The organism is Microbacterium saccharophilum (genome assembly GCF_007992455.1).
In the GTDB taxonomy this organism is placed as follows: domain Bacteria; phylum Actinomycetota; class Actinomycetes; order Actinomycetales; family Microbacteriaceae; genus Microbacterium; species Microbacterium saccharophilum.
Map to the genome: position 1 here is coordinate 1 of NZ_BKAH01000018.1, position 42,639 is coordinate 42,639.

45 protein-coding genes are annotated in these 42,639 nt (G+C 67.2%); 23 read left to right on the forward strand and 22 right to left on the reverse strand.

Translation table 11 applies throughout. The annotated features are described in order from the left end of the window. Nucleotides 1–397 precede the first annotated feature (397 nt). The 3 genes from MSA03_RS13195 to MSA03_RS13205 are packed head-to-tail and all read left to right on the forward strand — an operon-like array spanning nucleotide 398 to nucleotide 2,246. Nucleotides 398–673 carry a glutaredoxin gene (locus MSA03_RS13195; protein ID WP_147051357.1) on the forward strand — a complete coding sequence of 92 codons (276 nt, stop codon included), beginning with the start codon at nucleotides 398–400 and terminating at the stop codon, nucleotides 671–673. Next, nucleotides 673–1,647: a cytochrome c biogenesis CcdA family protein gene (locus MSA03_RS13200; protein WP_147051358.1), complete on the forward strand. Its 975-nt coding sequence runs from the start codon at nucleotides 673–675 to the stop codon at nucleotides 1,645–1,647. Before MSA03_RS13195 ends, MSA03_RS13200 begins: the two co-directional genes overlap by 1 nt. Then, complete coding sequence (locus tag MSA03_RS13205; RefSeq protein WP_147051359.1) at nucleotides 1,644–2,246, forward strand: peroxiredoxin family protein; 603 nt, start codon at nucleotides 1,644–1,646, stop codon at nucleotides 2,244–2,246. Before MSA03_RS13200 ends, MSA03_RS13205 begins: the two co-directional genes overlap by 4 nt. A gap of 81 nt (nucleotides 2,247–2,327) precedes the next feature. On the opposite strand, the gene MSA03_RS13210 is transcribed toward MSA03_RS13205, so the two are convergent. From MSA03_RS13210 to MSA03_RS13280, 14 genes are all read right to left on the reverse strand, one after another. Next, complete coding sequence (locus MSA03_RS13210; RefSeq protein ID WP_147051360.1) at nucleotides 2,328–2,639, reverse strand: thioredoxin family protein; 312 nt, start codon at nucleotides 2,637–2,639, stop codon at nucleotides 2,328–2,330. A 213-nt stretch (nucleotides 2,640–2,852) separates the two neighbouring features. Further along, complete coding sequence (locus tag MSA03_RS14500; RefSeq protein WP_218028825.1) at nucleotides 2,853–3,335, reverse strand: DUF2933 domain-containing protein; 483 nt, start codon at nucleotides 3,333–3,335, stop codon at nucleotides 2,853–2,855. A gap of 92 nt (nucleotides 3,336–3,427) precedes the next feature. Beyond that, nucleotides 3,428–4,570: a sensor histidine kinase gene (locus MSA03_RS13225; RefSeq protein WP_147051362.1), complete on the reverse strand. Its 1,143-nt coding sequence runs from the start codon at nucleotides 4,568–4,570 to the stop codon at nucleotides 3,428–3,430. Next, the gene (locus MSA03_RS13230) at nucleotides 4,567–5,289 is read right to left on the reverse strand and encodes a response regulator (RefSeq protein ID WP_147051363.1); all 723 of its coding nucleotides are present in this window, start codon (nucleotides 5,287–5,289) and stop codon (nucleotides 4,567–4,569) included. Before MSA03_RS13230 ends, MSA03_RS13225 begins: the two co-directional genes overlap by 4 nt. Beyond that, nucleotides 5,276–7,729, reverse strand: a complete 2,454-nt coding sequence (locus MSA03_RS13235; RefSeq protein ID WP_147051364.1) for a heavy metal translocating P-type ATPase — start codon at nucleotides 7,727–7,729, stop codon at nucleotides 5,276–5,278. The genes MSA03_RS13230 and MSA03_RS13235 overlap by 14 nt, the downstream gene beginning before the upstream one ends. A gap of 35 nt (nucleotides 7,730–7,764) precedes the next feature. Next, nucleotides 7,765–8,640, reverse strand: coding sequence for a WD40/YVTN/BNR-like repeat-containing protein (locus tag MSA03_RS13240; RefSeq protein WP_147051365.1), 876 nt, complete (start codon nucleotides 8,638–8,640; stop codon nucleotides 7,765–7,767). Nucleotides 8,641–8,772: 132 nt separating this feature from the next. Further along, entirely contained in the window at nucleotides 8,773–9,384 is a 612-nt protein-coding gene (locus tag MSA03_RS13245; RefSeq protein ID WP_244946431.1) for a DUF305 domain-containing protein, read from the reverse strand. 96 nt (nucleotides 9,385–9,480) lie between these two features. Next, nucleotides 9,481–9,960 carry a DUF6153 family protein gene (locus tag MSA03_RS13250; protein ID WP_147051366.1) on the reverse strand — a complete coding sequence of 160 codons (480 nt, stop codon included), beginning with the start codon at nucleotides 9,958–9,960 and terminating at the stop codon, nucleotides 9,481–9,483. A 151-nt stretch (nucleotides 9,961–10,111) separates the two neighbouring features. Further along, nucleotides 10,112–12,397 carry a heavy metal translocating P-type ATPase gene (locus MSA03_RS13255; RefSeq protein ID WP_147051367.1) on the reverse strand — a complete coding sequence of 762 codons (2,286 nt, stop codon included), beginning with the start codon at nucleotides 12,395–12,397 and terminating at the stop codon, nucleotides 10,112–10,114. Beyond that, nucleotides 12,394–12,567 carry a heavy-metal-associated domain-containing protein gene (locus tag MSA03_RS14700; protein WP_371863109.1) on the reverse strand — a complete coding sequence of 58 codons (174 nt, stop codon included), beginning with the start codon at nucleotides 12,565–12,567 and terminating at the stop codon, nucleotides 12,394–12,396. The genes MSA03_RS13255 and MSA03_RS14700 overlap by 4 nt, the downstream gene beginning before the upstream one ends. A gap of 212 nt (nucleotides 12,568–12,779) precedes the next feature. Next, entirely contained in the window at nucleotides 12,780–13,061 is a 282-nt protein-coding gene (locus tag MSA03_RS13265; RefSeq protein WP_147051369.1) for a metal-sensitive transcriptional regulator, read from the reverse strand. Between the two features lie 412 nt (nucleotides 13,062–13,473). Then, on the reverse strand, nucleotides 13,474–13,962 hold the full coding sequence (locus MSA03_RS13270) for a hypothetical protein (RefSeq protein ID WP_147051370.1): 489 nt from the start codon (nucleotides 13,960–13,962) through the stop codon (nucleotides 13,474–13,476). After that, nucleotides 13,959–14,840 carry a hypothetical protein gene (locus MSA03_RS13275; protein WP_147051371.1) on the reverse strand — a complete coding sequence of 294 codons (882 nt, stop codon included), beginning with the start codon at nucleotides 14,838–14,840 and terminating at the stop codon, nucleotides 13,959–13,961. Before MSA03_RS13275 ends, MSA03_RS13270 begins: the two co-directional genes overlap by 4 nt. A gap of 501 nt (nucleotides 14,841–15,341) precedes the next feature. Further along, nucleotides 15,342–15,659 (reverse strand): winged helix-turn-helix domain-containing protein, encoded by a 318-nt coding sequence (locus tag MSA03_RS13280; RefSeq protein ID WP_147051372.1) that lies wholly within the window; start codon nucleotides 15,657–15,659, stop codon nucleotides 15,342–15,344. Nucleotides 15,660–15,995: 336 nt separating this feature from the next. Between MSA03_RS13280 and MSA03_RS13285 the strand changes: the two genes are divergently transcribed. Together MSA03_RS13285 and MSA03_RS13290 are read left to right on the forward strand one after the other, a co-directional pair. Then, nucleotides 15,996–16,742, forward strand: a complete 747-nt coding sequence (locus tag MSA03_RS13285) for a hypothetical protein (RefSeq protein WP_147051373.1) — start codon at nucleotides 15,996–15,998, stop codon at nucleotides 16,740–16,742. A 1-nt stretch (nucleotide 16,743) separates the two neighbouring features. Further along, complete coding sequence (locus MSA03_RS13290; protein ID WP_147051374.1) at nucleotides 16,744–17,532, forward strand: M23 family metallopeptidase; 789 nt, start codon at nucleotides 16,744–16,746, stop codon at nucleotides 17,530–17,532. On the opposite strand, the gene MSA03_RS13295 is transcribed toward MSA03_RS13290, so the two are convergent. Further along, nucleotides 17,529–18,530 (reverse strand): IS481 family transposase, encoded by a 1,002-nt coding sequence (locus MSA03_RS13295; protein ID WP_147051388.1) that lies wholly within the window; start codon nucleotides 18,528–18,530, stop codon nucleotides 17,529–17,531. The two genes, MSA03_RS13290 and MSA03_RS13295, sit on opposite strands and share 4 nt — an antisense overlap. A 20-nt stretch (nucleotides 18,531–18,550) precedes the next feature. Then, nucleotides 18,551–19,111 carry an RBBP9/YdeN family alpha/beta hydrolase gene (locus tag MSA03_RS13300; protein WP_147051375.1) on the reverse strand — a complete coding sequence of 187 codons (561 nt, stop codon included), beginning with the start codon at nucleotides 19,109–19,111 and terminating at the stop codon, nucleotides 18,551–18,553. 55 nt (nucleotides 19,112–19,166) lie between these two features. On the opposite strand from MSA03_RS13300, the gene MSA03_RS13305 reads away from it, so the two are divergent. Next, the gene (locus MSA03_RS13305; protein ID WP_147051376.1) at nucleotides 19,167–19,517 is read left to right on the forward strand and encodes a MerR family transcriptional regulator; all 351 of its coding nucleotides are present in this window, start codon (nucleotides 19,167–19,169) and stop codon (nucleotides 19,515–19,517) included. 31 nt (nucleotides 19,518–19,548) lie between these two features. Here the strand turns inward: MSA03_RS13305 and MSA03_RS13310 are convergent, their stop codons facing one another. Beyond that, on the reverse strand, nucleotides 19,549–22,179 hold the full coding sequence (locus tag MSA03_RS13310; RefSeq protein ID WP_244946432.1) for an AAA family ATPase: 2,631 nt from the start codon (nucleotides 22,177–22,179) through the stop codon (nucleotides 19,549–19,551). Nucleotides 22,180–23,414: 1,235 nt separating this feature from the next. Here MSA03_RS13310 and MSA03_RS13320 point away from each other — a divergent pair. The 3 genes from MSA03_RS13320 (at nucleotide 23,415) to MSA03_RS13330 (ending at nucleotide 26,306) form a co-directional block, all read left to right on the forward strand. After that, entirely contained in the window at nucleotides 23,415–24,533 is a 1,119-nt protein-coding gene (locus MSA03_RS13320; RefSeq protein WP_233486705.1) for a tyrosine-type recombinase/integrase, read from the forward strand. Continuing rightward, a complete protein-coding gene (locus MSA03_RS13325) occupies nucleotides 24,523–24,870 on the forward strand; it encodes a helix-turn-helix domain-containing protein (RefSeq protein ID WP_147051379.1) in 348 nt (115 codons plus the stop codon). Before MSA03_RS13320 ends, MSA03_RS13325 begins: the two co-directional genes overlap by 11 nt. A 170-nt stretch (nucleotides 24,871–25,040) precedes the next feature. Continuing rightward, complete coding sequence (locus MSA03_RS13330; RefSeq protein WP_147051380.1) at nucleotides 25,041–26,306, forward strand: site-specific integrase; 1,266 nt, start codon at nucleotides 25,041–25,043, stop codon at nucleotides 26,304–26,306. A gap of 3 nt (nucleotides 26,307–26,309) precedes the next feature. Here the strand turns inward: MSA03_RS13330 and MSA03_RS13335 are convergent, their stop codons facing one another. Beyond that, the gene (locus MSA03_RS13335) at nucleotides 26,310–26,669 is read right to left on the reverse strand and encodes an ArsR/SmtB family transcription factor (RefSeq protein ID WP_061015170.1); all 360 of its coding nucleotides are present in this window, start codon (nucleotides 26,667–26,669) and stop codon (nucleotides 26,310–26,312) included. 83 nt (nucleotides 26,670–26,752) lie between these two features. Between MSA03_RS13335 and MSA03_RS13340 the strand changes: the two genes are divergently transcribed. From MSA03_RS13340 to MSA03_RS13385, 10 genes are all read left to right on the forward strand, one after another. Then, complete coding sequence (locus tag MSA03_RS13340) at nucleotides 26,753–28,054, forward strand: NAD(P)-binding domain-containing protein (protein ID WP_101847476.1); 1,302 nt, start codon at nucleotides 26,753–26,755, stop codon at nucleotides 28,052–28,054. A gap of 121 nt (nucleotides 28,055–28,175) precedes the next feature. Next, nucleotides 28,176–29,162, forward strand: coding sequence for a thioredoxin-disulfide reductase (gene trxB / locus MSA03_RS13345; RefSeq protein WP_016465422.1), 987 nt, complete (start codon nucleotides 28,176–28,178; stop codon nucleotides 29,160–29,162). After that, nucleotides 29,159–29,485, forward strand: a complete 327-nt coding sequence (gene trxA / locus MSA03_RS13350) for a thioredoxin (RefSeq protein ID WP_016465421.1) — start codon at nucleotides 29,159–29,161, stop codon at nucleotides 29,483–29,485. The genes trxB and trxA overlap by 4 nt, the downstream gene beginning before the upstream one ends. Further along, on the forward strand, nucleotides 29,482–30,579 hold the full coding sequence (arsB, locus tag MSA03_RS13355; protein ID WP_016465420.1) for an ACR3 family arsenite efflux transporter: 1,098 nt from the start codon (nucleotides 29,482–29,484) through the stop codon (nucleotides 30,577–30,579). Before trxA ends, arsB begins: the two co-directional genes overlap by 4 nt. Continuing rightward, nucleotides 30,576–31,574 carry a metalloregulator ArsR/SmtB family transcription factor gene (locus tag MSA03_RS13360; protein WP_147051381.1) on the forward strand — a complete coding sequence of 333 codons (999 nt, stop codon included), beginning with the start codon at nucleotides 30,576–30,578 and terminating at the stop codon, nucleotides 31,572–31,574. The genes arsB and MSA03_RS13360 overlap by 4 nt, the downstream gene beginning before the upstream one ends. A gap of 22 nt (nucleotides 31,575–31,596) precedes the next feature. Continuing rightward, complete coding sequence (locus MSA03_RS13365) at nucleotides 31,597–32,007, forward strand: arsenate reductase ArsC (protein ID WP_016465418.1); 411 nt, start codon at nucleotides 31,597–31,599, stop codon at nucleotides 32,005–32,007. A 95-nt stretch (nucleotides 32,008–32,102) separates the two neighbouring features. Next, nucleotides 32,103–32,462, forward strand: a complete 360-nt coding sequence (gene cmtR, locus MSA03_RS13370) for a Cd(II)/Pb(II)-sensing metalloregulatory transcriptional regulator CmtR (RefSeq protein ID WP_016465417.1) — start codon at nucleotides 32,103–32,105, stop codon at nucleotides 32,460–32,462. Then, a complete protein-coding gene (locus tag MSA03_RS13375; RefSeq protein WP_016465416.1) occupies nucleotides 32,459–34,372 on the forward strand; it encodes a heavy metal translocating P-type ATPase in 1,914 nt (637 codons plus the stop codon). The genes cmtR and MSA03_RS13375 overlap by 4 nt, the downstream gene beginning before the upstream one ends. A 2-nt stretch (nucleotides 34,373–34,374) precedes the next feature. Continuing rightward, nucleotides 34,375–34,929, forward strand: coding sequence for a signal peptidase II (gene lspA / locus MSA03_RS13380; RefSeq protein WP_036283889.1), 555 nt, complete (start codon nucleotides 34,375–34,377; stop codon nucleotides 34,927–34,929). 2 nt (nucleotides 34,930–34,931) lie between these two features. Continuing rightward, complete coding sequence (locus MSA03_RS13385; protein WP_436970512.1) at nucleotides 34,932–35,240, forward strand: hypothetical protein; 309 nt, start codon at nucleotides 34,932–34,934, stop codon at nucleotides 35,238–35,240. Nucleotides 35,241–35,256: 16 nt separating this feature from the next. On the opposite strand, the gene MSA03_RS13390 is transcribed toward MSA03_RS13385, so the two are convergent. Further along, on the reverse strand, nucleotides 35,257–36,141 hold the full coding sequence (locus MSA03_RS13390) for a UvrD-helicase domain-containing protein (protein WP_147051382.1): 885 nt from the start codon (nucleotides 36,139–36,141) through the stop codon (nucleotides 35,257–35,259). On the opposite strand from MSA03_RS13390, the gene MSA03_RS13395 reads away from it, so the two are divergent. Further along, a protein-coding gene (locus MSA03_RS13395) for an IS3 family transposase (protein WP_371863111.1) occupies nucleotides 36,140–37,317 on the forward strand; the annotation gives its coding sequence in 2 pieces (ribosomal slippage) (nucleotides 36,140–36,406 and nucleotides 36,409–37,317; 1,176 coding nt in all). The genes MSA03_RS13390 and MSA03_RS13395 overlap by 2 nt on opposite strands. Here MSA03_RS13395 and MSA03_RS14705 read toward each other — a convergent pair. Continuing rightward, nucleotides 37,314–37,682, reverse strand: coding sequence for a UvrD-helicase domain-containing protein (locus tag MSA03_RS14705; protein WP_147051383.1), 369 nt, complete (start codon nucleotides 37,680–37,682; stop codon nucleotides 37,314–37,316). The two genes, MSA03_RS13395 and MSA03_RS14705, sit on opposite strands and share 4 nt — an antisense overlap. 5 nt (nucleotides 37,683–37,687) lie before the next feature. Further along, nucleotides 37,688–39,172, reverse strand: coding sequence for an ATP-dependent nuclease (locus tag MSA03_RS13405; protein WP_170245513.1), 1,485 nt, complete (start codon nucleotides 39,170–39,172; stop codon nucleotides 37,688–37,690). A 1,135-nt stretch (nucleotides 39,173–40,307) separates the two neighbouring features. On the opposite strand from MSA03_RS13405, the gene MSA03_RS14645 reads away from it, so the two are divergent. The 3 genes from MSA03_RS14645 to MSA03_RS13415 all read left to right on the forward strand — a co-directional run bounded on the left by MSA03_RS14645 (nucleotide 40,308) and on the right by MSA03_RS13415 (nucleotide 41,472). Beyond that, nucleotides 40,308–40,442, forward strand: coding sequence for a hypothetical protein (locus MSA03_RS14645; protein ID WP_261798692.1), 135 nt, complete (start codon nucleotides 40,308–40,310; stop codon nucleotides 40,440–40,442). 131 nt (nucleotides 40,443–40,573) lie between these two features. Further along, nucleotides 40,574–40,846 carry a hypothetical protein gene (locus tag MSA03_RS13410; protein WP_147051385.1) on the forward strand — a complete coding sequence of 91 codons (273 nt, stop codon included), beginning with the start codon at nucleotides 40,574–40,576 and terminating at the stop codon, nucleotides 40,844–40,846. Further along, on the forward strand, nucleotides 40,846–41,472 hold the full coding sequence (locus MSA03_RS13415; RefSeq protein WP_218028827.1) for a hypothetical protein: 627 nt from the start codon (nucleotides 40,846–40,848) through the stop codon (nucleotides 41,470–41,472). The genes MSA03_RS13410 and MSA03_RS13415 overlap by 1 nt, the downstream gene beginning before the upstream one ends. Before the next feature lie 156 nt (nucleotides 41,473–41,628). Here MSA03_RS13415 and MSA03_RS13420 read toward each other — a convergent pair. Continuing rightward, nucleotides 41,629–42,639: hypothetical protein (locus MSA03_RS13420; RefSeq protein WP_218028828.1), on the reverse strand; the 1,011-nt coding region annotated here is incomplete at its 5' end.

Below are 42,639 nucleotides of genomic sequence, written 5' to 3' on the forward strand. Positions count from 1 at the left end.
ACGGAGCGGCACGGCCGGCGATCGCGGTGTTTCCGCGGCTTAGCGTGACTGGTGCACACATGAGTGCACACATCCCGGTCCGCGCCTTCATCGAACAACGGCGGCCTTCCTACGGTGGGACTTGAACTCATCATGCACAGGTGCGGTAGCAAGCGACCGCGGTTGGTTGCCGCGTGATTGCGCGGTTCAGGGCCTGCCGCGTCACGCGTCGTCGCGGCTCGGCTCCGTTCAACTCCCACGTCTGTCCCGCCCCCGTAGCGCCAGGACTCCTCCCACTCACACTCCGCTCTGGTACGGCCGTCCGTAGCGATCAGCCTCCTTCATCGAATCTTGATCGAATCCCAATTGAACCCCCACATGCGCCGGTGAGGCTGAGGTAGTGAACGATCGACCCCCCGTGATCCCCACCAGCCGCCCGCAGATCCTGCTGGTGTCCTCCGCCGCGTGCGGACACTGCGCTGACGCGGAACTCGTGCTCAAGAAGGCCCGCGCCGAGGGTCTCGTCGACCTCGAGGTCGTCGATGCCGAATCAGCTCGGGGAACTGCGCTTGTCGCTCGGCATCGGCCGGCGATGTTCCCTCTGACCCTGCTTGAGGGGGAGTTCTTCAGCGCAGGACGACTGCCGCGCGGACTCCTTTCACGGGTTCTCGGCGTAGCGCGAGCTCGCATCTGATGGGCAGCGAACTCCTCGCCACCGGGTCGATCCTCGCCGCTTTTCTCGCCGGCGGCGTCGCGTTGTTCGCGCCCTGCTGCATCGTCTTCCTCGCCCCCAGCTACCTCGCCGCCGCCGTGAAGAACCGGCGCTGGAAGCTGCTGCCACTGACCTTCGTCTTCGCCACCGGACTCGCCGCGGTCCTCGTCCCGATCACCGTCGGAGCCAACTTGATCGCAGGCGCCATCGCCCGCTACCACGCGGTCCTCTACTGGGCCGGCGGGCTTCTGATGATCGCGCTGGCGATCCTGGCCCTCTCCGGCCGGATGTGGTCCATGCCCAGGATGCTGCGAGCCCCCGGCGCGGGCAGGAGCGACACGGCGACCTTCTTCAGCCTCGGCGTATTCTCCGGGATCGCGTCCAGTTGCTGCGCGCCTGTTCTCGCGGGGGTGATGACCCTCTCCGCGCTGTCCGGCTCACCGGCGGGTGGCACGCTGCTCGGGCTGGCATACGTGTTCGGCATGGTGCTGCCTCTGTTCCTCATGGCGCTGCTGTGGGACAAGCTCCCCAAGGGCGGGCAGTCGTGGCTGCGCGCCAAGCCGGTGCGCCTGCGGGTGGGGCGCCGGATCCTCGCGACGAACACCGTGAACCTGCTCGTCGCGGCCGGATTCGTCGCGATGGGCGTCGCAGTGATCCTGCAGGCCGGTGCGACCGATATGACCGGCGGCGGGTCGCAGTCAGGGGTCGCCGCGTGGCTGACCGACCTGTTCGCGTTCGTCCTGCAGTGGACGGCACCGATCCCGGACCCCGTTCTGGGCGCCGCCCTGATCGGGCTGGTCGGCATCTTCCTGCTCGCGACACTCCGCGATCGTGGCCACGACACGCCCTTCGACCCACCCGACGGAGGCGACTCGCCCGACACCACGGGACTCGTTGTCGATGCACCGGACCCCGTCGCTGAACCCACACCCCGACCCACGGAGAGCACCCCATGAACCGCAAGACCCGCGAAACGGTCAGCGACCCCGCCCGCACCCGCCGGCAGAGCGCCCGCTCACGGACACGGATCTGGGTGACCGCCTCGGCCGTTACCGTCTGCGCCGTCCTGGTCGGGTACGGGATCTACTCCGCCATCCCCGAGGCGGCCCCGGTCGATGTGGAGGCCGCCGCAGACTTCACCCTGCCCGCAACCGATGGGAGCACCGTCAGGCTGAGCGATCTTCGCGGAGAGACGGTGGTGCTCTACTTCAACGAGGGCGCAGGATGCGGTTCCTGCACCGCACAGATGGCCGCCATCGAGAAGAACCCCGGCTTCGCCGAAGAGGACATCACCGTCCTCCCCATCGTGATGAACCCGGCCGCGCAGGTCCAGGCGGACATGGACGCGTTCGGCGTCACAACCCCGTACCTGCTCGACGACGGGACCGTGTCGCAGGCCTATGACGTCCTCGGCAAAGGCATGCATGCCGGCCTCCCGGGTCACGGGTTCGTCCTCATCGACGCCGAGGGGAACGAGCGCTGGCGCGGCGACTATCCCTCGATGTGGCTGGACCCTGACGACCTGCTCCACGAGGTACAGGAAGCGCTCGGATAGGCCGCCGCGACCACTGAGTCCTCGAGACCACTGCCGGGCGACCTGGCAGGGGACGCATGGCGACAAGGCGCCGTCCGCGAGTCACTCTGCGCGGGACGAGATCGCATCAATGAGTTGCTCGGTGGTCGGCAGCCCTGCGAGGCCCGTCGGGGTCTTGTAGACCCGGCACGCGACGTCCAAGGCTGGTTCCCCACCGGGGAAGAGGTCCGCGCCGTCAATGAGAATCGTCGGCGATCCGGCGAACCTCAGGCGGGCGGCCTCCTCCCCGGTCGTGACGACGCGGAGCCTGATCGGGGTGTCGCCGAAGCCGGTCGCACTGAGGGCCGCCTCGAGTCGACGGCGCGTCTCCACCCAGCTCGGACAGTCGTCGATATGCAGGAGCTCGATGTCCATGGGTCCATTCTCCGCCGGGTTCTCGTCACTGCAGCGCCGGTACCTCGCTGCGGCGGGGTGGAGGGCGTGCCGGGTCCCCCAAGTCTGCTCCCCCGGGCTGGCAGCGAGGGAAGAACGCGGGCAGAAAGGCACCCTCACCCCCGCCGTTCGTCGGCGAAGGTGAGGGTGCGGGTCAACCGGGCCCCACCGATCGGGCGGGGTGCCTCAGCGGGGTCAGGGAAGACGCTCGTGGCTTTCTCGCGACGGGACTTGCCCGTCGTGGGCCGAAGTCGACCGCTCTCCGTGGCCGTGCGCGCCGTGCCTGTTCATGAAATACATCATCGCGATCATGCTGAGCGGGCACGCCAGCACCAGGGCAAACGGCAGCGCCTGGGCGAGATCGACGCCGAACGCGACCAGGCCGACGAGGATGATCGTCGCGGCGCCGGCGAGGAGAGTGAGGTGCTTTTTCATCGTGTTCCTTCGTGGGTGACGGACGCCGAATCGTTCACAGCGGCCCGGATTGACTGGTAGGTGGGAAGGTCGATGTCGCCGCCGGCCAGACGAGCGTCCAGCAACGACTTCGCGTCGTTCGGTGTCGGCGGGGGCGGGGAAGATGCGTTGCACCGCCCAGACGACGACTCCGATGACGATCCCCCACCCGGCGACCATGGCGATCCAGCCGACGACATCCATCTGCCCGCACCACACGCTCACGACCGCCCCCTCTCTTCACCGGCGGGGTTGCCGGTGATGTCCTTTCAGACTGGGCGGCGCGGATCAAGGACGCGCTGTGGCCTGATGAAGAATCACTGAAGCTGCGCGCCACGCGGGGTGCGCTCCCCGTCGAAGGGCAGTTCGATGAGGAATTCTGCGCCGTGGCCCGGACCCCCGCTGTGAGCGGCGATGGTCCCGCCGTGCGCGTGCACGAGTGCCCGGGTGACGCTGAGGCCGATCCCCGACCCGCCGTGTGCGCGGTCCCTGGCCGAGTCGACCCGGTAGAACCGTTCGAACAGGTGCGGCAGGTGCGCGTGGTCGATGCCGTCACCGTCATCGGCGACGACGAAGCGCGCCCCGGTCGGGGTAGGCGCGGCGCTGAGGCGGACGGTGCCGCCGGCAGGGGTGTGCCGCAACGCGTTGTCGAGAAGATTCGCGAACACCTGCCCGAGCCGGTCGGGGTCCACGGACAGGTCCGGCAGGTGCGGCGCATCGACGACGAGGGTCACACCGGCGGCGGCGTAGGCGCCGGCGGCCGCTGCCGCCGCCCCGGAGAGGATCGACCCGGGTGCGAGCGGTTGCCGGTGCAGGCGCAGCTTACCGCTGTCGGCACGACTGACGGCGGTGAGGTCCGCGGAGAGACGGGTGAGACGGGACGCCTGTGCCCGCAACACCGCGGTGGTCGTGGGGGTGAGATGCTGCACGTCGTCGTCCAGAGCGTCCAGGGTGGCCGCTATGGTGGCAACCGGCGTGCGAAGCTCGTGGGCCACGTCCGCCGTCAGCCGTCGGCGCAGCTGCTCGTCTCGGTCGAGGCGATCGGCCATGGCGTTGAAAGCGAGCGCGAGCTGGTCGAACTCGGCACCGACCCCGGGTGCGGCGACACGGGTATCAAGGCGGCCCGTGGCGAGACGAGTGGATGCCTCGGCCATCGTGCGCAACGATGCGCCGATGCGGCGGGCGAGGAAGACACTCGCGGCGACGGACGTGACCGCGGCTGAGCCCAGAGCGATGGTCGTGGCGAGCGTGCTCGCGAATCGGAAGGCCTCCTCCGCGTGGCCGATAGCGCCTTGGGAGGTTCCCCCCGACTCGGCGACGTGTTGGACGAAAAGGGCCGGGCCGACGAGATCGGCAACAAGGAACGCTGTAAGACCCCCCGCGACCACGACCAAGGTCATCGCGATGACGAGACGGGCGGCGATCCCGCGGACCGCAGGCCCACGGGCGGGGCTGGTCATCGTCCGGGCCCCATCCGGTATCCCACCCCGCGGACCGTCCGGACGTACTTCTGCTCGGTGGCCGTGTCGCCGAGCTTCTGCCGGATGTGCAGAACATGCACGTCAACGAGGTGTTCATCGCCGATCCACTGCCCACCCCACACCGCGTTGATGAGCGCCTGGCGGGTAAAGACCTGACCCGGGTTCAGCGCCAACGCCGCCAGCACGTCGAACTCGATGCGCGTCAGAGGCACCGGGCGTCCCTCCAGGGACACTTCGCGCCCTCGCACGTCGATCGCCAACGCGCCGAACGAAACGAGCGGGGCGGACTCTTCCGCAGCCGCGGCGCGCGGGCGCCGCATCATGACCGCGATGCGAGCGACCAGCTCGCGCGGGCTGAACGGTTTCGTCATGTAGTCGTCCGCTCCCACCGACAACCCGATCAGCATGTCGACCTCGTCGACTCGGGCCGTGAGCATGAGGATGTAGCAGTCCGAGAAGGTGCGGATGCTCCGGCAGACCTCCACCCCGTCCAGGCCGGGCAAGCCCAGATCCAACACCACGACAGCAGGATTCTGCTCGCGCGCCAACTGCACCGCCGACGGCCCATCGGATGCCAACGCGACCTCGAACCCCTCACGCTCCAGGTATCCGGCAACGACCATCGCGAGCGGCTGCTCGTCGTCAACCACGAGTGCCCGGCGCGGGGCGGCCTGCGGAACCGGATCAGACACTGCCATGCTGCTTCTCTGCCGGACCCGGGCCGACGACGACGGACTGAGCCGGCAGGCGCAGCCGCTTCAAGAGGAGCGCGTTGACGGCGACGATGACACTGGATCCGGACATCGACAGCGCGGCGATCTCCGGGGAGAGCATGATCCCGAATGCGGGGTAGAAGACGCCGGCGGCGATCGGAAGGGCGGCCGCGTTGTAGCCGATCGCCCAGCCCAGGTTCTGCCGCATCTTGCGCAATGTGCCCTTGCCGATCTTCAGCGCGATCGCGACGTCGAGCGGGTCGGAACGCATGAGCACCACATCCGCGGTCTCGATGGCGACGTCCGTGCCGGCACCGATCGCGATGCCGAGGTCGGCTTGGGCGAGCGCCGGGGCATCATTGACGCCGTCGCCCACCATCGCCACCTTCTTCCCGGCGGCCTGCAGCTCGGCGACCTTCGCGGCCTTGTCCTCCGGGAGGACGTCGGCGATGACCGTGTCGATACCCAGCAGGGCGGCGATCCGATCCGCGGTGGGCTGGTTGTCGCCGGTGAGCATCGCGACTTCGACACCCTGCTCGTGCAGGGCGTCGACGGCAGCCTTCGCGCTCTCGCGGGGCGCGTCGGCGAGGGCGACGACCCCGGCGATCCGCCCGTCGACGGCGAACATGATCGCGGTGCGGCCCGAGCCGGCCAGCTCCCGCTGGGATGCCTCCACCGAGGTGATGTCGATGCCCTCTGCTGCCATCAGTCGGGTGTTGCCGAGCACGATCCGCTTCCCGTCCACGGTCGCCACAGCGCCCTGCCCGGTGATGTTCCGGAAAGCGGTGGCGTGTCGTCGCGGGATGTCGCGGGCGTCGGCGTACGCGACGATCGCCTGGGCGAGGGGATGTTCCGACTCCCGCTCGGCGGCGGCCGCCAGGCTCAGCAGCTCCAGATCGTCTCCGTCTACGGTGAGGTAGTCGGTGACCTCGGGTTCACCCTTGGTGAGAGTGCCGGTCTTGTCGAAGACGACAGTGGTGATGCGGGCCGCGGACTCGATCGCGCCCGCGCTCTTGAACAGCACGCCGCGCTTGGCACCGAGGCCGGTGCCGACCATGATCGCGGTCGGGGTGGCGAGCCCGAGGGCGTCGGGGCAGGTGATGACCACGACGGTGATGGCGAACAGGATCGCCGTCGGCACGGCTGCTCCTGCCAGCATCCACACCAGGAAGGTCGTCGTTCCGCCGATCAGGGCGACGAGCACCAGCCAGAACGCGGCCCGGTCGGCGAGCCGCTGCCCCGGAGCCTTGGAGTTCTGCGCCTCCTGCACCAGCTTCACGATCTGCGCCAGCGCCGTGTCGGCGCCGACCTTCGTCGCCGTCACCCGCAGCGTGCCGATGGTGTTCACGGTCGCGCCGATCACGGCTGACCCGGGGACTTTGTCCACCGGCATGGACTCGCCGGTGACCATCGACTCGTCCACCTCCGACTCCCCCGACTCCACGACTCCGTCGGTGGGCACCTTGGCGCCCGGCCGCACCAGCATCAGGTCCCCGGGCACCACGTCGGAGGTGGCGATCTCGACCTCCTGGCCGTCGCGGATCACGACCGCCTGCGGGGGTGCCAGCTCCAGAAGCGTGCGGATGGCGTCGTTCGCACCGCCCCTGGCCCTCATCTCCACCCAGTGCCCGAGCAGCACGAACGTTGCGAGCACGGTCGCCGCCTCGTAGAACACCTCGCCGCCACCGGCGAGGGTGACGAAGAGGCTGTAGAGCCAGCCCGCGCCGACGCCCACCGCGACGAGGACCATCATGTCCAGGGTGCGGGCACGAAGCGCCCGATACGCCCCGTCGAAGAAGATCCAGGCCGAGTAGAAGATCACCGGCAGCGAGAGGATCAGCGCGAACACGTCGTCGCGGAGCCCGAAGGGTGCCGGAACATCGAATCCGAGAACCTCCCGCCCGATCGGCGACCACAAGGTGATCGGTATGGAGAGGATCAGCGCGACCAGGAACCGGCTGCGCATGTCGCGGATCATGGCATCCATCGACATGCCGGCATGGTGACCGCCGTGGCCCATCATCTCCTGCGGTGAGTGCGCACCGGCCTCGCCGCCATGAACGTGCTCAGCAAGGGGTCCCGGAGCCTGGCCGGGGTGGCTCGTCTGCGTAGCCCCCGCGTGCATGTCGTGACCGGTGGCGCCCTTCTGCGCGGCGTGGTCGTGCGGGTCAGCAGCGGGGTCGCAGATGTGGTCGGGCACAGACTGACCGGCGCAGTGGTAGCCGCATTCGATCACCCATTCCTGCAAGCGCGCGACCGAGGTCATGCCGGTGTCGTAGGTGACGGTCGCCGTCTGCGAGACGGGATTCGCCTCGACACGGATGACCCCGGGTTGGCGGGCGAGGTGGGCTTCGGTGACGTTGGTGGAGGTCGCGCGGATCATCCCGCTGACCTCCAACGTGACGGTCCTCAGGGAGTCGGTCATCTCAGTCCCTTCTGTATCGAATGGCGGATGGATGCTCATCGGTCCGCTCCCGCGGGAGCGCTCGGATGAAGGATGGTGGGTTGGTCGCTGTCGGGGGCGATGCGGACGATGCCGCGGTCGTCGGCCAACAGCACCGCGCCCTCGGCAGCGCCGGAAATGGCCTGCACCCGGCCAGAGGCATTGCCGATCCGCTCCCAGCCGCCGGCAGCGGTCAGGCGCCAGAGGACGCCGTCGGTACTCACCGCGACGAGATCCTGACCGCCCCACGTTTCGAGTGAGTACAGCAGCGGGGCGTCCGCGACGGGCGCGAACGTCTCGCCCCCGTCTGCGCTGCGTAGCAGACCGCTCTCGGTAGCCGCGTACAGCGTTGCGGCGGAGACGGCGACGTCCGCGACGCTGTCCAGGACCGCCCTGTCAGTCCATGTCACACCGCTGTCACTGCTGGTGCGCAGCGCCGGGCTGCTGGAGCCGATCCCGTACAGAGTGCCGTCGGCGTCGGCGGTGAGAATGTGGAAGTCCTCGATGCCGGTGAACGCAGTCGACGCCCATGATTCACCCTCGTCGTCGCTGCGCATGATCCCCAGATTCGGGGCACCGAGTTCTGGGGGCGTGGCGGGGCCGGGGTGGCCGGAGGCGAACCAGGAGTCGGCGGTGGCAGTGAACCCCATCGCGTCGAAATCGAATCCACCCAGCGGACCGGTGACGGCTCCCTGTTCGTCCAGCAGGTAGACACCGGTGTGAGTGGCGACCAGCGTTTCCGCGCCGCGGGCGACGATGGCATGGACATGACCAAACGGGTCCGCAGTTTTCGCCGACGGTGTCGGTGCCGTTGCTGGCGCGCAGGCGACCAGTAGCCCTGCGATGCCGAGGGTGAGCGTGGCGGCGGTGGTGGTTACGATGGGGCTTCTCAAGGGAATCTCCTCTGACGGGTGCGAGTGACGCGGCTTATGCTCCTCCGGGCGACGTGGAGGCCTCGGGCGGCGCCGAACGGCATGGGATCCGGGTGCGTGGCGCTGAGCGGGCGCCCCGCACCCGGGTCGGGGTTACGAAGCCTCGAGAAGGTCGCGCATCGTGGCGATCTCGGCGGTCTGGTCCGCGATGATCTTGTCGATCAGGGCGATGACGTCGGGGTTCTGCGCTCCGCGGAGGGCCATCTCCCCCATGTCGATCGCACCCTCGTGGTGGACGATCATCTGCTCCAGGAACAGCCGCGCGGCCTCGGCGCCCGACGCTTCCTCGAGAGCAGTCATGTCGCTTTCTGACATCATCCCGTCGCCGTGCCCCATGCCGCCCATGGAGTCCTCGTCGTACTCCACGTTCCACTCCTCCAGCCACGAGCGCATGGTCTCGATCTCCGGACCTTGGGCGTCCTTGATCTTCTGGGCGAGCTCGGTCACCTCGTCCGGGATGCCGGACTTGGCGAGGAGGATGTCGGCCATCTCGATCGCCTGCTCGTGGTGCGGGATCATCATGATGAGGAACATCTGGTCGGCGGCGTTGAAGTCCGCGCCGGGTTCGCTCGTCTGGGTCATCATGCCGCCGGGCCCATTTCCCATCCCCGGCGTGACCCCATCCTGCGCGGCGCAGCCGGCGAGAACGAGGACTCCGGCGATTACGCCGGCGGTGAGCGCGATCGCGCGCGATTTCTTGTTCACAGCAGTGTCCTTTCAATCAGTCGAAGCAGATGCGATTCGGCGCCCGGGCAGGGCGGCATGTTCCTCCAGGCAGGTGCGGGGGAACAGCGCGGCGAATCAGGTTCGACTGATCGAGAGAACGAAGAGAGACGGTGCGCGTGCGCGCGCGACGTCCGAGAGCCGCGGACCGGCAAAGAAGGCACGGCCGGGGATCAGCATGGCAGCGGAGCGACCAGGCGGGACGAGGAGGAGCGCGACGGCGAGCACCGCGAGCACGCACGCCATTACGAGCATCGAGTGCACCGATACCGGCGTCGTGGCGAGCATCACCTCGTCGCAGTCGCACACCGCTTCAGAGTCGACTCCGTGGCCGGTGGACGCCGCCTGTGTGATGCCGGCGTGCGATCCGGAGTCGCTCAAGACGGCGACCGACGTCGCACTTCCCGAGGCGACGGCGGAGTGGTGAGCACCCGCGGGGCCACTCAGGACATGCATCGCCAGCAGCCCGAGAATGACTGCGGCCGCGAGCGCGATGGCGCCGAGGGTGCGCAGGGGAAGAAGTCGGTGGCGCTCAATGGCGTTGAGAGCGAGCATCATCCTCCCCCCATCGGCGTTTCCAGGGTGAGCGTCCGGTGAGGACGCGTTGCCGGCGAGCGGTGGCGCCGCAGGAGGCGGATCGCGAGGGCTCGGTCATCGCCCGCGGGACTCCGCCTGCCGTTCCGCACCATCTCCGCGACAGCCACCTCGATCACACCCGATCAGCAACAGCGGCGCGCGCCCGGTCGGCCGTGGCCCCCGTGAGGCCTGTCCCGGACGGCAACGCGCGGAACCTGCGCAGCCGAAGGCTGTTGGTGACGACGAACACGCTGCTGAAGGCCATGGCCGCCGCCGCGAGGATCGGGTTCAGCAGGGCAGCCATCGCCACCGGGATCGCGGCGACGTTGTACGCGAAGGCCCAGAACAGGTTGCCTTTGATCGTGCCGAGGGTGCGACGGGCGAGCCGGATGGCGTCGGCGACCAGAAGCAGATCGCCCGAGACGATGGTGAGATCCGATGCGGTGATCGCCGCATCCGTTCCTGTGCCCATTGCGATGCCGAGGTCCGCTGCCGCCAGCGCTGCCGAGTCGTTCACCCCGTCGCCGACCATCGCCACGACGCGACCCGCGTCCTGCAGGGCGCGGATCGCGTCGAGCTTGCCGGCCGGCGTGACGCCTGCGCGGACGTCGTCGATGCCGACCTGCGCGGCGATCGCCCGCGCCGCGCCGCGATTGTCGCCGGTGAGCAGCACCGGTGTCAGCCCGAGCGCTCTCAACCGGGTGATCGCCTCGGCGGCGTGCGGTTTGATGGTGTCGGCGATGCTGATCGCACCGCGCACCGCCCCGTCCCACGCGATCACGATGACCGTTGCGCCACCGCCTTCATCCGCTGCGATGTGGGCGGCGAGCTCCTCCGGGGCGGCCAACGCCCACTGGGCCTTCAGCCAGGATTCGCGGCCGGCGACGACGGCGCGCCCCTGGACGAGCGCCTGAACACCTGCGCCCGCGTGCGACAGGAACCCTTCCGATGGCAGCAGGGTGTCCTTGGAAGCGGCGACGATCGCGCGCGCGATCGGATGCTCCGAACCGTCTTCGGCGGCCGCGGCGATCCGGATCAGGTCGTCCGCGTCCAGCCCCGCGACGGGGCGGATCGCGGTGACGGACATCGTCCCCGAGGTGACGGTGCCCGTCTTGTCGAGCACGACGGTATCGATCCGACGGGTCTGCTCCAGCACCTGCGGACCTCGGATCAAGATGCCCAGCTGCGAGCCCCGCCCGGTGCCGACGAGCAACGCCGTCGGGGTCGCGAGTCCCAGCGCACACGGGCACGCGATGATCAGAGTGGTTACGGCGGCGGTGAACGCGACGTCGAGCGGCGCGCCAGCCACAGCCCACCCTGTGAACGTGACAAGGGCGAGGCCGATCACGACCGGCACGAAGATCGCCGAGACGCGGTCGGCGAGCCGCTGCACCTGTGCCTTTCCAGTTTGGGCCTCCTCGACGAGGCGACCCATCCGTGCCAGCTCCGTGTCAGCGCCGGTGCGGGTGATCTCCACCAGAAGCCGCCCGCCGACGTTCACCGTGGCTCCGATGACCCGGCTTCCTGCGGACACTTCGACGGGGACCGATTCGCCGGTGAGCATCGATTCGTCGACGGCTGAGGAACCTTCGCGAACCAGGCCATCCGAGGGAATCTTCTCCCCCGGTCGGACGACCACGACATCCCCGGGCACCAACTGGCTGACCGGGACGATGCGCTCCGCACCCTCACGCAGCACCGCGGCATCCTTTGCGCCCAGCTCCAGGAGTGCGCGCAGCGCCTCACCGGACTGTCGCTTGGCGCGCATCTCCATGTACCGTCCGGCGAGGATGAAGACGGTCACCAAGGAAGCGACCTCGAGATAGAGTTCGTGTCCGCCCGCTCGCGGGGTGCCCACCAACTGGAAAGTCATCTGCATTCCCGGCATGCCGGCGGACCCGAAGAACAGCGCATACAGGGACCAGCCGAACGCCGCCAGGACGCCCACGCTGATCAGCGTGTCCATGGTGGCCGCCCCGTGTCGGATGTTCGTCGCGGCGGCCCGGTGGAACGGCCACGCGCCCCACACCGCGACCGGCGCGGCGAGAGTCAGTGCCAGCCACTGCCAGTTCGTGAACTGCCAGGCGGGCACCATCGACAACACCGCCACAGGCAAGCTGAGCAGCGCCGACACGACGAGACGGTGGCGCAGGGACGCCAACTCAAGGTCGCGCGCGGGAGGGAGTTCACCGTCCTCGGCGGCCGGTGAGGCGGGAACCGTGGCTCCGTACCCGGCGGACTGGACGATAGCGATCAGGTCTTCATCGGGGATGTCGTCGGTGCGGACGCGCGCCTTCTCTGTGGCGAAGTTCACAGACGCCTCCACCCCGGGGAGCTTGTTCAGCTTCCGCTCGATCCGGGACGCGCACGAGGCGCATGTCATCCCGGTGATATCGAGCTCGACATCCCGTGCGGTCATGAGACGGGCGCCAGCCGGTACCCGGCGTCCTCCACCGCCTGACGGACCGACTCCGCGTCCAACGGCGCAGCGCTGCCGACCGTCACGCGCGAGAGCCCGCCCGAGCGGAGATCCACATCGACGGTGCCGACGCCGGGAAGCTCGGAGAGCTCCTCGCTGACGCTGGACACGCAGTGCCCGCACGTCATTCCCTCAACGAGGTACTCTGCGACGACGGTGCTCTGCGCCGCGGGCGTTTCGCCCTCTGTCGAGGCGTGTCCGGAGCAGCACGCGCACCCGGCGTTGCCTGCCGCTGTCAGGCCCAGGTCTTGAGATTCAGAACCACACATTCAGAGTTTCCTTTCTAGTCACGCAGTGAGTGTTGCGCAGTGAAATGGGGAGGCTAGGACCGGACGAGGCGCGCGATCGCAGCGTTCGCTTCGCGGAGCTTGTCCTGTGCGACCTGACCGCCCTCTGCCGTCGCCGCGGCGACGCAGTGCATCAGATGGTCTTCCAGGAGCGCGAGAGCGACGGACTCCAAAGCTTTCGTCGCCGCTGACACCTGGGTCAAGACATCGATGCAGTACACGTCCTCATCGATCATCCGGGCGATCCCCCGGACCTGTCCCTCCGCGCGACGCAGCCGCGCCAAGAGCTCCTGCTTGTCATCGTCGTATCCGCGCATAACGCCCTCCACAGCAAAGCTAGCATACCCCCTGGGGGTATGGGGTATTCCCCGCGGCGTCGGCCCGCGACTCACAGGTGAGCGAGGACGAAAGCGACCCGGTCGGCGCGTGGGAGAACCGGCACCTGGACGATGGGGACCGGCAGGCTCTCGTACACCTCGATCAGGAGATTGTGGATGCGTCGTTGTGTAGCCGCGTCCTCGGTTCGGGCATAGTCCGGCGCGAGCGGAAGCAAGTCGAGGATGAAGACCGTGCGATATGACGCGGTGCAGAAGCGCTTCCAGGAGGTCAGGGTCTGGCGTCAGGTGCAGGAATCTGTAATAGGCGAGCGAATCGGGCAGCGCCCGGCCGGGGAACACCACCTCGTCGGGATTCAGTGCCCGGTGCTGGTGGACAGGGACCGGGAGGCCGCTAGCCGTCTGCGAGCACGCGGGCCGCGCGCAGAGAAGCCGGGATGTGGCCGGCCGCGAGCACGAGCGAAGCCGCGACGACCCAAAGGTTAGCGAGCCCGATACCCGCGAGGAGGAAGACCAAGACCGGGGTGATCGCCATCGGCACCGGGACGGAGCCCCACGGTTCGTACAGCGACGCCCACCGTCGCCCGGAGGCGAGAAACCGAACCCATCCGGCGTAGTAGACGACGAGGACGGCGCCTGCCGCTGCAAGGACAGCCGGGTTCATCGCCGTGGAGACGGTGGCCGTGGGGACCACGAGGCACGCGACCTGCCCGATGCCTTCCAACGCCTGTATCACAGGCGGGACGCGGGGCTTCGGGGCGCGACCCCTCGGACCGACGAAGACGAGGAGGAGGTTGGGGGCGAGAACGAGCGCAGCGACAGCGAAGCCGACCGGAGAGAATCCGAGTCCTGGCCAGCCCGGTGCGACCTCGCCTGTGATCATCGGCGCGATCGTGGCGCCCGTGGGGGTGCCGCGGCAGATGCTTCGGCTAACGGTCTCTCGGGGGTTTCATGGAAGAGACCTGCGGCTGCGGCGAGGCTGACCGCCACGACCACCCCGACCAGGATGGCGGGGACGACGCTCCCCACTGGGCCGGCGGCGGTGATGAGGATCATCGCGGCGACGATGCTGAGCCCCATGAGCGTGGAGAAGACCAGCAGCGGCAGAGTGAGGGCGCCCGTCCGGGTGCCGCGGATGCCGAGGACTCCGACGACGATCATCCCGGGGAGCACGACGGACAGGTCGATGACGTGGACCGGGTTGACGATCAGTCCGGCGAGTTCGAGGCTCGCGGGGACCTCGCCCGACACCAGGGCCGGCACCAGCTCGCTCAGCCAGAGCAACGCGAAGAGCGCACCCGTGCCGATCAAGACCGCGCCGCCGAACTTTCGGGCGCGGACGCGCCCCGTCGCCGGCACGCGAAGCGCGGCCTGGAGCGCGGCGATCAGGCTGAAGGCGATCAGACCGAGGACGGCCACGTAGACCAAGAACTGCCGTCCCAGGTGCAGGGCGAACGCATACACGAGATACGCGTAGAGGAGATAGAACTGCGCACCGACCCAGACCTGCGCGGCTCGAACCGATCCTGCCCGCATCCGGATCGTGGCGACGACAAGAACGACGACCGCGAGAAGGTTGCCCACGTCCTGCCCCCGCGCCTGCAGTGCCCAGTTCTCCGTCTCGAACTGATACGGCCAATCCGCGAACAGCCCGAGCAGGCTCGCCATCGCCACCAGCCCAGCGATCGCGAGCGATGCCACGGTCAACCAGGAGCCCTCTTGCCGCCGGGAGGTCGCAGGCAGGGTGCGCACAGTCGTCATGGCGCGACGGTAGCGGTCGGATCCCAGAACACCGCGCGGTCGGGCCGTGCAAATGCGGCTCGGAGCGCAGCGTGCGGCTATATCAACGAAGAGGGAGGGCCCTCCGTGCCGCGGCTGGGGGGTGCGGGTGGGGGCCCTCCGGATGCGGGTGCGGCGACAAGTTGGGGGGCGTCGCCGCGGTACAGGCCCGCCGCGCGGCGAAAGGGGGGTGCCATGCGGGGGGTCATGCATCCGTCACGGGAAGGCTACCGCATGAGCCTCCGGGACGCGCGTCGGTATTTCGGGGGACAAAAGCGAATGGCGACGGAGGGCTCTCCACCGCGTCCCCAGACGCGCGCAGCGGGGAGCCCTCCGTCGAACACGAAGCTACTCCCGCGCGGTGTTCCCTGCTGTCGTCCTTTTGGGGGACATGAAGATCTGGGCCAGCATCGGGGCGGAAGACCTCAACGATCGTTGTGGCAACTGCGTTGGTGGCGGCATTGCCCACTGCGACGGCGATCGCTAAATCTCGCCGAGCTCCTGTCCCAGTCGGAGATAGAGAGCGGTGACTTCCGCATCGTTGACGCGGTACACCGGCCACTCCCCCTTGCGCCGCTCCGTGCGCGGCGGATCGGCGACGATGAGCCCGGCCTCTTCAAGTTCGCCGAGGTATGCGACGAACGTTGTCGGCGGCAGCTGCAGCGCATCCGCGATCGATTTGCGCGTGACGTTTGGGTGCTGCCGGAGGTAGCGGATGGCGGCCGCCTTCACATAGTTCCCGAACACCGAGATTGCCTGTTCGGCACCCTCTCCGCCAACAGGCTTCGCATACTTCGGCATGCCAGCAGTGTGCCGCACCGTTCACCGCCACACAACGAACCTGAACTTTTTACCCGTTTACTTTCGACGTGGACGGTTGTACCGTTCACTCATGTTCGCGCCGCCACCGACCGTTGCCGTCCCCGCGGCTGATGCGGGGGTGTCCGCCGAACGGTCTACAGACGCCGCTCCGGCGCACACGTATCGTTTGGCTCCATCGCAGGTCGGTGCCACGCACCTCTCCATCTCGCTGATCCCAGCTGGGCTGTGGATAACTCGGCGGTGGCCACGGGCGTCCGTAGCATCGGCATCCAACAAGCTTTCTCGTCCAGTTCGTTGCCGCAAGGGGGTTCGCCGATGACGAATCCACAGCGGCGGAAGCGCACCGGGCTCACCTGGGCACTCATCGGCGGCGCAGTGCTGATCGCGGCCATCGTCGCTCTAGTTGTGAACGTGATCGTCGGAGCGGCCACGGGTCCGTCCCCTCGACCGACGCCCAGTCCCTCTCTACCGCCCGGCAGCACTGCACCGCCAACGGAGACGCCCGGGTCCATCGAGGTCGTCGATCCTGATGTCGCGGAAGCCGGCTGGCTACCCGAGCCCATCACCACCGACCCGGAGATGTACGCACGAGCCGCTTTAGCCGCGGCATCGACGTTCGACACGACACTCAGCACTCGAGAGGAGTGGCTCGACTACCTCGACACATGGTTCACGCCCGACACTCGGTACACGGACCCCTCTGATCAGGCCGCGCGGATGAAGGCGGCCAGGCTCGAATTGCGGCAGGGTGTCGTGCTCCCGCAAGAAATGTGGGACTCGATCGCTCAGCAGGATGGGCGAGTGATTGCCGCAGTGACGGGTGACGTCAGGTTGGCGGATGTCCCGCAGGACGCGGCCGGTGACATGCGCATCGCGACGGCGAATGCGGAGCTGACGTTCACGCAGTCCGACGGCGCGGGTGGAGAAGCGTCGTACCCGGAGACGGTGCGGGTGAGTGTCCAGGTGCTGTGCGGAGAGGCGTCGGTCCCGACGCCGGGAACGGCGCAGCAGGCGGGGCACTGCAAGGTGGTGCGCTACTTCACGGAGCCGGTAGAGGGCTGACATGGGTGCCCCGGCCGTCGCTTCAGCCCTCGCGAGCACGAGGACCGGCCGGAAAGCGAGCATCGCCCTCGTCGTCCTCCTCGTTCTCGCGAACGCAGCGATCTTCGCGCCATTGGTCGCGGTGCCGATGGCGATTGCCGGCCAGGCGTCAGCTGCGCACGGGGAACCCGGCGACGATGCGGTCCCCGCAGTGAAGGGCGAGTGGGGGTATCCCCTCGCCGGCAGCTACAGCACCGGTCGCGGGTACGGGTATCACCCTGTGAAGGGGTGCGCGTACTGCCCGTCCAATCACCTCGGCTATGACATGGATCAACCGTGCGGCGCGACCGTGCATGCGGCCGGCCCCGGAACGGTGATCACCGCCGGACCGATGCCGGGCTGGGGGAACACCGTACGCATCGACCACGGCGGCGGAATAGTCACCCTCTACGGCCACATGCAATGGCAATCCCAGGTGGTCGCCGTCGGCGACCGCGTCACGGCCGGTAACCCGCTGGGCGCTGAGGGGTCGACCGGAAAGTCGACCGGATGCCACTTGCACTTCGAAGTCCAGCTGAACGGGATCGCCAGCGAACTCCAACTGGACGAGCTCGCCGTAACAACCGACCCGAAGCCCGCCACAGTGCAGGCATGGGTCCGCTTCGGAAAGACACCCATCCGCGTCGAAGCTGAGGCCTGCATGTGGACGGCCCACGCCGTCGCCATCCGGTTCCGGGTGGCCGCGCAGGAGTACCGCTGCTGGGTATGGCGCGGGGCCGTCCAGGTCCCCGACAGCCCGAGCATCAGCTAGCTGTATGAGGCCAAGACGTTGTTGACCTGTAGAGGGGTCGCGGACGCTGGCGGCTTGCCGTCGTGCGCGCCGTGGGGTCGGTGATAGTTGTAGTGACGGTTCCATACCGCGAGCGCGGCGGCGCGTTCAGGTTCTGAGGTCCAGGTCCGGGCGTAGAGGAACTCCTCGGCGAGGATGCGGTTGTATCGCTCGATCTTCCCGTTGTGCCGCGGCGTGTATGGGGTGATCCGCTGATGCCGACTTTCGCCCATGGCGTCGGCGAACCCGGACGCCCTGTAGCACGCTCCGTTGTCCGTCACAATGCGCTCGATCTGCGTGATGCCGTGGGCAGCGAACCATGCTCTCGCCCGGTCGAGGAAGGCAACGGCGGTTACGGCCCTCTCGTCCTCCAACGCTTCGCTATAGCCGAGTCGGGAGTAGCCGTCGATCGCGGAGTGCAGGAAGACGTAGCCGGACCTCGCGCCCCGCTTCTTCGTCCGCGCCACGGCCTTGTCCTCGGCGCTACCTTTGCCGTGAACCCGCCATCCTCCGCCGTCCGGGATGCGGCCGGTCTTCTTGATGTCGATGTGGACCATGTGCCCGGGTCGCTTCGCGATGATCGGCTGCGGTTGTCGGTTGGTCTCGCCACTGGGGTCGATTAATCTCCGCCGGTTCAAGCCGAGCTGTGCGAGAAGCCGTGTGACGGTCCGTCGGCTCACAGGGGTGCCGGCGAGATGAAGCTCGAAGGCGATGCGGGACGCCGGCCACTTATGTTCCCGCCGCATGGACTCGATCCGTTCCACGAGATGGCCTGGCGTCGCTGTTGGCTGGCTGGCCGGAGCGGAAGAGCGGTCAAGAAGCCCGACTTCCCCGAATTGTCTAAATCGGTTGACCCACTTGGACGCTGTCGCGCGCGAGATGCTCATCTCGGCGGCGACGTGTGCGATGGGGCGGGTGCGACACCGCTCGATGAGTCGCCGGCGCCCTTCAACGGTCAGCGGCGCGTTGCGATGTGTGATCTGGCCGGATGCCCTGGCCATCACAGGACCACTTCGAGAACGTGCGGCAACGACGTGACCCCATCGGTTGCCAGAAAGTGGCCCGCGCCCGGGACGACAAGAGGGGAAGTATCAAGAAGGCGAGCGAGGCGATCCGTGTGTCCCGTCGGGACGTAAGGGTCATCGTCGGACCGCATGACCACTAGAGACACCACATGCTCTCGTATCCCGGCCAGGTTCACGCCGTCGCCAATGAACTCGTCGAGGACGGGCAGCGATGGCAGCTTGTCGACGAACCCCGCGACGAGCACGAGCGTCCCGACCCGCCACGGGTCTGATAGCGAGGAGAGATGCCTGAGGACAGTGATGCAGCCGAGGCTGTGGGCAATCACGATGGACTCAGGCCCCGGCGTCCCCAGCGCCTCCGCGGAGGCCGCCGCCCAACGACTCGGATCTGGCGCGGTGGGATCCGGCAACACGGGGATGTGCGCGGATACGCCCGTTTGATTCAGCCGGTCGGCAAGCCAGCCAAACCAATGGTCCTCGGGCGTCGCGCCGTATCCATGGAAGATTACACCCTGTCTGGAAGTTGTTGACGTCATACCGCTGGACGTTATGCGTTGACGCCAGCGTGAAGGTCAAGTTCAAGGAGCACACATGTTGATCAGCGAGTTCGCTGCCAGAACTGGGGTCTCGGCCCGAGCGCTGCGCCACTACGAGCATCGCGAACTGCTGGCCGCGGAGCGCGACACCAATGGCTACAGGGTCTATGCCGAATCCGACGTCCCCCGGGTGCTACAGATCAAGGCGATGATCAACGCCGGACTCGCAACGAGCACTATCCGTCGGTACATCGACTGCGCACAGACCGGAGAGCACGGCACCACCCTTGAGATGTGCCCGGAGCTTCGCGCGGAGGTCGATGCCATCTCGGCGCACATTGATCAGCAACAGGCCATGCTTAACGACACCAAGCAACGTCTTTGCACGCTCACCTCGAAGAACTAACCGGCGTCAACAACCTCATGGCCAGCAACAGCTAGCGATCGAGACCACTCCCGACACCTATAGCCGGAGTGGTGGCCGAGTGCCCGCCGTCAGCTCCGGGCGGCTTTCCCGGTCGCGACTCCGGCACGGCTGTGGGCGCTTCGCTGCGGGCTGCTCTTCCGAGCTCGGTGCGGGCGCCGCGGCGGGCGTCGGCGATCGTCACTTCGGGGAGGCCGCGCATCATCGTCGCGGCGACGACGTCGACGGCGGTCTGGCCGGGCCGGGGGATGGCGATGGCTTCGTTGTGGATGCGCCCGCGGGTCATGCCCACGTAGAGGCCGGCGGCGTCGACGTCGGGCCCGACGATGGCGAGATCCGTCGTCTCTCCCTGGATGCCGTGCACGGTCGACGCGTAGGCGAGGTGGAGGTGGTCGGCGGCGTAGTCGGTGCCGATGGTGCGAACGTCGCCGCTGTCCGTGGTGCTGACGAGGTCGATCGCAGCGTTGTGGATGCGTCGCACGACCCACAGCGCGCGGTTCTCGACACCGGCGACATGGTCGTTGCGTCGGGTTTGGACGACGTCGCCCTCGAGGATGCGCTGCCCGTCCATCCCGACCGCGATCCGGTGAACGCTGAGCTGTCTCTTTTCGACGCGACGTTGCTGGATGGCCGTGTTGATCGCGTCGGCCTCGTCGTTCGCACCCGTGACCAGCGCGATCCGGCGACGGACGGCGGTGGCTCGGAAGTAGCCCTCGATCATCACGTCGCGTGCTTGCTGAAGGTCAGCCACGGCGTGGAGGTGGCCGCCACGGTCGAGAGCCGTCGCGATGCTGACCGCGTCGGACTGCGAGGCCGGTTCGCGGAGACGGAGGGTGAGGGCGGCGTACTCGGGGTCGCGGAATCGGTGAACGGCGGTCAGTTCGACGACGGAGCCGCTGCGACGTGCCATGCAGGCCATCGCACCCGAGTGGCCGACCGGGAGCGCCTGGAGGTGGTCGCCGACCATCGCGATCCCGGCGCCCGTCTCGGCGGCGAGGATCGCGAGGGCTCGGGCGGTGTGTAGGTCGACCATTCCGGCCTCGTCGACCACGATCCGGTCTCCGGGTGACAGCGGGTACCGGCGGGGACCGAGATAGATGTGGCCGGCGGTGTCGGTGTCGCCGGGCTCAACTCGGGTCCAGTGCTCCGATCCGGTGCTGTCGTGGTTCCAGCGCCAGCCATGGTCGGAGAGGAGGGCATGCAGGCTCGACCCGGCCGTCCCGATCTCTCTTGCCGCGACAGAGGCCGCCTTCTTCGTCGGCGCGACAACCACGAGGCGCCGCCGTTGCACGTCGAGGGCACGTTTGGCCACGCGGAGCATTGTTGTCTTACCGGTGCCCGCGGGCCCGGTGATGGTCACCAGCCGATGCGTGCCGGCGATCGCAGCGGCTGCGTTGGCCTGGCCCTCGTCAAGCGGCAGGTCGCCGATCGACGCGTTCGCCACCGTCGCGATCGTCGGCCGGCTGATGTTGACTCCTGGTTCGTTGAGCTGGTCGAACAGAGCGGCGAGTTCCACCTTCAGAGCCGCGGTGGACGGTGCCATGTAGCCCTTCACATACATGGGGCGGTCTGCCTCACCGTCGAGCAGGTCGACGACATTGTCGAGGGCGTGAGCGACGGCTGCGTCGATAACCGGCTGGAGGTCGTCTCGAGGGGCGACCACGCCGCTCGCGGCGAGGGCACGGGTGGCGCCGGCACGGATATCAACCGCGCTGAACCGGCCGCCGTTCGCGGCGGATCGTTGGTCGGCGTCCACAAGAGCGATGGTTCCGAGCATCTCGAAGTCGAGCTCCGGCACGACACTCACCGTCGCGGACGCGTTGCCGTCGCCCAGAAGAGCCGGATCGATCGCGGCGAGCTCCTCTCGGACGAGTCGCTCCCACGTGTCCTCGGTCAGATTGGTGGGCTTGCCTGGGCGGCCTGTCGCCCAGGCGAGGCGGTCGATCTGCTGCAGCACGTCCCGGTCCGGTTCCTGGCCGGGATGCCGACCGCGCCACTCGGCAAGAGCGACCGCACGATGCGCTTCGATTTGGTTCGATCGACGTGACAGCGGCCGCACCGCGTGGGCAACCTGCGCTATCTCACCGTCGGCATTGAGGGTGTAACCGTGGCGGGCCAGAGCGGCGATCCAGTCGGGATCGGTTCGCGCCGCGAGATCGCCTTCGGCGTTGATGAGTGTGTGCAGGCGCATGGCGAACCGCGAGTCGACGTTGGACCACTGGCCATCGATGCCCTGCACCTTCACGCTCAGCCACAGATGGCGGTGGATGTGCGGATCCAGCGCGCGGGACCGGCGATGCTGCAGTTCGACGACCTCGAGCCGACGGATCGCCTGCCGGATGCGACCCCCGGCCCCGCGGCGCGCATTCAGCTCCTGCTGCCAGGTGGTGATGATGCGTGACCGCAACCGGTCCTGCAGCGCCTCGAACTCCCGCGCCAGATCCGGGTGCACCAGGGCGACGATGCTGAACGACTTCGGGGCGTTGATCGTGCCATCCAGGATCAGATCCGCCTGCGGCGAGAGCAGCTCCCTCCCCCGGCGCTCCCCGGTCACCGGGTCGCGGCCGTCCACCCACGCCATGAGGTCACCGCGCGACAGCTCGTCCTCACGGATCGCGCCGTCCTCGACGGTGTACCGGGTCACCGTTGGCGTGTCACCGCGGGAGTAGGCGGCGAGCGCATCAACGCCGCTGGACAGTCTTGGCGCAGCGTCGCATTGTCCCTGGAGCGCGTACGCGATCGCCGACCGAACCCCGTGGGATTCGACGCCTCGCTTCCACCGTTCGAGTCCGCCCCGCACGTCTCACACGTTACGCCGAATTGTTAATCACGTCACGTGATTCACAGAAAGTGCCTGCGTGCATCGCTTCGTTTGTCCATCGCTGCTCGTCCTGTTGTCGGTCACGTGGCAGCTCGCGCCGATGGGCAGGAACTCCCTGCATTCGCTCGGGTGTGGGGCCGCTCGCGAGCATCTCATTGGGCGGGCTATTCGGGCGCGTCGAGCTGAGTTCGCAAGGGCGGCCGCCCCTAACACCGACCGCACGGGCAAGGACCGCGATTCGTGCCCTGGCGCCGAAGGTTCGGGCGGACGGACAAACCAAGCGTCTTCTGGATCGCATCCGAACCAGTCGTCCGCGGCCAAGCTACGTATTAGGCCAGCTCGACCGTGCGGTAGCGAGCGCGAGTTAAGGCGACATACAGACGCCTGTCTGTGTCCGCGTCAACGGTGAGTCCAACGCCAAGGCGCTCTCGCTCGAAGTCATCGAGCTTCACACCGACGCGATCCCATTCCCGCCCCTTCGCCTGGTGAATGGTCAAGCCCGGCACGAGCAGGGTGGTTCCGCGGATCCGCTCTCCGAGCAGCTTCAACCTGTTCGTGTGGGCGTGATGTGCGACGCGGAGCCTGCGTGGAGAGACTGAGTGAATTGCGGCGCACAGGATGGCGTATGCCTCTCGTGTGGCCGCCGTCGTAGGTTCCCGAAGGCGATTTAGAGTCGCCTCGAGCTGACGATCGATGGCGGGCAGGTCCATTTCGGTGATCGCGAGCGCTCGCAGCGCATCGCGCAGATATGTGGCTGGTTCGTTAACGGTTCGCGACCAAGCAGTATCGACATCAGATGCATCACTTGCTTGCGATTGCATGGTTGATCTGGAGTTTCTCGGTCGCGGCAGGAGGCTCGGCGGGAGCTGGCCGCCGAGCCCAGGAGTGGATCACGGGCGGCGTGGCTGTCGCGTATGGTGCCGACAAGGGTGATTCGGCTACCAAGTCACCTTCTTGCCTGCTGGGGTGGTGCTTCACGAACGTGTCCAACAGCCTCTGCGGGTGAAGATCATGGAGAGTGGTTGCAACAATGATGCAACTGCTGCAACCATGGAGGGGTGCGTTCTGGTTCAGATGTTGATGGTCGCTCTTCGCTGCGGCTGACAGGAAATGTCGTCGCCCTCGATGAGGGGAAGTACGTCTTCGAGTCGATGCTGGATGGCTGGGCGAACCAGCAGACAAGTCGCGGTTTGCAGGCGACCACCATCGATTCGCGCCGGCGGTTCATCGAGGATTTCGCCGAGTTCTGCGCGGCGTACCCGTGGCAGTGGCAGCCGCGGGATCTCGAGGACTATTCAGTGCGCGTGCGACCCGGCAAGGGTCCCTTGAAGCGGTCAACGATTCGGGGGTATCAGACGAGGATCCGTCTGTTCTGCGACTTCCTCACTGACCCGCGGTACGGCTGGCAGGCGGAGTGTCTGGCTCGGTTCGGGGATGCGCCGCAGCAGATCTGCCATGACTGGAACACGATCTCGCACCTGCTCGACCATGAGGGGGATCCCGGGCGACGTGCCCTCACTTTCGATGAGCTGGAGCGGTTCTTCGATGCTGCGGATGCTCGGGTCGAGGCGATCGTACGTGCCAGGAGGAAGGGTGCGCTTGCTGCGCTCCGGAACGCGCAGATGTTCAAGACCATCTACGCCTTTGGGCTGCGGCGTTCCGAGTGCATTGGGCTCGACGTTGCCGATCTGCGGTCGAACCCGGTGGCCCCGGGGTTCGGGAGTTTCGGAGCGGTGTATGTCCGGCACGGGAAGGGCAGTCGGGGCACCGGTCCGAAGCGACGGACCGTGCTGACTCTGCCCGAGTTCGACTGGGTCGTTGACGGCCTCACCCATTGGGTGGACCAGGGCCGGCCGCGGGTGGTCGGTGATTGGGAGACGGACATCCTCTGGCCGACGGAGCGCAGGACCAGAATCGGTGGCCGCTACCTGAACGACCGTTTCGCCGAGCTGCGCGACGAAGCCGGACTTCCGGAAGAGCTGGTTCTGCACTCGCTGCGGCACACCTATGTGACGAACCTCATCGAGTGGGGCTACAGCGAGAAGTTCGTGCAGGATCAGGTGGGCCACACGTTCGCTTCGACGACGGCGATCTACACGTCTGTCGGGGACGACTATAAGAACCGGGTGCTCGCTGATGCGCTCAAGAGGAACACGGAGGACCGTGATGGGGACTGACTCGAAGGGGCCGATCGACTGGCACCTGCGTGCTCTGATGGCCGAGGCTGGGATGTTCCAGACCACGGAGCTGCTCGCGCCGCTGCGCGAGCAGGGCATCGTCTTGTCCCGCGAGCAGGTGTATCGACTGGTCACCAAAGCACCGGAGCGGTTGAACGTCGAAGTTCTTGCGGCGCTGTGCCGCGTCTTCGGATGCCAGCCGAACGACCTCATCACTGTCGTGGCGCGACCGGCAGCGGCGAAGAAGACGGGCACTGGGCGGGGGCGTGACACGGCGATCGGGGACCTTCGTCCTGTGCGTGCGCGACTTCATCGTCCCGCCGATCCAGGCCGATGACGGCTACGCCGTCACAGACGTGTGACCGTTGCGGGCGTTCGAGCGCGGGCCGTTACTCGCTGCTCGGCGAGAAGATCTGCAACGTCTGCTACAGCGCGCTCCGCAGGAACCCGTCAGAGTGTCCGTTGTGCGGGAACATCCGAGTCCTCGCATTTCGCACCGATGAAGGCGTGATCACCTGTGCGATCTGCGCCGGACACCCGCCACGGTTCGCGTGCCGCACGTGCGGCAGTGAGGAGTTCCTGACCGGAACGCACTGCGGGCGATGCCGGCTGCAGGCACGACTGGACGAGCTCATCGGACCCAAGGGATCGGCTCCGATCGAGCTGACCAGGCTTCGCGTGTACCTTGCGAACGCGCCGATGGACCCGCGTTCGGTGGTGCGCTGGCTGCGGCGGCCGCACGTCACAGAGACCCTGCGCGGCATGGCCACGGGCGCGCTGCCCGTTGATCACTCGTCTCTTGATCAACTCCAGCAAAGGCCAGCAACGCGGTATTTCCGGCGTCTGCTCATCGAAGCCCAGGTGCTGCCGAACATCCACGTGCTGCAGCACGAGCTCACGCTGCACGTTGCCGCGGTGGCTGCGACTCTCGAGCGCCCGACCGGGAACAAGCTCCGCCGCTTCTACAGATGGGACGTGTTGCCCAAGCTTCACAGGCGCTATCGAGACCGCGATCGAGACCTGTCCAACGAGGCCTTCATCGGCCAGCGCGGGAAACTGGCCGCGGTCGTCCGGTTCCTGACCTGGATGGATGCTCGCGGGCTCGCCGTCAGTGACCTTGATCAACGCACGCTCGATCACTACATCGCCCGCGTCAAGACGCGAGAGCCCGTGGAGCACTTCGTGCGGTGGGCGACCAAGACGCGGCTGACGGGCGACCTCGCCACCAACGTCCGGGCTGCACGAAACACGATGTCGAACGTGACCAAGGAGGAGCTGTGGCGCGATATCGACCTTCTGCTCAACGGAGAAGATGTGGAACTGGAAGTGCGCGTGGCAGGGCTGTTCATGCTCCTCTATGCGCAGATCCTCGGACGCGCCGTCAGTATGACTCGCGACCGAGTAGACGCCACCGGGGCGCAGGTGACCGTGCGGTTCGGGGTCACGCCCGTCGTGCTCGATGACCGGGTCGGGGACATCGTCAGACGGCACCTCTCCGCCGCGCCGCGACGGGGATACGCCGCGGGGGAATCGAGCTGGCTGTTCGAGGGACTCTCGCCCGGCGCTCACATGACTGCGGCCTACATCAGGCTGCGCCTCACGGAACTCGGGATCCGTCCACGCGTGTCACGCGAGACCCGGATGAACCTGCTGAGCATGCGGATGCCCTCGGCCGTGGTTGCCGACGTCATCGGAATCGGCAACCACACGGCGGACCGGCGTAAGAGCAAAGCCGGCGGGATCTGGTCGAACTACCCAGCCGTGCGTCGATGACTACTAGTTCGCACTGCCCAGCGCGGCAGGTCGCAGCGCATCCGCGGCCGCCTCGAGCGCCCCGTCGTTGAGCGCGAAGTACGCCCACTTCCCGCGCTGTTCGCGGGTGACAAGCCCGGCGTCGGTGAGGAGCTTCATGTGGTGCGAGACCGTCCCCTGTGACAATCCGACCGGCTCGATGAGGTCGCAGATGCAGGCCTCGCCGCCTTCGGTGCCGGCGATAAGGGAGAGCAGCATCACGCGGGTCGGATCACCGATGGCCTTGAACACCCGAGCGGAACGCTCGGCCTCCTCGGGGGTGATCGATGCGGTGATGCGCGGCACGCAGCACGTGCTCTGCTCGATGGTCACGGGAAGGCTCATGCGGATAGTCTGACACGTATTGACAAACTTCGATAGGTAAGCGAGTGTTCTCGTATTGAAGTTTTTCGATCTGAGGAGATGTGATGTCTGAGCTTCCTGTCGTCGTCATCGGTGCCGGTCCGCAGGGCCTGGCTGCAGCCGCCCACCTGACCGAACGCGGCGTTGACGCCGTGGTCGTCGAGCGGGGCGGCTCGGCCGGTGCTGCCGTGTCCGAGTGGGGACACGTGCGACTGTTCTCCGGGTGGCCGGAGCTCACCGATGCCGCAGCGCGACGCCTTCTCGAGCCGACCGGCTGGACGGCGCCAGCAAGCGGCTACCCGACCGGGGCTGAGTGGGTCAGCGAGTACCTTTCCCCGCTCGCCGACGCTCTGGGCGACCGGGTGCTCTACGGCACGACCGTCACCGGTGTCGCTCGTCAGGGTCGAGATAAGGTCGTCGCGAGCGGCCGGAAGGCGCAGCCGTTCGTCGTGCACACGGTCGACCAGGACGGCCGTGATGGCCGCATCCTCGCCAGCTCTGTAATCGACGCGACCGGCACGTGGTCACTTCCGAACCCCGCGGGCGCTGACGGATACCCCGCGGTCGGCGAGACGGCTGCCTCGGAGCGCATCTCATACCGGATCCCAGACGACGTGTTCGAGCTGGCCGGCTCGCACGTGGTCGTCGTCGGCGCCGGCCACTCCGCGACGCACGCAGTGCTGCGCCTGAGTGAGTTGGCGCGTCGCGAGCCGGGCACCAAGGTGACCTGGCTGCTGCGCCGCGGGAGTGCAACGAACGTGTTCGGCGGCGGAACGGGAGATGAGCTGCCCGAGCGGGCCGCACTCGGCTCCCGCGCACGCAAGGTCATCGAAGCCGGCGTCGTCGAGGTCGTCACCGGGTTCCGCGTCGCGGAGTTCCAGCAGGACGGCGACACGCTCACGATCCTCGCCGAGAACGGCCAGGAGATCTCGGGTGTCACGCGCGTCTTCGCCCTCACCGGGTTCCGCCCCGACACCAGCATCCTGCGGGAGGTGCGCATCGAGCTCGACGGATCGCTGGACGCCGTGGCCGGGATCGCCTCGGAGATCGACCCCAACATCCACTCCTGCGGCTCGGTGGGAGCGACCGGCGCACGCCAGCTCGCACAGCCGGAGAAGGACCTGTTCATCGTCGGTGCGAAGTCCTACGGCCGCGCCCCCACCTTCCTCGCGCTCACCGGCTACGAGCAGGTGCGCAGCGTCGCAGCCCACCTTGCCGGCGACCATGAGGCCGCGGACCGCAACGAGCTTGTCCTGCCCGACACCGGAGTGTGCGGCGGCGCCGGCGGCTTCGACGCCGAAGGCAGCAGCTGCTGCGCCACGCCGTCCGTGCTGCAGATCGGCTCGCGCCCCGTCACCGTCGGCTGACGGTCTCGGAAAGAGGGCGGCTTCCCGTGGGAGGCCGCCCTCTTCGCGTGTCCAGGTGAAGAGTCGGTGAACGACGCCAGCGCCGATTGCGCCTTGCATAGATTGATGTCAATATAGAAGCATGTCGATTCAAGAGGTTGAGCTGGTCATCGTCGGGTCCGGCCCTGCGGGGTTCACCGCTGCGATCTACGCGGCCCGTGCGAACCTGGCGCCCGTGGTGATCGCCGGCTCCGTGACGACCGGTGGCGCACTGATGACCACGACCGAGGTGGAGAACTTCCCCGGCTTCGTCGACCCGGTCAACGGCCCGGAACTGATGGAGTCGATGCGTCAGCAGGCCGAGCGCTTCGGTGCCCGCATCCTCCTCGATGACGCGATCCGCGTCGACCTCGAGGGACCGATCAAGGTCATCGAGACGGGTGCAGGGGAGGCCTTCCACGCCCGCGCGGTGATCCTCGCGATGGGGTCGGCGTACCGCAAGCTCGGCCTCGCGGACGAGGAGCGCCTCACGGGCCGCGGAGTGTCCTGGTGCGCCACCTGCGATGGGTTCTTCTTCCGCGAGCAGGAGATCCTCGTCGTCGGCGGAGGCGACTCCGCGATGGAGGAGGCCCTGTTCCTCACCCGCTTCGCCTCCAAGGTGACGATCGTGCACCGCCGCGACGAGTTCCGGGCATCGAAGATCATGGCGCAGCGCGTTCTCGACCACCCGAAGATCGAGGTCGCCTGGAACAGCGAAGTCGCACGCCTCAACGGCGCCGAGAAGCTCGAGTCCGTCACGCTTCGCGACACCGTCACCGGCGCCGAGCGCGACCTGCCCGCGACGGGGCTCTTCGTGGCCATCGGCCACGACCCCCGCTCCGAGCTCGTCACCGGAACGGTCGACACCGACGCCGCCGGCTTCGTACTCGTCGATCACCCCTCGACCCGCACGAACCTCTCCGGCGTCTTCGCCGCCGGCGACCTCGTCGACCACACCTACCGGCAGGCGATCACCGCCGCCGGCACAGGTTGCGCCGCAGCGCAGGACGCCCAGCACTTCCTCGCCGCCTTCGAGAACGCGACCGCGCCTCTGGACGCCCTGACCGAGACCGAGGAGGTCTTCGCATGAGCACGCTCACCGCCGTCACCGACGCGACGTTCCAGGACGAGGTCCTCGGCTCCGACCTCCCCGTCGTGGTGGATATCTGGGCCACCTGGTGCGGGCCGTGCCGGCAGGTCGCCCCGCTGCTCGAGCAGCTCGCTGCCGAGTACGAGGGGCGCGTGAAGATCGTCAAGGTCGACGCCGACCAGAACCCCGAGACAGTGATCGCCGCCGGCGTCACCTCCATCCCCACTCTCGGCTTCTACCGCGACGGCACACGCACGGACATCCTCATCGGCGCGCACCCGAAGCCTGTCATCGCCGAGAAGATCGAAGGACTGCTCGCATGACCACCGCAACCACCACCCCTGCCCGGGCCGCAACCCGGCGGCTCTCCACACTGGACAGGTGGCTGCCGCTGTGGATCGGGCTCGCCATGGTCGCGGGTCTGCTTCTGGGGCGGTTCGTGCCGGCGCTGTCGGATCTGCTCGGCCGGATGGAGGTCGGCGGCATCTCGGTGCCGATCGGGCTCGGACTGCTGGTGATGATGTACCCGGTGCTGGCGAAGGTCCGCTACGACCGGATCGCCGCCGTCACGGGAGACAAGAAGCTCCTGATCTCCTCGCTGGTGCTGAACTGGCTGGTCGGCCCGGCCGTGATGTTCGCATTGGCCTGGATCTTCCTGCCCGACCTGCCCGAGTACCGCACCGGACTGATCATCGTCGGGCTCGCCCGCTGCATCGCGATGGTCGTGATCTGGAACGACCTCGCCTGCGGCGACCGTGAGGCGACCGCCGTACTGGTCGCGATCAACTCGGTGTTCCAGGTGGTCGCGTTCTCGCTGCTGGGCTGGTTCTACCTGACCGTGCTGCCCGGGTGGCTCGGGCTGGACACCCAGGGGCTGGAGATCTCGGTCTGGCAGATCGCGCTGAACGTGCTCGTCTTCCTCGGCGTGCCGCTGGTCGCCGGCTTCGCGTCCCGGTGGATCGGCGAGCGGCGCCGCGGCCGCGACTGGTACGAGGAGAAGTTCCTGCCCGTGATCGGACCGTGGGCGCTGTACGGGCTGCTGTTCACCATCGTGCTGCTGTTCGCTCTGCAAGGAAAGCAGGTGACGTCCCATCCCCTGGATGTCGCGCGCATCGCCATCCCGCTGCTGGCGTACTTCGCGATCATGTGGTTCACCGGCATCCTCACCGGCAAGGCACTCGGGCTGAACTATGCCCGCTCCACCTCGCTGGCCTTCACTGCAGCGGGCAACAACTTCGAACTCGCGATCGCCGTCGCCATCGGCACCTTCGGCGCCGCCTCCGGCCAGGCCCTCGCCGGCGTGGTCGGCCCGCTCATCGAAGTGCCCGTCCTGGTCGGGCTCGTCTACGTCTCACTCTGGGCGGCCCGAGCCTGGTTCCACACCGATCCGTACACCGGCGAAAGGATCACCTCATGAACCTCACCCTCACCGGCACGGCCGACGCCTGCAGCCCGGTCGCCACGCACGCCATCGGCCAGGAGGCCGCCGGCACGGTGGCCGCGACCCTGAAGGCACTCGCCGACCCGCTGCGACTGCGGATGCTCTCTGCGATCGCCTCGGACCCGCGCGGCGAGTCCTGCGTCTGCGACCTCGCCGAGCTCGCAGACGTGTCACAGCCGACCGTGTCGCACCACCTGAAGGTGCTCAAGGACGTCGACGTGCTCACCTCGGAACGCCGCGGGACATGGGTCTGGTATCGCATCAACCCGAGCCGCCGCAGCGCCGTCACCGCCCTGCTGGACTCCTTCGCCCCGGCGACCATGACGGCGCCCAGCGAGGACGGGAACAGCGAAGATCGCGACATCCGCCCAGACTTCGACATCCGGATCACCCACCTCGCCGACGAACTCGCCGCCGAGATCCCCGAGCTCGCCCCGGAGACTGTGCTGAGCATCGTGCGTGAGTCCTACACGTCGCTGGCCCGTACCGCGAAAGTCACCGGCGCGCTCGTCCCTCTCACCGAACGCTTCGCCAGGCAACGACTCGCAGACATCACCAGAGACCGCAACCACTCCGTCCCGCAAGTGCTCTTCGTCTGCGTCGCCAACGCCGGCCGCTCCCAGCTCGCCGCGGCCCTGGTCAACCAGATCGCCGGCGGCAAAGTCATCGCCCGCTCCGCCGGATCCAGCCCCGCCGAGATCATCCACCCCCACGTGCGCTCGATCCTCGCCGAGATCGAAGGCGATGCCGCGGCCGCGCGCTTCCCGAAGCCCCTCACCGATGACGCCGTCCGCGCCGCCGACGTCGTCATCACCATGGGCTGCGGCGACGTCTGCCCCATCATCCCCGGGGTTCGCTACGACGACTGGGCGGTCGGGGACCCCGCCCTCGCCTCGCGCGAAGGCGTCGAAGCCATCCGTGACGACATCGAAGGCCGCGTCCGTGCCCTCGTCAACGAACTCATCCACTGACCCATCCCTCACAGGAGCCACCATGATCGACACCACCGCACCCAAGCCCTCCGTCCTCTTCGTCTGCGTACACAACGCCGGCCGCTCGCAGATGGCCGCCGGATTCCTGCGCGACCGCGCAGGCGATCGCATCGAAGTGCGTTCCGCCGGGTCCATGCCAGCCGACCAGATCAACCCCGTCGCCGTCGAGGCCATGGGCGAGCTCGGGATCGACATCACCGCCGAGCAGCCCAAGGTCCTCACCACCGAAGCGGTGCAGGCCTCCGACGTCGTCATCACCATGGGCTGCGGCGATGCGTGCCCGTTCTTCCCCGGCAAGCGCTACGAGGACTGGAAGCTCGACGACCCGGCCGGGCAGGGCATCGACGCCGTCCGTCCGATCCGCGACGAGATCCGCACCCGCATCGAACAGTTGGTCAGCGAACTCGTCTGAGCGACTCCGATTGCCGTGCACTGTCCCCGGGACCTCGTCTCTCCGTCGACAGCCTCCTTGCCTCGTAAGTTCAGCAAGCACTGTATAATCAGTGCATGCTGACTATTGCTTCTCGCCTCGACGTCATGAACCGGCTCGGCCGGGCCATGGCGGACCCGACGCGTTCCCGGATCCTGATGACCTTGCTCGGCGGCCCGAGCTATCCGGCCGTGCTGTCGCGCGAGTTGGAGCTGACCCGCTCGAACGTCTCGAACCACCTGACCTGTCTGCGCGACTGCGGCATCGTGGTCGCCGAGCCTGAGGGGCGGCAGACGCGCTACGAGATCGCCGACCCGCACCTCGCGGCGGCGCTCACCGCACTGGTGGACGTGACGCTTGCTGTCGACGAGCACGCTCCCTGCGTGGACTCTTCGTGCACCGTGCCGGGCTGCTGCGGGACGGGAGCAGGCGAGTGAGCGCGGCGTGCGGCTGCGAGCACGACGAGCCCGAGACTGTCATAGGCGATGAAGCCGAGGAGGCGGAGCGCCCCTGGTGGCGGGACCGCGGGATCATGGTCCCGGTCTTCTCCGGCGTCGCCTTCCTCACCGGCCTGGCGCTGGAGTGGTCCGGGATGGAGATCCCGGCACTGGTGGCGTTCTGGATCGGTCTGCTGCTGGGCGCGTCGACGTTCACCCCGGGCGCGATCCGGAAGCTGTTCAAGGGCAAGCTCGGCATCGGCCTGCTGATGACCATCAGCGCCGTCGGCGCGGTGATCCTCGGCTACGTCGAGGAGGCCGCCGCCCTGGCGTTCCTGTACTCGATCGCCGAGGCGCTGGAGGACAAGGCGATGGACCGTGCTCGCGGCGGGCTCCGGGCGCTGCTCAAGCTCGTCCCGGAGACCGCGACCGTCCGCCGCGACGGCGTCTCGGTGGAGGTCGCCGCGAAGGACCTGGCTGTCGGTCAGTTGATGCTGGTGCGGCCGGGCGAGCGGATCGCGACCGACGGCGTCGTCCGCACGGGACGTTCCAGCCTGGATACGTCCGCGATCACGGGGGAGTCGATCCCGGTCGAGGTCGAGCCCGGCGATGCCGTGTCGGCGGGTGCGATCAACACCGCGGGGGCGCTGGAGGTCGAGACGACCGCGGCCGGCACGGACAACTCGCTGACCACGATCGTCGACCTGGTGGAGAAGGCGCAGGCGGAGAAGGGAGACCGCGCCCGTCTCGCCGACCGCATTGCCCGCCCGCTCGTGCCCGGCGTGCTGATCCTCGCCGCTCTCGTCGCGATCATCGGGTCGCTGCTCGGCGACCCGGAGCTGTGGATCACCCGCGCACTCGTCGTGCTGGTCGCGGCATCGCCCTGCGCGCTGGCGATCTCGGTCCCGCTGACCGTGGTGGCCGCCATCGGGTCGGCGAGCAAGTTCGGCGTGATCATCAAGTCCGGGGCCGTGTTCGAGCGGTTCGGCGTGATCCGCCACGTCGCGGTCGACAAGACCGGCACCCTGACCCGCAACGAGCCCGCCGTCACCGCGGTGCTCACCGCCGACGGCGTGACCGAGGCGCAGGCGCTGGCGTGGGCGGCGTCGTTGGAGCAGCACAGCACCCACCCCCTCGCGGCCGCGATCACCGCTGCAGCGCCTGAGGCCCCTGCAGCCGAGGGCGTGACCGAGCAGGCAGGTCACGGCATCGAAGGCGAGCTCGACGGCGCGCGGATCACGGTCGGCAGCCCGCGTTGGCTCGACGCCGGATTCCTCGGCGACCAGGTCGCGGGGCTGGAGGAGCAGGGCATGACGGTCGTGATCGTCCACCGCGACGGCGAGCCGGTCGCCGCGATCGGCGTCCGCGACGAGCTGCGCCCGGAGGTCCCCGAGGTCGTCCGTACCCTCGCCGCGCAGGGCATCGGGGTCACGATGCTCACCGGCGACAACGCTCGCACCGCCCGCGCCCTCGCCGCCCAAGCGGGGATCGAGGACGTCCGCGCCGAACTGCGCCCGGAGGACAAGGCCGCTGCGATCGCAGAGCTCGGTGCGAAGGGCTCGGTCGCGATGATCGGCGACGGCATCAACGACGCCCCCGCCCTGGCCGCTGCCGATATCGGCATCGCGATGGGCGCGACCGGCTCCGATGCCGCGATCGAGTCCGCCGACGTGGCCTTCACCGGCCACGACCTGCGGCTGCTGCCGCGCGCGTTCGACCACGCCCGCCGCGGACGGCACATCATCAACCAGAACATCATCCTGTCGCTGCTGATCATCAGCGCCCTGCTCCCGCTCGCCCTCTTCGGCGTCCTCGGCCTCGCCGCCGTGGTGCTCGTGCACGAGATCGCCGAGGTCGTCGTGATCCTCAACGGTCTGCGCGCCGCCCGGACCCGGAAGACCATCGCGTGACCGTGCAGGACGTCGCCGCGACAGTCGGCGAAGACCGTACGGGCCCACGGCCGCAGGCGAGGAGAGCCCTTGGCTTCACCTTGGTCGTGGCCGTGCTCGCTGTGGTGCTCGACCAGGCCTCGAAGGCCCTCGCCGTGGCACAGCTGGCCCCGGGGGAACGGATCCCGCTGGTCGGGGACCTGTTCGGCCTGTCCCTGGTCTACAACCCCGGAGCCGCGTTCTCGCTCGGCTCCGGGGCCACCTGGATCATCACCCTCATCGGCGTACTCGCCTCCGCCGCGGTGGTCATCTTCGCCATTCGGCTGCGCGGTGCCCGCTGGGGCCTCGCGCTGGGGCTGGTCCTCGGCGGCGCGGTCGGCAACCTCATCGACCGAATCATGAACCCGCCCGCGTTCGGCCGCGGCCACGTCACCGACTTCCTCGCCTACGGCGACCTCTTCGTCGGGAACGTCGCCGACGTCTTCGTCGTGATTGGGGTCGGACTCGTCTGCCTGAACCTCCTCCTGCCGAACGCTCGCACGATGACCAACAGCGAGAGAACGGAAAGCGCCTCGTGAAAGTGGAATTGCTGCACATCGTCGACTGCCCCAACACGGACATCGCCGAAGCCAACGCACGCGCGGCGCTCGACGCTCTCGGGCTCGGGGGCGTCGCCGTCGAGCTGGTGACGATCCACACCGAGGCCGAAGCGGCAAGCCTCGGGTTCGGAGGATCGCCCACGCTCCTGGCCGACGGCGTCGACCTATTCCCGACATCTCCTGTACAGGCACTTGCGTGCCGCGTCTACACAACGGAGAACGGGTTCGCTGGGGCACCAACCACGTCCCAGATCGAACGGGCGATCCGAGCATTGCCCGAGCAGGCGTAACCGGCGGACACGATCATCACCTGGTCAACATGGAGCCCACCAAGCCGTGGTGCGAATACTGCCTCCCGAAATACTGCTCTCCACCGACAGATGCGAAGTAGTGAAGCAAGAGAGTCGCGCCAGCCTCCTCGTAGCCTCCTTTGAAGCTTCCGAACGCGAGGGGCAGAACTTCGCTACCCAGGTTCCATAGCGGCTTCCATGTTGAAGATAGGGCGACGTCTACCGCCTCGTCCGGCTGGGCGACTTCAATCGCAACTGGAGACCCCGCGCGCAGATCAGCCGCCAGGCTCCGTTGCGCCTCCGTTTTCCATCTGAAGGATTCGGTCAAATCCGCGCGAGCTATCGCATGACGGAGCATTAGCTCGCGCACCGCATCTGGCGTCGCTCCGCGAAACACGTAGAGCGCTTGCCACGGATCTCCGACCAGCGTTGTTCCGATGCCTGACTGCAGCATGAGTTCCACCACGCGAAGGTCCAGTTCGTTCGCGTCAAAGACCTCATCCACAATGACCGAACGAAATGACTCGGCAAGGCGCCGACGGATGCGATCCTGACAATCTGGCCGATCGAGCGCCAAAGCCATGACCGCCCGAACATCGTCGCGAGTGCAAGCTCCAGCACGTAACAGGGGCACGACGATCGACCCCGGCACTCGCTGACGGCTTGTTCCCTCGAACTGCACTTGTGCCACGAGCGCATCTCCGTCGGCGACTAACGCATACCCGACGGATGTCCATGCCTGCTGGGCCAGCGCGGCCCACGAGTCGAACACTTGGAGCTCAGTCGCGCCGCCCGGCCAGAGGATGAGGCCGCCCTCAAGTAGGTCGTGAGGGCGTGAGGAACGAATCGGTGACAACTGATCGTTAGTGCCGGGAGGCGCTGACGGGAAGGATGTCATCATGCCCGGTCCCTATCCGCAAGAGTTCCGCGAAGACGTTGTCGCGGTCGCCCGGCGCCGCGAGAGCGGCGTCACCATCAAACAGGTCGCCACTGACTTCGGTATCAGCGAAGCGACGCTGCAGAACTGGCTCCGCCAGGCCGACGTCGAGGAGGGCAACCGCCCCGGCCAGACCGCCGCGGACGCCGCCGAGGCACGCGAGTTGAAGAAGCGGATCCGCTTGCTCGAGCAGGAAAACGAGGTGCTCAGGAAGGCCGCGGCGTATCTGTCGCAGGCGAACCTGAAACTCGGTGGCTCCCCAAAATGACGTACCCGCTCGTTGCTGAGCTCGCCGAATCGGGGATCCCCGTGACGGTGTCGTGCCGGGTTCTCAAGCTCGCCCGTCAGCCCTACTACCGCTGGCGAAACGACCCTGTCCGCAGCGCCGATGTGCTCCGTGCGTATCGGCTCAACGCGCTCCGCGACGCGCACGTTGAGGACCCGACGTTCGGCTACCGCTACCTGGCTGACGAGGCCCGCCGCGCAGGGTGGCGGATGAGCCGGCGCACGGCGTGGAAGCTGTGTTCTCAGGCCGGGATCCTCTCATCCGCGCAGCGCCGCCGGCGCGGGAAGGGCAAGAAGGCCGGGCCGCCGGTGTTCGATGATCACGTGCAGAGGCAGTTCCACGCCGACGCCCCGAACCGGGTCTGGCTCACGGATATCACGGAGCATTGGACGAGCGAAGGCAAGCTCTACTGCTGCGCGATCAAGGACGTCCATTCGAACAGGATCGTCGGCTACTCGATCAGGGACCGCATGACGGCGAAGCTCGCCGTCGACGCGCTCCGCAATGCCGTCACTCGCCGTGGTGACGTCGCCGGCTGCATCCTGCACGCCGATAGGGGCAGCCAGTTTCGAAGCCGAGTGATGGCCCGCGAACTGCGCCGCCACGACATGGTCGGATCGATGGGCCGCGTCGGCGCGGCCGGAGACAACGCCGCCATGGAAAGCTTCTGGTCGCTCGTCCAAACGAACGTGCTCAACCAGCAGCGGTGGACGACCCGGCAGGAGCTGCGCCTCGCGATCGTCGTCTGGATTGAGCGGAAGTATCACCGGCAGCGAGCCCAAGACGCGCTCGGCGGGTTGACGCCCATCGAGTTCGAAGCCAAGCTGACCGAGCCGCTCACCATCGCGGCCTAAACCGCACCTGTCACCAGTTCGTTCCTCACGCCCTGAAGTAAATCGAGCAGCAGTTTGTCTAGGGTTTCAATACGGTTGGGCCAACGCAGACAGGTGGGGCCCCATAGCATCCGCACACGACGGCTCAACTCCGCCGTGGCGGCTCGCGTAAAACTAAGCGCCAAAACACCGCGGTCCTCACTGGCGCGAAATCGAAGCACGCCAAAGCGTGCCGCGGAAACCATCGTCTTGCCAGACCCGGGTCCCGCTTCAATGTAGATGCTGCTCGCCGAAGTGCCGCGCGCAGCCGCGGTGGCCTGTGAACTCGTCAGTTCTCGCGCGAGCCTCGATCGACGTCGCCGCCGCGGGGTCGGCGTTTCTGCCATGGCCACTAGGAGTCGGTCTCGTCAGCGAAGGCGACCGGAGGCGTGCCGCCGGGCCCAACGTAGAGGAAGTCGAGTGCTCTCTCGATAGCACCTGGCACATGCACCGTTTCACCTCTGCGCAGTGCTGACCGGATCTCCGCGGCCATCTCGAGAGAGAACTCGCCTTTACGACGTGCAGCCGGGCCGGCACTGGTCGCCGGGCTGACTTCGGTCGCAGCTCGAGCTCCCCGAAAGAGCGCCTCGACGCTTGCGTCTGTGACTGGGCTGGCGGCCGGCAGCTCCATTCGTCCCAGCACTCGGCTGACCAAGGCTTCGTTACCAACTGTGATGGCCGGTTCGAGTGTCGGATGCGATTGCTCCACCTGAACAACCCCGTGGTCGTAGCGCGCAAGCCAGCTGGGCGGCGCCGGGGTATCTGTCGGCGCCAGATCGCTGTCTCTAAGCACGGCAAGCCGGCCGACGAGCTCATGACCGGGCGAGGCAAGGAATTCGACCGGCCACTGGCCGACCTTTGCGCCGATCGGCACGATGCTCAATGCGTGAACAAATGCCCGCTTCTCTGCATCACTCGCGCTCCAAGCGAGTCCGAACTCGCGGACGAGCGCGGCGTCGGTGACTCCTTCGACTAACAGCACCCGGGAGGAGAACAGGGCGGACGATCTTGCGGCGTCGAAGTGGAGCGCTACGCGTTGCAAGATGCGACTCCGATCATGGAACGGCACCTCAGCGATTGTTCGGCAGACCCGCGCTCCGTCCGCGCCCTTGCGAAGAACCACAAGCTCCTCCGGCGCAGTGCTTGTGATGATGTCGGGGGCGTGCGAGGTCAGGATGATCTGAAGCTCGGGCCGCGCGCGCACCTGGTCCCTGAGGTAGCGGACAAGCGCCTGCTGGAGCTGAGGGTGGAGATGCGCTTCAGGCTCTTCGATTACGACCGTGGCGTGGAAGGGGTCGGTCGAGAAGAGGGAGTCCTCTTCACTTTCGCGCTCCGCGTCTGCCTGATCGAGGTAGTCCCGGACATCGGTGTCACCCTCGTCCGCCTCAATAGATGACTCGGGAGTCGTGGGTTGGGATCCTGTGGTTGGGATGGCCGCCAAGATGATCGCGATGTGGAGGAGATTGACGTATCCAAGTGCCGTGACATCGAGCGGTAGCGCATGTTCTCGACCTTCGATGACGCCCAGCATCAGCTGGAGAACCCGCGCCAAGTAAGCGTCGTCGACTGCTTGACCCCGGATATACGGCCAAGACCGTTCGACTCCCGACGTCAGCGCGTGGAGGTGCGTAGTCACCACGCGCTCGAGCGATTGAAGGATGGTGTCATTGGCTAGCCCCTCCAGCAAATGCCCCGCCCGAGCGCGCAACCCAGTGAGATCTCGACCGCTGCCTCGTGCCTGCTGTTGTGCCCGGAGGAGCTCTATCAACACGCGAACTTCTCGCCTGGCGAGTTCGTCGAGCGGATTCCTCGATGCTGGCAAGAAGATCAGCCGCACGGCATCTTGAAACTCACTTCGCGTCTCCTGAGCAGACCGGACTGATCCGAGATCCCGGCTGAGAGATCGAGTCCACGTCGCGGCCGCCGTGTCGGCGGAACGACGCCCGGTCTGCGTCATGATTTGCTCACCGAGTCGGCCCTCCACCTGTCCGGCGCGCTCGAAGTAGTAATCGATCTCGATAAGACGATCACCCGAGCGAGTGCTGCGGCACTCGGACGACCAATTCGAGGGAAGACCCGAGAGTGACCCAGGTAGGCCGCCTCCGCGAACGTTGTCTTGCCGGACGAGTTGGCACCGAGGACTACGGAGAACCTTCCGGGAAGTACCACCTCCACGGGGTTGTCGGCGCCCGACCTGTATCCAGAAACTCGCAACCGACGCAGGTACACACATCCTCCTGTCTCGGGGCTCGGTGCTCCTCTCCCCGGAGCCGATCGTAAGGGACAGTCGTGTTTTCCGCGCTCGAATTGGCCCCGCGGGCGAACCAGTGTCTGGCTAGCGCTTGCGCGAGTGAGGGTGAGCTATCGGAGATGCCCGCCTCGCCACCGAGGAGTACCTGCGCGAGGCGTTGGGAAGGTTGACGTGGCGACCCACTTCTCAATCCCCACAGGTTCTGCCCGACATCCCGACGCCCAGTAATGACGAGCTTCGGCCGCTTCTCTAGCCGTCTGGCACCATCCGACACGTCTTTGACGACATCGGCGACCAAATTTTTCTGCAACTTCTATACGCGTACCCTGTCGAGAACGTGTCGGGCGGTCATCTTCCGCGTGAATTCGCGGCTCGGGGGCCGATCGAATTACATGTATGTAGTTCGTGGGGGACGATCTCTCCACAGAATCTGCTCTCTAAGCCCCCTGAGTGGCCGTCTACGCGACGTTTCATCACAACTTGTCCACATACCTATCCACACGTTCGTTAGACCGTTGTCGGAGCGTGTGCTTAGAGTTGGAGGGCAAGCAAGAAGCCCCGATCGCTGAACTCGAGCGGGGCTCGGAAGTTGCAGCAGATCGGGGCTGGGGTGTCTGGGTAGGACTCCTCGACTCTAGAGGCCCAGGTGGTCTCGACCAAACGCCGGGCGGCTCGCCTGGCCGGAGGGGATCTGCTTCCCTACGCGCAGGAAGGAAGCATCATGGCGAAGGCATCGTCACGGTCGTCCGGGAAGCCCTCGAAGGCCTCGCTGAGCAAGGCGGGACGGACGCTCGCGTCCAACTCGTCGAGCAAGCCGGCCAAGGCGAAGGCCGGCTCGACGCTCGGCAAGGGCTAAGACCCATGGGGCCAGCTGGACTTCGTTCCGGCTGGCCCTCCCTGCCCACGCTTCACGTGACAAGGCGCGTCGTGGTTCGCCTTCACTCTCGCGGCTATCGCCCACCCGAGGGGCGAGAAAGCAGCACCATCATGAGTAGTTCCTTCTCCTTCAACGAAGACGCCTTCCGCAAGATCGCCGAGGAAGCCGTCACCAACGTGGCCGCGGAGCAGACCCGCGACCTCGAGCGTCTCCGCAAGCAATACGCCGGTCGCCCGGTCGCAGAGATCAAGCCTGCGCTGCAGGCGCTGTTCGCCGCGTACGACGGCTCGATCACCGACCCGGAGCTGTCGGACTGGGCGCAACTGATCTCAGACAACACCCGGATCGAGATGGCTCCCGCGCCGATCGATTGGAGCCGCTGATGGGCGGCATCGATCCCGAGTACCTCAAGCACCAGTACCTTTACGTCCCGTGGGTCGATCACAGCAAGGTGGACACGGTCGAGGGGGGCAAGGCGATCGGGCTCTACGTTGCGCAGCACTACAAGGCGCGTCCGACGATTCTCTGCCCGTTGAAGTCGAACGCGGCATATCACGACGAGTTCAACAAGCTGACAGTCGTCACCGAGCGCTCCGGTTTCGTCGGGGAAAACGGTGTCGTGATCGCCTGGTGCCCAACCCACAAGGTCATGCAGAAGCTACACGGCCGCCAGAACATCGTCGTGCTCGTCGAGTGGCCAAGCGAGCGCTTCGACGCCTGGGCGAAGCTGATGGGCGCTTACAACGTCGTCACCGGCGAGGTCATGAGCGCGGGCTTGTCTGAACCCGGTCTCAAGGCGCTAGAGGGCATCGTCTGGGAGGGGTACAACGGTTGGCACGACTCCATCGCCGAAACCCTGACCACTGCGCACCTCAAGGAGCTCGCGGCGCTCGGCGAGTATGACCGCGCCATCGTTCTCGAGTACGCCGCGCAGCACCGCGGGGAGACCAGCATTCAGCGACTCGAGAAGATCCTCAACCGTTTCGAGCGCGGACTGACGGCTGCGTAGGCCTCGAATACGCCAGAGAGCCCCGGAACGTGAACCGCTCCGGGGCTCTCTGCTGAGCCGTTAGTGGAACGCGGCGAAGCGGGCGCGGTTACGCCCGCAACGTGCCTCTATCGTGCACTGTCCGTATGGGGATCGACGTGCTCCCCGGGATCGGGATCAAACAGACGGACGCCGCTTGATCCAGGAGATGGCCTTCCTTGACGGGACTGGTGTGTCGCGCATGTCCTGGAGCGAGATCGGCCGCCGTACCGGGTTCAAGCGGTGAAACTGTCGTAGACGCTCTCCCAGACTTAGCTTTTTCCAGTCAGGGCCGCCGACAACGAGATCGTCGCCTGGCAACAGGATCAGCGGTCCGACTTCGTCCTCTCCAAGCTCTCGCAATACGACCGTGCATGCTCGTTGCTCGGCGACTGCCCCGCTGGGAAGCTCCAACGTCGTATCGACGATCACATACTGGCGTTGCAATGAGACCGGGTTTCCTTGCGCGTCCTTCGAAGCGATCGTTACCGGGATCGTGAAGCTCCCTGGCGCGCCAGGGCTTGTAATGGTCAGCGACCCATCGTTCGCGGCACACGTCAGCGCTACCCATGTCCGAAAGTTGTAGCCCGTTGGGGTGAGGCCGCCACCGACCGGAATGCGGACCTCAACGTCAAGGATGAGCTGGTGTGGGCCAGCCTCGAGGATTTGGTGTGGCCCGACGAAGAAGGAGATTTGAGGTTCGGTCAGTGCGAAGGCGTCTGCGGTGATCGAGACCGTGGTGCGCGACAGTACACGCTCAAGTTCGATCGTGCGTCGGTCGCACGACGCGCCGCCAAAGTACACAGCGATCTCTCCTGAGGGGGTGCGGCTGATCTCGGTGCGGTCCGTCGTCTCCGATACCACTTGGACCGCGCCGGGCTGCAGCTGTCGACCGATGAGCACTTCAGCAGAGTCGCCATCGGAAGACAACACCCGGACGCCGATGTGTCCATCACTCCACTCGCGCGCCGCCGAGTCTTCACTGATCAGGTGTTCTTCGGCTGCGCGACGGAGCTTGGGGTTCTTGTAGCCGTCACCATACTGGGGCATCGCGGGAATGTCGCGGACTCGCTGAATCAGCACGCCAGGGCGTGCGGGTTGCGAGCCTCCGGCGCCGACATTCTGGTCCCACCCTGAGGTGGGACGGTA

Excerpts from the sequence above, each read along its gene's own strand:
- MSA03_RS13200 (WP_147051358.1), top strand. The coding sequence starts at position 673 with ATGGGCAGCGAACTCCTCGCCACCGGGTCGATCCTCGCCGCTTTTCTC.
- MSA03_RS13205 (WP_147051359.1), top strand. The coding sequence starts at position 1,644 with ATGAACCGCAAGACCCGCGAAACGGTCAGCGACCCCGCCCGCACCCGC.
- MSA03_RS13210 (WP_147051360.1), bottom strand. The coding sequence starts at position 2,639 with ATGGACATCGAGCTCCTGCATATCGACGACTGTCCGAGCTGGGTGGAG.
- MSA03_RS13225 (WP_147051362.1), bottom strand. The coding sequence starts at position 4,570 with ATGACCAGCCCCGCCCGTGGGCCTGCGGTCCGCGGGATCGCCGCCCGT.
- MSA03_RS13230 (WP_147051363.1), bottom strand. The coding sequence starts at position 5,289 with ATGGCAGTGTCTGATCCGGTTCCGCAGGCCGCCCCGCGCCGGGCACTC.
- MSA03_RS13235 (WP_147051364.1), bottom strand. The coding sequence starts at position 7,729 with ATGACCGACTCCCTGAGGACCGTCACGTTGGAGGTCAGCGGGATGATC.
- MSA03_RS13250 (WP_147051366.1), bottom strand. The coding sequence starts at position 9,960 with ATGATGCTCGCTCTCAACGCCATTGAGCGCCACCGACTTCTTCCCCTG.
- MSA03_RS13255 (WP_147051367.1), bottom strand. The coding sequence starts at position 12,397 with ATGACCGCACGGGATGTCGAGCTCGATATCACCGGGATGACATGCGCC.
- MSA03_RS13265 (WP_147051369.1), bottom strand. The coding sequence starts at position 13,061 with ATGCGCGGATACGACGATGACAAGCAGGAGCTCTTGGCGCGGCTGCGT.
- MSA03_RS13270 (WP_147051370.1), bottom strand. The coding sequence starts at position 13,962 with ATGATCACAGGCGAGGTCGCACCGGGCTGGCCAGGACTCGGATTCTCT.
- MSA03_RS13275 (WP_147051371.1), bottom strand. The coding sequence starts at position 14,840 with ATGACGACTGTGCGCACCCTGCCTGCGACCTCCCGGCGGCAAGAGGGC.
- MSA03_RS13280 (WP_147051372.1), bottom strand. The coding sequence starts at position 15,659 with ATGCCGAAGTATGCGAAGCCTGTTGGCGGAGAGGGTGCCGAACAGGCA.
- MSA03_RS13285 (WP_147051373.1), top strand. The coding sequence starts at position 15,996 with ATGACGAATCCACAGCGGCGGAAGCGCACCGGGCTCACCTGGGCACTC.
- MSA03_RS13290 (WP_147051374.1), top strand. The coding sequence starts at position 16,744 with ATGGGTGCCCCGGCCGTCGCTTCAGCCCTCGCGAGCACGAGGACCGGC.
- MSA03_RS13300 (WP_147051375.1), bottom strand. The coding sequence starts at position 19,111 with ATGACGTCAACAACTTCCAGACAGGGTGTAATCTTCCATGGATACGGC.
- MSA03_RS13305 (WP_147051376.1), top strand. The coding sequence starts at position 19,167 with ATGTTGATCAGCGAGTTCGCTGCCAGAACTGGGGTCTCGGCCCGAGCG.
- MSA03_RS13325 (WP_147051379.1), top strand. The coding sequence starts at position 24,523 with ATGGGGACTGACTCGAAGGGGCCGATCGACTGGCACCTGCGTGCTCTG.
- MSA03_RS13335 (WP_061015170.1), bottom strand. The coding sequence starts at position 26,669 with ATGAGCCTTCCCGTGACCATCGAGCAGAGCACGTGCTGCGTGCCGCGC.
- MSA03_RS13340 (WP_101847476.1), top strand. The coding sequence starts at position 26,753 with ATGTCTGAGCTTCCTGTCGTCGTCATCGGTGCCGGTCCGCAGGGCCTG.
- trxB (WP_016465422.1), top strand. The coding sequence starts at position 28,176 with ATGTCGATTCAAGAGGTTGAGCTGGTCATCGTCGGGTCCGGCCCTGCG.
- trxA (WP_016465421.1), top strand. The coding sequence starts at position 29,159 with ATGAGCACGCTCACCGCCGTCACCGACGCGACGTTCCAGGACGAGGTC.
- arsB (WP_016465420.1), top strand. The coding sequence starts at position 29,482 with ATGACCACCGCAACCACCACCCCTGCCCGGGCCGCAACCCGGCGGCTC.
- MSA03_RS13360 (WP_147051381.1), top strand. The coding sequence starts at position 30,576 with ATGAACCTCACCCTCACCGGCACGGCCGACGCCTGCAGCCCGGTCGCC.
- MSA03_RS13365 (WP_016465418.1), top strand. The coding sequence starts at position 31,597 with ATGATCGACACCACCGCACCCAAGCCCTCCGTCCTCTTCGTCTGCGTA.
- cmtR (WP_016465417.1), top strand. The coding sequence starts at position 32,103 with ATGCTGACTATTGCTTCTCGCCTCGACGTCATGAACCGGCTCGGCCGG.
- MSA03_RS13390 (WP_147051382.1), bottom strand. The coding sequence starts at position 36,141 with ATGATGACATCCTTCCCGTCAGCGCCTCCCGGCACTAACGATCAGTTG.
- MSA03_RS14705 (WP_147051383.1), bottom strand. The coding sequence starts at position 37,682 with ATGGCAGAAACGCCGACCCCGCGGCGGCGACGTCGATCGAGGCTCGCG.
- MSA03_RS14645 (WP_261798692.1), top strand. The coding sequence starts at position 40,308 with ATGGCGAAGGCATCGTCACGGTCGTCCGGGAAGCCCTCGAAGGCCTCG.
- MSA03_RS13410 (WP_147051385.1), top strand. The coding sequence starts at position 40,574 with ATGAGTAGTTCCTTCTCCTTCAACGAAGACGCCTTCCGCAAGATCGCC.
- MSA03_RS13415 (WP_218028827.1), top strand. The coding sequence starts at position 40,846 with ATGGGCGGCATCGATCCCGAGTACCTCAAGCACCAGTACCTTTACGTC.